General features: G+C 50.5%; 53 protein-coding genes, 20 pseudogenes and 2 other annotated features. Of the genes and pseudogenes, 40 read left to right on the forward strand and 33 right to left on the reverse strand.

What is annotated here, in order from left to right:
• Positions 1-52: 52 nt before the first annotated feature.
• Complete coding sequence (locus H2P46_RS13370; RefSeq protein WP_193405535.1) at positions 53-328, reverse strand: protease inhibitor I42 family protein; 276 nt, start codon at positions 326-328, stop codon at positions 53-55.
• A gap of 257 nt (positions 329-585) precedes the next feature.
• Positions 586-981, reverse strand: a complete 396-nt coding sequence (locus tag H2P46_RS22805) for a lipoprotein (RefSeq protein WP_202987459.1) — start codon at positions 979-981, stop codon at positions 586-588.
• A 294-nt stretch (positions 982-1,275) separates the two neighbouring features.
• Between H2P46_RS22805 and H2P46_RS13380 the strand changes: the two genes are divergently transcribed.
• The 5 genes and pseudogenes from H2P46_RS13380 to H2P46_RS13400 all read left to right on the forward strand — a co-directional run.
• A complete protein-coding gene (locus H2P46_RS13380) occupies positions 1,276-1,611 on the forward strand; it encodes a type II toxin-antitoxin system RelE/ParE family toxin (RefSeq protein ID WP_001147119.1) in 336 nt (111 codons plus the stop codon).
• Positions 1,608-1,964 (forward strand): helix-turn-helix domain-containing transcriptional regulator, encoded by a 357-nt coding sequence (locus H2P46_RS13385; RefSeq protein ID WP_193405536.1) that lies wholly within the window; start codon positions 1,608-1,610, stop codon positions 1,962-1,964. Before H2P46_RS13380 ends, H2P46_RS13385 begins: the two co-directional genes overlap by 4 nt.
• A 346-nt stretch (positions 1,965-2,310) precedes the next feature.
• Positions 2,311-3,006: pseudogene (locus tag H2P46_RS13390) on the forward strand (Tn3 family transposase); the annotation flags it as partial.
• A gap of 66 nt (positions 3,007-3,072) precedes the next feature.
• A pseudogene (locus tag H2P46_RS13395) lies at positions 3,073-3,285 on the forward strand (DDE-type integrase/transposase/recombinase); the annotation flags it as partial.
• A gap of 115 nt (positions 3,286-3,400) precedes the next feature.
• Positions 3,401-3,514 (forward strand): annotated as a pseudogene (locus H2P46_RS13400) (IS5/IS1182 family transposase); the annotation flags it as partial.
• Positions 3,515-3,568: 54 nt separating this feature from the next.
• Here H2P46_RS13400 and H2P46_RS13405 read toward each other — a convergent pair.
• Positions 3,569-4,537, reverse strand: a complete 969-nt coding sequence (locus H2P46_RS13405; protein WP_193403199.1) for an IS5 family transposase — start codon at positions 4,535-4,537, stop codon at positions 3,569-3,571.
• Between H2P46_RS13405 and H2P46_RS13410 the strand changes: the two genes are divergently transcribed.
• Positions 4,517-5,434 carry an IS5 family transposase gene (locus tag H2P46_RS13410; RefSeq protein WP_193404056.1) on the forward strand — a complete coding sequence of 306 codons (918 nt, stop codon included), beginning with the start codon at positions 4,517-4,519 and terminating at the stop codon, positions 5,432-5,434. The two genes, H2P46_RS13405 and H2P46_RS13410, sit on opposite strands and share 21 nt — an antisense overlap.
• 40 nt (positions 5,435-5,474) lie before the next feature.
• Here H2P46_RS13410 and H2P46_RS13415 read toward each other — a convergent pair whose 3' ends face one another.
• Entirely contained in the window at positions 5,475-6,203 is a 729-nt protein-coding gene (locus tag H2P46_RS13415) for a CDP-diacylglycerol diphosphatase (RefSeq protein ID WP_193405537.1), read from the reverse strand.
• A gap of 104 nt (positions 6,204-6,307) precedes the next feature.
• Positions 6,308-6,973 carry a CDP-diacylglycerol diphosphatase gene (locus tag H2P46_RS13420; RefSeq protein ID WP_193405538.1) on the reverse strand — a complete coding sequence of 222 codons (666 nt, stop codon included), beginning with the start codon at positions 6,971-6,973 and terminating at the stop codon, positions 6,308-6,310.
• A 145-nt stretch (positions 6,974-7,118) separates the two neighbouring features.
• On the opposite strand from H2P46_RS13420, the pseudogene H2P46_RS13425 reads away from it, so the two are divergent.
• Positions 7,119-7,514, forward strand: a pseudogene (locus H2P46_RS13425) (IS6 family transposase); the annotation flags it as partial.
• Positions 7,515-7,987: 473 nt separating this feature from the next.
• Here the strand turns inward: H2P46_RS13425 and H2P46_RS13430 are convergent.
• Positions 7,988-8,422: pseudogene (locus H2P46_RS13430) on the reverse strand (serine hydrolase); the annotation flags it as partial.
• 55 nt (positions 8,423-8,477) lie between these two features.
• The gene (locus H2P46_RS13435) at positions 8,478-9,446 is read right to left on the reverse strand and encodes an IS5 family transposase (protein ID WP_193405539.1); all 969 of its coding nucleotides are present in this window, start codon (positions 9,444-9,446) and stop codon (positions 8,478-8,480) included.
• Positions 9,447-9,553: 107 nt separating this feature from the next.
• Between H2P46_RS13435 and H2P46_RS23260 the strand changes: the two genes are divergently transcribed.
• The 7 genes from H2P46_RS23260 (at position 9,554) to arsH (ending at position 15,370) form a co-directional block, all read left to right on the forward strand.
• Positions 9,554-9,685 carry a hypothetical protein gene (locus tag H2P46_RS23260; RefSeq protein ID WP_275092428.1) on the forward strand — a complete coding sequence of 44 codons (132 nt, stop codon included), beginning with the start codon at positions 9,554-9,556 and terminating at the stop codon, positions 9,683-9,685.
• Between the two features lie 85 nt (positions 9,686-9,770).
• The gene (locus H2P46_RS13440) at positions 9,771-11,042 is read left to right on the forward strand and encodes a secretion/conjugation apparatus DotM-related subunit (protein WP_193405540.1); all 1,272 of its coding nucleotides are present in this window, start codon (positions 9,771-9,773) and stop codon (positions 11,040-11,042) included.
• Positions 11,043-11,219: 177 nt separating this feature from the next.
• Positions 11,220-12,242, forward strand: a complete 1,023-nt coding sequence (gene istA, locus H2P46_RS13445) for an IS21 family transposase (protein ID WP_193405541.1) — start codon at positions 11,220-11,222, stop codon at positions 12,240-12,242.
• Positions 12,239-13,021, forward strand: coding sequence for an IS21-like element ISSen3 family helper ATPase IstB (istB, locus tag H2P46_RS13450; protein WP_193405542.1), 783 nt, complete (start codon positions 12,239-12,241; stop codon positions 13,019-13,021). Before istA (H2P46_RS13445) ends, istB (H2P46_RS13450) begins: the two co-directional genes overlap by 4 nt.
• 40 nt (positions 13,022-13,061) lie before the next feature.
• The gene (locus H2P46_RS13455; RefSeq protein WP_338103645.1) at positions 13,062-14,270 is read left to right on the forward strand and encodes an MFS transporter; all 1,209 of its coding nucleotides are present in this window, start codon (positions 13,062-13,064) and stop codon (positions 14,268-14,270) included.
• 48 nt (positions 14,271-14,318) lie between these two features.
• On the forward strand, positions 14,319-14,651 hold the full coding sequence (locus tag H2P46_RS13460; protein WP_024966931.1) for an ArsR/SmtB family transcription factor: 333 nt from the start codon (positions 14,319-14,321) through the stop codon (positions 14,649-14,651).
• A 5-nt stretch (positions 14,652-14,656) separates the two neighbouring features.
• Positions 14,657-15,370, forward strand: a complete 714-nt coding sequence (gene arsH, locus H2P46_RS13465; RefSeq protein WP_024966932.1) for an arsenical resistance protein ArsH — start codon at positions 14,657-14,659, stop codon at positions 15,368-15,370.
• A gap of 65 nt (positions 15,371-15,435) precedes the next feature.
• Here arsH and arsC read toward each other — a convergent pair whose 3' ends face one another.
• The 6 genes and pseudogenes from arsC to ltrA all read right to left on the reverse strand — a co-directional run bounded on the left by arsC (position 15,436) and on the right by ltrA (position 20,437).
• Positions 15,436-15,864, reverse strand: coding sequence for a glutaredoxin-dependent arsenate reductase (arsC, locus tag H2P46_RS13470; protein WP_024966933.1), 429 nt, complete (start codon positions 15,862-15,864; stop codon positions 15,436-15,438).
• A 49-nt stretch (positions 15,865-15,913) separates the two neighbouring features.
• Entirely contained in the window at positions 15,914-17,197 is a 1,284-nt protein-coding gene (locus H2P46_RS13475) for an arsenic transporter (protein WP_193405544.1), read from the reverse strand.
• 88 nt (positions 17,198-17,285) lie between these two features.
• Positions 17,286-17,639, reverse strand: coding sequence for a metalloregulator ArsR/SmtB family transcription factor (locus tag H2P46_RS13480; protein ID WP_024966935.1), 354 nt, complete (start codon positions 17,637-17,639; stop codon positions 17,286-17,288).
• Between the two features lie 264 nt (positions 17,640-17,903).
• Positions 17,904-18,005 (reverse strand): annotated as a pseudogene (locus H2P46_RS13485) (Y-family DNA polymerase); the annotation flags it as partial.
• 1 nt (position 18,006) lies between these two features.
• Positions 18,007-18,447, reverse strand: coding sequence for a translesion error-prone DNA polymerase V autoproteolytic subunit (gene umuD, locus H2P46_RS13490; protein WP_193405546.1), 441 nt, complete (start codon positions 18,445-18,447; stop codon positions 18,007-18,009).
• A gap of 322 nt (positions 18,448-18,769) precedes the next feature.
• Positions 18,770-20,437 carry a group II intron reverse transcriptase/maturase gene (ltrA, locus tag H2P46_RS13495; protein ID WP_193405547.1) on the reverse strand — a complete coding sequence of 556 codons (1,668 nt, stop codon included), beginning with the start codon at positions 20,435-20,437 and terminating at the stop codon, positions 18,770-18,772.
• 1,017 nt (positions 20,438-21,454) lie between these two features.
• Here ltrA and H2P46_RS13500 point away from each other — a divergent pair.
• Positions 21,455-22,045, forward strand: a complete 591-nt coding sequence (locus H2P46_RS13500) for a hypothetical protein (RefSeq protein ID WP_193405548.1) — start codon at positions 21,455-21,457, stop codon at positions 22,043-22,045.
• A gap of 66 nt (positions 22,046-22,111) precedes the next feature.
• The gene (locus tag H2P46_RS13505; protein ID WP_193405549.1) at positions 22,112-22,966 is read left to right on the forward strand and encodes an LPD29 domain-containing protein; all 855 of its coding nucleotides are present in this window, start codon (positions 22,112-22,114) and stop codon (positions 22,964-22,966) included.
• Positions 22,967-23,225: 259 nt separating this feature from the next.
• On the opposite strand, the gene H2P46_RS13510 is transcribed toward H2P46_RS13505, so the two are convergent.
• A complete protein-coding gene (locus tag H2P46_RS13510; RefSeq protein WP_193405551.1) occupies positions 23,226-23,726 on the reverse strand; it encodes a lytic transglycosylase domain-containing protein in 501 nt (166 codons plus the stop codon).
• A gap of 413 nt (positions 23,727-24,139) precedes the next feature.
• On the opposite strand from H2P46_RS13510, the gene H2P46_RS13515 reads away from it, so the two are divergent.
• Both H2P46_RS13515 and H2P46_RS13520 read left to right on the forward strand, forming a co-directional pair.
• Positions 24,140-24,541 carry a relaxosome protein TraM gene (locus H2P46_RS13515; RefSeq protein ID WP_193405552.1) on the forward strand — a complete coding sequence of 134 codons (402 nt, stop codon included), beginning with the start codon at positions 24,140-24,142 and terminating at the stop codon, positions 24,539-24,541.
• A gap of 138 nt (positions 24,542-24,679) precedes the next feature.
• Positions 24,680-25,720, forward strand: a complete 1,041-nt coding sequence (locus H2P46_RS13520) for an IS481 family transposase (protein ID WP_193403339.1) — start codon at positions 24,680-24,682, stop codon at positions 25,718-25,720.
• Between the two features lie 116 nt (positions 25,721-25,836).
• On the opposite strand, the pseudogene H2P46_RS13525 reads toward H2P46_RS13520, so the two are convergent.
• The 4 genes and pseudogenes from H2P46_RS13525 to H2P46_RS13540 all read right to left on the reverse strand — a co-directional run.
• A pseudogene (locus H2P46_RS13525) lies at positions 25,837-26,049 on the reverse strand (DDE-type integrase/transposase/recombinase); the annotation flags it as partial.
• Between the two features lie 66 nt (positions 26,050-26,115).
• Positions 26,116-26,811, reverse strand: a pseudogene (locus H2P46_RS13530) (Tn3 family transposase); the annotation flags it as partial.
• A 346-nt stretch (positions 26,812-27,157) separates the two neighbouring features.
• On the reverse strand, positions 27,158-27,514 hold the full coding sequence (locus H2P46_RS13535) for a helix-turn-helix domain-containing transcriptional regulator (protein WP_193405536.1): 357 nt from the start codon (positions 27,512-27,514) through the stop codon (positions 27,158-27,160).
• Positions 27,511-27,846 carry a type II toxin-antitoxin system RelE/ParE family toxin gene (locus tag H2P46_RS13540; protein WP_193405554.1) on the reverse strand — a complete coding sequence of 112 codons (336 nt, stop codon included), beginning with the start codon at positions 27,844-27,846 and terminating at the stop codon, positions 27,511-27,513. The genes H2P46_RS13535 and H2P46_RS13540 overlap by 4 nt, the downstream gene beginning before the upstream one ends.
• A 392-nt stretch (positions 27,847-28,238) precedes the next feature.
• On the opposite strand from H2P46_RS13540, the gene H2P46_RS13545 reads away from it, so the two are divergent.
• Positions 28,239-28,481, forward strand: coding sequence for a type II toxin-antitoxin system RelE/ParE family toxin (locus H2P46_RS13545; protein ID WP_193405556.1), 243 nt, complete (start codon positions 28,239-28,241; stop codon positions 28,479-28,481).
• Between the two features lie 74 nt (positions 28,482-28,555).
• Positions 28,556-28,684, forward strand: a pseudogene (locus H2P46_RS23005) (ISAs1 family transposase); the annotation flags it as partial.
• Between the two features lie 20 nt (positions 28,685-28,704).
• Here the strand turns inward: H2P46_RS23005 and H2P46_RS13555 are convergent.
• Both H2P46_RS13555 and H2P46_RS13560 read right to left on the reverse strand, forming a co-directional pair.
• Positions 28,705-28,884 (reverse strand): annotated as a pseudogene (locus H2P46_RS13555) (IS91 family transposase); the annotation flags it as partial.
• Positions 28,885-28,959: 75 nt separating this feature from the next.
• Positions 28,960-29,772, reverse strand: a complete 813-nt coding sequence (locus tag H2P46_RS13560; protein WP_193405558.1) for a hypothetical protein — start codon at positions 29,770-29,772, stop codon at positions 28,960-28,962.
• A gap of 171 nt (positions 29,773-29,943) precedes the next feature.
• Here H2P46_RS13560 and H2P46_RS23425 point away from each other — a divergent pair.
• Positions 29,944-30,076, forward strand: a pseudogene (locus H2P46_RS23425) (IS5/IS1182 family transposase); the annotation flags it as partial.
• A 93-nt stretch (positions 30,077-30,169) separates the two neighbouring features.
• Here H2P46_RS23425 and H2P46_RS13565 read toward each other — a convergent pair.
• The 3 genes and pseudogenes from H2P46_RS13565 to H2P46_RS13575 form a co-directional block, all read right to left on the reverse strand.
• Complete coding sequence (locus tag H2P46_RS13565) at positions 30,170-30,361, reverse strand: recombinase family protein (RefSeq protein ID WP_193405559.1); 192 nt, start codon at positions 30,359-30,361, stop codon at positions 30,170-30,172.
• A gap of 71 nt (positions 30,362-30,432) precedes the next feature.
• A protein-coding gene (locus H2P46_RS13570) for an IS3 family transposase (RefSeq protein ID WP_193405560.1) occupies positions 30,433-31,646 on the reverse strand; the annotation gives its coding sequence in 2 pieces (ribosomal slippage) (positions 30,433-31,367 and positions 31,367-31,646; 1,215 coding nt in all).
• Positions 31,249-31,365, reverse strand: a sequence feature (AL1L pseudoknot). It overlaps the preceding gene by 117 nt.
• Before the next feature lie 52 nt (positions 31,647-31,698).
• Positions 31,699-31,932: pseudogene (locus tag H2P46_RS13575) on the reverse strand (hypothetical protein); the annotation flags it as partial.
• Between the two features lie 49 nt (positions 31,933-31,981).
• On the opposite strand from H2P46_RS13575, the pseudogene istA (H2P46_RS13580) reads away from it, so the two are divergent.
• Both istA (H2P46_RS13580) and istB (H2P46_RS13585) read left to right on the forward strand, forming a co-directional pair.
• Positions 31,982-33,010, forward strand: a pseudogene (gene istA, locus H2P46_RS13580) (IS21 family transposase).
• Positions 33,007-33,795, forward strand: coding sequence for an IS21-like element helper ATPase IstB (istB, locus tag H2P46_RS13585; protein WP_193403211.1), 789 nt, complete (start codon positions 33,007-33,009; stop codon positions 33,793-33,795). The pseudogene istA (H2P46_RS13580) and the gene istB (H2P46_RS13585) overlap by 4 nt, the downstream one beginning before the upstream one ends.
• A 907-nt stretch (positions 33,796-34,702) precedes the next feature.
• On the opposite strand, the gene H2P46_RS13590 is transcribed toward istB (H2P46_RS13585), so the two are convergent.
• Positions 34,703-35,281 carry a recombinase family protein gene (locus H2P46_RS13590; RefSeq protein WP_193405561.1) on the reverse strand — a complete coding sequence of 193 codons (579 nt, stop codon included), beginning with the start codon at positions 35,279-35,281 and terminating at the stop codon, positions 34,703-34,705.
• A 171-nt stretch (positions 35,282-35,452) separates the two neighbouring features.
• On the opposite strand from H2P46_RS13590, the gene H2P46_RS13595 reads away from it, so the two are divergent.
• From H2P46_RS13595 to H2P46_RS13645, 11 genes are all read left to right on the forward strand, one after another.
• Positions 35,453-38,428: a Tn3 family transposase gene (locus H2P46_RS13595; RefSeq protein ID WP_193405562.1), complete on the forward strand. Its 2,976-nt coding sequence runs from the start codon at positions 35,453-35,455 to the stop codon at positions 38,426-38,428.
• Positions 38,429-38,483: 55 nt separating this feature from the next.
• The gene (locus H2P46_RS13600) at positions 38,484-39,884 is read left to right on the forward strand and encodes a DUF6880 family protein (protein ID WP_193405563.1); all 1,401 of its coding nucleotides are present in this window, start codon (positions 38,484-38,486) and stop codon (positions 39,882-39,884) included.
• The gene (locus tag H2P46_RS13605; RefSeq protein WP_193405564.1) at positions 39,881-40,315 is read left to right on the forward strand and encodes a regulatory protein RecX; all 435 of its coding nucleotides are present in this window, start codon (positions 39,881-39,883) and stop codon (positions 40,313-40,315) included. Before H2P46_RS13600 ends, H2P46_RS13605 begins: the two co-directional genes overlap by 4 nt.
• Before the next feature lie 290 nt (positions 40,316-40,605).
• Complete coding sequence (locus H2P46_RS13610) at positions 40,606-40,926, forward strand: type II toxin-antitoxin system RelE/ParE family toxin (protein ID WP_044243522.1); 321 nt, start codon at positions 40,606-40,608, stop codon at positions 40,924-40,926.
• A complete protein-coding gene (locus H2P46_RS13615; protein WP_006122340.1) occupies positions 40,916-41,200 on the forward strand; it encodes a helix-turn-helix domain-containing protein in 285 nt (94 codons plus the stop codon). Before H2P46_RS13610 ends, H2P46_RS13615 begins: the two co-directional genes overlap by 11 nt.
• A 426-nt stretch (positions 41,201-41,626) precedes the next feature.
• Positions 41,627-42,142: a DnaJ domain-containing protein gene (locus H2P46_RS13620; RefSeq protein ID WP_193405565.1), complete on the forward strand. Its 516-nt coding sequence runs from the start codon at positions 41,627-41,629 to the stop codon at positions 42,140-42,142.
• Positions 42,143-42,234: 92 nt separating this feature from the next.
• A protein-coding gene (locus H2P46_RS13625) for an IS3 family transposase (RefSeq protein WP_420846544.1) occupies positions 42,235-43,448 on the forward strand; the annotation gives its coding sequence in 2 pieces (ribosomal slippage) (positions 42,235-42,523 and positions 42,523-43,448; 1,215 coding nt in all).
• Positions 42,516-42,632, forward strand: a sequence feature (AL1L pseudoknot). Its footprint overlaps the gene before it by 117 nt.
• A 50-nt stretch (positions 43,449-43,498) precedes the next feature.
• Positions 43,499-44,041 carry a hypothetical protein gene (locus H2P46_RS13630; RefSeq protein WP_193405567.1) on the forward strand — a complete coding sequence of 181 codons (543 nt, stop codon included), beginning with the start codon at positions 43,499-43,501 and terminating at the stop codon, positions 44,039-44,041.
• 9 nt (positions 44,042-44,050) lie between these two features.
• Complete coding sequence (locus H2P46_RS13635) at positions 44,051-44,320, forward strand: hypothetical protein (protein WP_202987460.1); 270 nt, start codon at positions 44,051-44,053, stop codon at positions 44,318-44,320.
• Complete coding sequence (locus H2P46_RS13640) at positions 44,310-44,528, forward strand: hypothetical protein (RefSeq protein ID WP_193405568.1); 219 nt, start codon at positions 44,310-44,312, stop codon at positions 44,526-44,528. The genes H2P46_RS13635 and H2P46_RS13640 overlap by 11 nt, the downstream gene beginning before the upstream one ends.
• Before the next feature lie 254 nt (positions 44,529-44,782).
• On the forward strand, positions 44,783-45,478 hold the full coding sequence (locus H2P46_RS13645; protein ID WP_193405569.1) for an IS6 family transposase: 696 nt from the start codon (positions 44,783-44,785) through the stop codon (positions 45,476-45,478).
• A gap of 45 nt (positions 45,479-45,523) precedes the next feature.
• On the opposite strand, the pseudogene H2P46_RS13650 reads toward H2P46_RS13645, so the two are convergent.
• The 3 pseudogenes from H2P46_RS13650 to H2P46_RS13655 form a co-directional block, all read right to left on the reverse strand.
• Positions 45,524-45,745, reverse strand: a pseudogene (locus H2P46_RS13650) (Tn3 family transposase); the annotation flags it as partial.
• A pseudogene (locus H2P46_RS22810) lies at positions 45,746-45,820 on the reverse strand (IS66-like element accessory protein TnpA); the annotation flags it as partial. It abuts the pseudogene before it with no gap.
• 1,387 nt (positions 45,821-47,207) lie between these two features.
• Positions 47,208-47,582, reverse strand: a pseudogene (locus tag H2P46_RS13655) (E3 ubiquitin--protein ligase); the annotation flags it as partial.
• 175 nt (positions 47,583-47,757) lie between these two features.
• Between H2P46_RS13655 and H2P46_RS13660 the strand changes: the two are divergent.
• Positions 47,758-47,874, forward strand: a pseudogene (locus H2P46_RS13660) (transposase); the annotation flags it as partial.
• A gap of 57 nt (positions 47,875-47,931) precedes the next feature.
• On the opposite strand, the gene H2P46_RS13665 reads toward H2P46_RS13660, so the two are convergent.
• Positions 47,932-48,627 (reverse strand): IS6 family transposase, encoded by a 696-nt coding sequence (locus H2P46_RS13665; RefSeq protein ID WP_193405569.1) that lies wholly within the window; start codon positions 48,625-48,627, stop codon positions 47,932-47,934.
• 201 nt (positions 48,628-48,828) lie between these two features.
• On the opposite strand from H2P46_RS13665, the pseudogene H2P46_RS13670 reads away from it, so the two are divergent.
• From H2P46_RS13670 to H2P46_RS13680, 3 genes and pseudogenes are all read left to right on the forward strand, one after another.
• Positions 48,829-49,137 (forward strand): annotated as a pseudogene (locus H2P46_RS13670) (IS1 family transposase); the annotation flags it as partial.
• A 1-nt stretch (position 49,138) separates the two neighbouring features.
• Positions 49,139-49,933, forward strand: a complete 795-nt coding sequence (locus tag H2P46_RS13675; RefSeq protein WP_202987461.1) for an L-dopachrome tautomerase-related protein — start codon at positions 49,139-49,141, stop codon at positions 49,931-49,933.
• Between the two features lie 92 nt (positions 49,934-50,025).
• Positions 50,026-50,448 (forward strand): VOC family protein, encoded by a 423-nt coding sequence (locus tag H2P46_RS13680; protein WP_202987462.1) that lies wholly within the window; start codon positions 50,026-50,028, stop codon positions 50,446-50,448.
• Between the two features lie 270 nt (positions 50,449-50,718).
• On the opposite strand, the gene H2P46_RS13685 is transcribed toward H2P46_RS13680, so the two are convergent.
• Entirely contained in the window at positions 50,719-50,931 is a 213-nt protein-coding gene (locus H2P46_RS13685; RefSeq protein WP_193405570.1) for a hypothetical protein, read from the reverse strand.
• Positions 50,932-51,029: 98 nt separating this feature from the next.
• Here H2P46_RS13685 and H2P46_RS13690 point away from each other — a divergent pair.
• A pseudogene (locus tag H2P46_RS13690) lies at positions 51,030-51,524 on the forward strand (IS6 family transposase); the annotation flags it as partial.
• Positions 51,525-51,555: 31 nt separating this feature from the next.
• On the opposite strand, the gene tnpC reads toward H2P46_RS13690, so the two are convergent.
• The 4 genes and pseudogenes from tnpC to H2P46_RS13710 all read right to left on the reverse strand — a co-directional run.
• Complete coding sequence (gene tnpC / locus H2P46_RS13695) at positions 51,556-53,127, reverse strand: IS66 family transposase (protein WP_193404199.1); 1,572 nt, start codon at positions 53,125-53,127, stop codon at positions 51,556-51,558.
• A gap of 19 nt (positions 53,128-53,146) precedes the next feature.
• Entirely contained in the window at positions 53,147-53,494 is a 348-nt protein-coding gene (gene tnpB / locus H2P46_RS13700) for an IS66 family insertion sequence element accessory protein TnpB (protein WP_193403484.1), read from the reverse strand.
• Entirely contained in the window at positions 53,491-54,126 is a 636-nt protein-coding gene (tnpA, locus tag H2P46_RS13705) for an IS66-like element accessory protein TnpA (RefSeq protein WP_193403483.1), read from the reverse strand. Before tnpA ends, tnpB begins: the two co-directional genes overlap by 4 nt.
• 48 nt (positions 54,127-54,174) lie before the next feature.
• A pseudogene (locus tag H2P46_RS13710) lies at positions 54,175-54,798 on the reverse strand (aldehyde dehydrogenase family protein); the annotation flags it as partial.
• 417 nt (positions 54,799-55,215) lie between these two features.
• Between H2P46_RS13710 and H2P46_RS13715 the strand changes: the two are divergent.
• Positions 55,216-56,031 (forward strand): TIM barrel protein, encoded by an 816-nt coding sequence (locus tag H2P46_RS13715; RefSeq protein WP_193405571.1) that lies wholly within the window; start codon positions 55,216-55,218, stop codon positions 56,029-56,031.
• Positions 56,032-56,116: the final 85 nt, after the last annotated feature.

Below are 56,116 nucleotides of genomic sequence, written 5' to 3' on the forward strand. Positions count from 1 at the left end.
GACCAGAAAATCCTGGTGATGATATCCCCATACTCATTTCATAAACAATGTGTTATCGAACGATAACCTCAATCGCATGCCTGACCCAGAAGTTTTTATCCCAGGGCTGACCGTACTGTAGTTTTATTATTCCCTTTCCTTTATCTGCCGCCTGAAAATGGAAAGTCGTAACATCACCACATCCGACGGTTTTCTCTGTGCACTCCGCCGCCCTCTGATGCATCATATCTGCCAGCATCAGTTCTGCCGGGAGTGCGCGCAGGGCCCATGATGCCCCCGTTGAGGCGTTACCCGGAAGAGTGACCGAAAAAATATTGCCGGTTTTCAACGTCAGTACGGAGGAACCCGCCACACACTGAATCTGAGGCTTAGCGCTGTAGTCCCCCGGGTTAAGTAAAATATATCCATCCGGGCAGTTTTTGGGCTGTGTGGTTTTCTCTGTGTTGTCTGCGTGAGCTTGCGGTATGCAAACGGTGGTCAGTAAAAGGGCAAATATAACCGTCACAGCCTGACCGGCAGACGGAGTATTAAAACGGCGAGGTGGGAACCACGACGGTAAAAGTTGAAAGGAAGAAGCAGTCATCGTCAGCTCCCTGCGGCAATCAGCGCGGTAGCCAGCCCCACGGACAGAACCGTTACAACCACAATCGCGCCGACACCAATCCCTGCCCCGGTAGCCGCAGCGGTTTTTCCACCGGATACTTCTTTTCGCTCAAGCCTGACCACCTGTTCAAGGGGAACCTGTGCGCCATCCTGACCCTTGAGATAACGGCTGTTTAACGACTGAATCACTGTTTCTCCTTTTTGCCCGTCTTTCAGGGCGTAGCGGACGTGGTCACCTTTCCACAGTGGGGGCAGAGTCTGATACCCGGCAAGTCCGGCAGACTGGTGCTGAACGCCGATATCCCGGTAGGTTGAACAGCCACTCAGCACCAGTGTGGCAAGCAGGGGGATGACTGACAGATTCGCGTATTTTTTCATGTTTTCCTTTGACTGAAAAGCGCATGCCTGAGTAGAGCTTAGCCGACGATCAGGGCTGCTTTGTTTTTTTTGATAAACGGCCATTTAAGCAGGAAACATAAAGTATGTGCCTGATTAAATCGAATACGAAGTAAAAAGTTCGATATAAATATACTTATACAGTACTTGTTTCCGATGGTTCGGGGAAGGCACACAGCCACAAAATAAATCGTCACTTATAAGAGACGGTTTATATTGACTGCCTGTCACTTATAGGAGACAATGTGGACAGGTTAAGGGAGCGAGGGCGGCAAGATGCCTTACACGGCGAAACGATATCAGACAGAGAACGGTGAGGTTCCATACACCGACTGGATGAAAAAATTAAGACGTAAAGATCAGACCGCTGCGTTAAAAGTGGATTCCAGAATTGCCCGCGCTATGGGCGGTAATTTTGGAGATCATAAATTCGAAAGGGATGGTGTCTGGGAATTACGAGTTGATTATGGTCCCGGCTACAGGGTTTATTACTCAATCGAAGATGGTGAAATAATTCTCCTGCTAATTGGCGGGAACAAAAAAACGCAAACAGCCGATTTAGATAAAGCCGTTAGTTATCTGCAAGATTTTAAAAAGAGGTCAAAAAAATGACAGCCACCAAAAATGTGAAGTCGCTGATTAGCAAAAATGATTATCCGGCAGCAGTTGATCACAACGCCGCCATGATTAAAGAACTACGCGCTGATCCTGATTATGCAAACGCTTATCTTGCTAATGCCCTGGAAGAAATTAATGAGTCTGGTGGCTTAGGCGGTTTTCTTGTTGCGTTACGTCAGGTAATAGAGGCGCGAGGGGGGATTTCCGAAGCCGCTAAAAAATCTGGCCTTGCCCGTCAGAGTATCTACCGTGCATTATCCCCGAACGGGAACCCGACCATCACAACACTGGCACAACTTGCAGCAGTGGCCGGGTTACAGTTCACTCTCAGCAAATCCAGCCACTAATTTCTCAAGTACCCCCCATAAGCGGGGGGAATTTTTGTCACTGACCGTTTCAGTTACCCGCCCCGTAATTCGCGGCTGAAGCCGCTCAAACGCGCAGATACAGCGCCCCGCGCCGATGCTACGCACCGTCACGGCGTACCGTTCGCAAGCTCACGCGCTAACTGCGAAAGGCTAATTGTGCGTTGTAAGTGCTGTAATGGGCTTTGCAGGGCGGGGAAGGGGGAGTGCTTAAATCTGCCTGGTTAGTTCGCCATAACTGGCGAACGTCCCCGGCGCGATGCAGCTACCAGGCAGAACGTAACCACTGTTCGCGCCTCTTTTCAAAAGCAGTGATGTAAATACATTTATGACCGATACAGCAGGTGCCAGCGATCTTGTCTTTGGCCTTTTCTGGCTGCTGGGATACCAGTTCTCTCCGCGCCTGGCTGATGCCGGTGCTTCGGTTTTCTGGCGAATGGACCATGATGCCGACTATGGCGTGCTGAATGATATTGCCAGAGGCCAATCAGATCCCCGAAAAATAGTCCTTCAGTGGGACGAAATGATCCGGACCGCAGGCTCCCTGAAGCTGGGCAAAGTACAGGCTTCAATGCTGGTCCGTTCATTGCTAAAAAGTGAACGCCCCTCCGGACTGACTCAGGCAATCATTGAAGTAGGGCGCATCAACAAAACGCTGTATCTGCTTAATTATATCGATGATGAAGATTACCGACGGCGCATTCTGACCCAGCTTAATCGGGGAGAAAGCCGCCATGCAGTTGCCAGAGCCATCTGTCATGGTCAAAAAGGTGAGATAAGAAAACGATATACCGACGGTCAGGAAGATCAACTGGGCGCACTGGGGCTGGTCACTAACGCCGTCGTTTTATGGAACACTATTTATATGCAGGCAGCCCTGGATCATCTCCGGCCGCAGGGTGAAACACTGAATGATGAAGATATCGCACGCCTCTCCCCGCTTTGCCACGGACATATCAATATGTTGGGACATTATTCTTTCACGCTGGCAGAACTGGTGACCAAAGGACATCTGAGACCATTAAAAGAGGCGTCAGAGGCAGAAAACGTTGCTTAACGTGAGTTTTCGTTCCACTGAGCGTCAGACCCCATTAAGTACCGGAATAACGTCATTGAATGCGACCATGGCAAGCTGAAAAGGATAATCGGCGCCACGCTGGGATTTAAATCCATGAAGACGGCTTACGCCACGATAAAAGGTATTGAGGTAATGCGAGCACTACGCAAAGGTCAGGCCTCAGCATTTTATTACGGCGATCCCCTGGGCGAAATGCGTCTGGTGAGCAGGGTCTTTGACATGTAAGGCCTTTCAATCAGAAAAAAGGTTACTTCATCGCGAACTTTGCAACAGTGCCATTATTTTCCTGTAAGCTGGCATTCATGATCGGCTTTGTTGAATAAATCGAACTTTTGCTGAGTTGAAGGATCAGATCACGCATCCTCCCGACAACACAGACCGTTCCGTGGCAAAGCAAAAGTTCAAAATCACCAACTGGCCCACCTACAACAAAGCCCTCATCAACCGTGGCTCGGCTTTGTTGAATAAATCAGCTTCAGGACGAGTGACTCTGTAGCTGACCGGGTTTTCAGGCAATACGCACGCTTTCTGGCATACCAGCCTTCGTTATTTTATTCAGCGCACGCACCATGCCCAAAGCCTCTGCTACCTGACCATCGTAATCACGCAGCGTCAGTGAACCTCCGAACAGTTGCTTTACCCTGTACATGGCCGTCTCCGCTATCGAGCGACGGTTGTAATCTGTTGTCCATTTCCACCGGGCATTACTCCCGGTCAGCCGCTGATTCGCTACTGCACGGTTACGGTCTGCGTACTCTACGGGCCAGTAACCCGCTCCTTTTCGGGGCGGGATGAGGGCACTGATTTTCTTGCGCCGCAGTTCATCGTGACAGAGTCGGGTGTCGTAAGCGCCGTCTGCTGCGGCTGCCCTGATTTTTCTGTGTGTCTGCCGGATAAGACCCGGGAAAGCTTCTGAGTCCGTGACGTTGTTCAGAGACAGGTCCGCGCAGATGACTTCATGTGTTCTGCTGTCAACGGCCAGATGCAGCTTCCGCCAGGTACGACGGCGCTCTTTGCCGTGATTTTTGACTTTCCATTCGCCTTCACCAAAAACCTTCAGCCCGGTGGAATCAATCACCAGGTGTGCGATTTCACCCCGGGTGGGTGTTTTGAAACAGACATTAACCGACTTTGCCCGCTTGCTGACACTGCTGTAATCCGGGCAGCGCAACGGAACGTTCATCAGGGCAAAAATGGAATCAATAAAACCCTGCGCAGCCCGCAGGGTCAGCCGGAACAGGCGTTTAATCATCAGGACGGTGGTGATGGCAAGGTCAGAATAGCGCTGAGGTCTTCCCCGTGATGAAGGCGTTGCCGACTCATACCAGGCATGAGTCGCTTCATCGTCCAGCCAGAAAGTGAGGGAGCCACGGTTGATGAGGGCTTTGTTGTAGGTGGGCCAGTTGGTGATTTTGAACTTTTGCTTTGCCACGGAACGGTCTGTGTTGTCGGGAGGATGCGTGATCTGATCCTTCAACTCAGCAAAAGTTCGATTTATTCAACAAAGCCCCGTGGCTCCCTCACTTTCTGGCTGGACGATGAAGCGACTCATGCCTGGTATGAGTCGGCAACGCCTTCATCACGGGGAAGACCTCAGCGCTATTCTGACCTTGCCATCACCACCGTCCTGATGATTAAACGCCTGTTCCGGCTGACCCTGCGGGCTGCGCAGGGTTTTATTGATTCCATTTTTGCCCTGATGAACGTTCCGTTGCGCTGCCCGGATTACAGCAGTGTCAGCAAGCGGGCAAAGTCGGTTAATGTCTGTTTCAAAACACCCACCCGGGGTGAAATCGCACACCTGGTGATTGATTCCACCGGGCTGAAGGTTTTTGGTGAAGGCGAATGGAAAGTCAAAAATCACGGCAAAGAGCGCCGTCGTACCTGGCGGAAGCTGCATCTGGCCGTTGACAGCAGAACACATGAAGTCATCTGCGCGGACCTGTCTCTGAACAACGTCACGGACTCAGAAGCTTTCCCGGGTCTTATCCGGCAGACACACAGAAAAATCAGGGCAGCCGCAGCAGACGGCGCTTACGACACCCGACTCTGTCACGATGAACTGCGGCGCAAGAAAATCAGTGCCCTCATCCCGCCCCGAAAAGGAGCGGGTTACTGGCCCGTAGAGTACGCAGACCGTAACCGTGCAGTAGCGAATCAGCGGCTGACCGGGAGTAATGCCCGGTGGAAATGGACAACAGATTACAACCGTCGCTCGATAGCGGAGACGGCCATGTACAGGGTAAAGCAACTGTTCGGAGGTTCACTGACGCTGCGTGATTACGATGGTCAGGTAGCAGAGGCTTTGGGCATGGTGCGTGCGCTGAATAAAATAACGAAGGCTGGTATGCCAGAAAGCGTGCGTATTGCCTGAAAACCCGGTCAGCTACAGAGTCACTCGTCCTGAAGCTGATTTATTCAACAAAGCCTTCATGATCTTGAATCAGCTCGGCAGAAACCCCCTTAGCACTTGTCCCTATGCCAACTAACATAATAAAACTTTCTGGCGTCCGATTGACTAATCCTACCCCTGTGTATTCCAGGTGTCCCTTTTCTTTTTTAACCTTATCTGATACAGACTTAAATAGGTTTTCATTTATTAGTTCATTCAGACTCACTTTTCTATAATAGAATGAATATGGAGGTATTGTTATCTTTTCTTTAGACCACTCTGTGCTCATTTTACTCTTAGGTATTTTTGATAGGATATCATTTGCCGAGATTGACAAACATGATATGTGAATGTGCAACTGGTCCTGACTACGGGAATTTTTGGAGTTTAATGCTAAAGAAATAAAACTTTCTCTAACTGGCTTGCCAAGCCGTTCTGTTAAAAATATTTTTGCAAGCCATGCGTCATAAAGATAATTTGGTACGTCATTTTTCTTTAGTTTATCGTCTTCAACGCCAGTCACCTTATCTGTTGGCAATAAAAGGTATTGATATTTGTCATTATCTACTTTATATATCGCAACCTTTTCTTTCATGTCTACAAGGCTGCATGGTTGGTAAGTGCCTTTATTGATATACCCCGGAACGCAACTTCTATCTACCTTATCCCATAAAACATTCCTGTCGGCATATGCGATGTTTCCATGGAGTATCAAGACTCCAAGAATATAAAAAAATAATGAACGATTCATTTTCAGCCCCCTTTCTTTATAAAAAATATGAAGCCACCTACATTTTGGCAAGCAAAGAGTTCAGTAATATAAGGCGCCTGTAAAAATAGGTTTAAATACAAGAGTCAAAACCCTCCAAACTCTTCACTAAGGAGCTCACAGCTTGCAACAAGATTTCTTTCACAAAATCCTGCCATCATTATAAAATGATCTGAATCTAAAGAAGTCACTCCTAGTGTCAAATCATTTCTGTCCTTACGTAACTGGCTGCACAGCGTATTTGCATCCTGCGGGAAACTATATGTGTTACTAGAAAAAGTAGATGACGTTAATTTTTTTAGATAAAGCTTTTGATCTTCTATTTCAAAAGGAGAGTCGCTCCAGATGTCAGGTTTTATAAATTCATAGAGCTCAGTAAGCCTCTTTTCAGCTTCGGGAGACAGAAAAGAGATATGAATATGTAACTGGTCCTGAGAACGCTTAGCAGCAGGATTAACTGATAAAAGACACGGATGCCCTTTAACCACTCTCTCCTTGCTGAGATACGACGTATTTTCCCAGGCCAGTACAAAAATTTTATTAAGTGTCAAAAAATAATCATCTTCAATACCAGTAACCTTATTTGTGGGAAGCAGCAAATAATGGTTTTTCGCTCCGTCCACCTTATATATGACAAATCTTCCCATAATATCTACCATCTCACAAGGTGTGCAATCCCCAGCATTCAGATAGTTTGGAATGCACTGATAATTGATCTTTTCCCAAAGTATATCTCTCTTCGTGAGCACCATTTACTTATCCTATGCTGTTAACAATCTCAATTATTTTAGTAAAGAATACTGTAAATTCAATCTTTTCCCTGTCTTCGATAGCATAGGCTCTGTCGCATTAAGGCGTCGTCAGGTAACATGGTGTTTTTTTCGATGTTGCCAGACCATGTCCCTGATCCGGAACGCTTTCCGTCGTCTGCATTATCCCGTCGATATTATCGCCCAGTGTGTTCGCTGGTATCTGGCCTATGCCCTCAGCCTGCGCAACCTGGAAGAAATGATGGCCGAGCGGGGTATTCTCGTTGACCATTCCACGTTGCACCGCTGGGTCACCCGCCTGGTGCCGTTACTGGATAAGGCATTTCGCCGGCATAAACGCCCCGTGGGACGTCGCTGGCGAATGGATGAAACGTACATAAAAGTCAGAGGCGAGTGGAAATACCTGTACCGCGCCGTCGACAGCACGGGGCAGACCATTGACTTTCTGCTGACCGCCCGGCGGGACGCGGCAGCGGCGCTGCGTTTGTTTCGTAAGGCCATTCGTCATCACGGTGAACCGGATGGGGGTGACGGGGTTTGGGGAGTAGTGGAACCAAAAAGACGGTTAAGTGGTTCAATTGAATGGTCAATAACAGGTAAATCAATTTGTTGAGATCAACTGCGTCTTTTGCTCCGCAAACGGCCAAAATGAGTAGAGCCAACTTGGCCACCCCAAATGAGATAGCCAAGAACGAAAATTCACGATGTAAATTGGCTGGTTGATTATTGGCTATTTAAAATGACCGCTTAACGGCGGTTACTGTTCCACTGAGCCCCAAACCCCAAGAACGATACGCAGGCAGTAACCCGGGTGCTGACAGCTCATGTGCCATTACCGATAGCTGATAAGGGGTCTGACGCTCAGTGGAACGAAAACTCACGTTAAGGGATTTTGGTCATGAGATTATCAAAAAGGATCTTCACCTAGATCCTTTTAAATTAAAAATGAAGTTTTAAATCAATCTAAAGTATATATGAGTAAACTTGGTCTGACAGTTACCAATGCTTAATCAGTGAGGCACCTATCTCAGCGATCTGTCTATTTCGTTCATCCATAGTTGCCTGACTCCCCGTCGTGTAGATAACTACGATACGGGAGGGCTTACCATCTGGCCCCAGTGCTGCAATGATACCGCGAGACCCACGCTCACCGGCTCCAGATTTATCAGCAATAAACCAGCCAGCCGGAAGGGCCGAGCGCAGAAGTGGTCCTGCAACTTTATCCGCCTCCATCCAGTCTATTAATTGTTGCCGGGAAGCTAGAGTAAGTAGTTCGCCAGTTAATAGTTTGCGCAACGTTGTTGCCATTGCTGCAGGCATCGTGGTGTCACGCTCGTCGTTTGGTATGGCTTCATTCAGCTCCGGTTCCCAACGATCAAGGCGAGTTACATGATCCCCCATGTTGTGCAAAAAAGCGGTTAGCTCCTTCGGGGCTTTGTTGAATAAATCAGCTTCAGGACGAGTGACTCTGTAGCTGACCGGGTTTTCAGGCAATACGCACGCTTTCTGGCATACCAGCCTTCGTTATTTTATTCAGCGCACGCACCATGCCCAAAGCCTCTGCTACCTGACCATCGTAATCACGCAGCGTCAGTGAACCTCCGAACAGTTGCTTTACCCTGTACATGGCCGTCTCCGCTATCGAGCGACGGTTGTAATCTGTTGTCCATTTCCACCGGGCATTACTCCCGGTCAGCCGCTGATTCGCTACTGCACGGTTACGGTCTGCGTACTCTACGGGCCAGTAACCCGCTCCTTTTCGGGGCGGGATGAGGGCACTGATTTTCTTGCGCCGCAGTTCATCGTGACAGAGTCGGGTGTCGTAAGCGCCGTCTGCTGCGGCTGCCCTGATTTTTCTGTGTGTCTGCCGGATAAGACCCGGGAAAGCTTCTGAGTCCGTGACGTTGTTCAGAGACAGGTCCGCGCAGATGACTTCATGTGTTCTGCTGTCAACGGCCAGATGCAGCTTCCGCCAGGTACGACGGCGCTCTTTGCCGTGATTTTTGACTTTCCATTCGCCTTCACCAAAAACCTTCAGCCCGGTGGAATCAATCACCAGGTGTGCGATTTCACCCCGGGTGGGTGTTTTGAAACAGACATTAACCGACTTTGCCCGCTTGCTGACACTGCTGTAATCCGGGCAGCGCAACGGAACGTTCATCAGGGCAAAAATGGAATCAATAAAACCCTGCGCAGCCTGCAGGGTCAGCCGGAACAGGCGTTTAATCATCCGGACGGTGGGGATGGCAAGGTCAGAATAGCGCTGAGGTCTTCCCCGTGATGAAGGCGTTGCCGACTCATACCAGGCATGAGTCGCTTCATCGTCCAGCCAGAAAGTGAGGGAGCCACGGTTGATGAGGGCTTTGTTGTAGGTGGGCCAGTTGGTGATTTTGAACTTTTGCTTTGCCACGGAACGGTCTGTGTTGTCGGGAGGATGCGTGATCTGATCCTTCAACTCAGCAAAAGTTCGATTTATTCAACAAAGCCGGAAACACGCTCAGAATCTACACCGGCATACCAGAGCTTCCAATAGTATCTATTTCAACCGGCAAGGCGAACGAGTTGTATGAAAAAATCTATGCCATGCGCAATCAGAACTGGACTTACGAGAATAATGTTCCTGGCTACGTGGAGCATCAGGCACAAAGGATCGCAGAGAAAAACGGCATCAACCTGGTTCTGCCACCGAAATAATTCTTAAGCAGTCGCAACCCCTTCATCAGAGGCACTCTTTTCAGAGTGCCTTTTCTTTTGCATTCGTACTATCAAAGGCCCTCCTATGGCACAACCACCACGCAATGACGTCCGGTCTCATGACTGGTCAATGGCTGTGGTCGGCGGCTTTATCACGCTGATTATCGCAGCCCTGTTTTTCCGACAGCTCACCGTCGAGACCTGTTCCTTAGTGCTTTACTGGCTATGGAGTATCGCCGATTTCCCTCGTACACATGAATTTGCTGCCTGGCGTATTAATCTTCTGGCCAGAACGCATAACAACGCCCCGGACGTTACATGGAGTGAGTTCTTTGCCGTAATGGACGTCACTGCCGGCATTCTGATGATTGCGCTGGTCCCTCTTATCATTACCGGGATTATCGCCGTTCGCAGGCACCAGGTAAGTCGTACCCGACGTGACATTTCTATCCATACGCTGCCCCGCATTATGTCAGCTTTCTCACCCTCAATTATTCCGGCACTGACCTACGGCGATAAAAAGCAGCAGCTGCTGAACGTAGACCCTGAGGAACATCGGAGCGCGCAGACGCCGGATGAGTTCGCCATTGAGCACAAACTGGTCGTCAATCAGCGATTACGCCGGGAGGAGGCTCAGGAGGTCTTCATTGCCCAGCTGGGGACCCCACTGCCCAAAGTTGCCACCGGCGCCGACGTGGCACCACTCTTCAACACGTTTAATGACCATGAACGGGCCATGTTCGCCATCTTTGGCCTGCAGCACTTCTTGGACAAGCGTAAGGAAGCTGAAGCACTACTGGATGTGCTCAACCGTTCCACGTTGAAAACTGACCGCAGGTACCGAAACAAAATTGGCTACCCGAATCTGGCGTTGGCCAACAGCGCATTCAAAAAGGTTATCGCTACAGAACAGGCCCGGAACTTCATCAGGCAGTACGGCTACGTTCGTACGGCCATCTCGGCCCTGCATGACAACGATCTGCACTTACCTATTCGCCGCTTCCGCTGGCTGAAAGGACTCGACCGTCCGCTCTGGTACACCCTGGCGTCCACTGGTCGTCCCTGGCCTTTTGTTGAAGCTGCTGGCGTCGTTAGTCAGGCCCACTGGGAAACATTGGCAGCACGCTACAGGGTTCGCCTGAGCCATCCCATCATGAGCCTCGCGCTGAATGGTCTGGAAGACGACCTACGGAACACCGGGGCAGTTGTTGACGATACGCCCGGACCGGCCCGCTCTCCTGTTGAAGAGGAGGACGACATTGAAGATGACGATGAAGATGCTGGCCCAACTGCTGGCCACACAGAAGAACCCCACGCACATCGCCACACCCATTCCTTTCGCCCAAAAATGAGATAATCCCATGTCAGAGCAAACCATTTTCAATATCAGCACCGAAATTCACAACCAGCACCTGCAAGTCCGTTTAAACGATCGCAGCATTTTCTGCTGTTACCAACGGTGCAAAACTGATCCACCCCAGCGGTTGAAAATTGATCCAGGGGTTAATCTGCTCCTCTGAATACAGGGGAGCTTATGATCACTTTTGAGATTCGTATGGAAATTAAAGTCCTGCACAAGCGGGGAATGAGTATCCGGGCCATCGCCAGAGAACTGGGTATTTCGCGCAATACTGTCCGCAGCCACCTGAAAGCCAAATCTGAAAAGCCGCAGTATTCACCACGCCCGGCATCATCATCACTGCTCGATGAATACCGCGATTATATCTGTAAGCGGATCAGCGACGCGCATCCCTACAAAATCCCGGCTACCGTTATTGCCCGGGAAATCATGGAGCTGGGCTATCGTGGAGGTCTGACTATCCTGAGGGAGTTCATCCGTTCGCAGACACTCCCCGTACAGGCAGAGCCGGTCGTTCGCTTCGAAACCGAGCCCGGACGGCAGATGCAGGTTGACTGGGGGACCATGCGAAACGGTAAGTCTCCCCTGCATGCGTTCGTTGCTGTTCTGGGGTACAGCAGAATGCTTTACATCGAGTTCACCGACAACATGCACTACGACACGCTGGAATCCTGTCACCGCAATGCGTTCAGCTTCTTCGGCGGCGTACCGCGGGAAGTTCTGTACGACAATATGAAAACGGTGGTGCTGCAGCGTGATGCTTACCAGGCCGGACAGCACCGGTTCCATCCTTCCCTGTGGCAGTTCGGCAAAGAGATGGGCTTCTCTCCGCGGCTGTGTCGCCCCTTCAGGGCACAGACTAAAGGTAAGGTGGAGCGAATGGTGCAGTACACCCGCAACAGCTTCTACATCCCGTTAATGACGCGCCTGCGCCCAATGGGGATCACCGTCGATGTTGAGACCGCAAACCGTTACGGCCTGCGCTGGCTGTACGATGTGGCGAATCAACGGAAGCATGAAACTATCCAGACCCGCCCCTGCGATCGCTGGGTGGAGGAACAGCAATCCATGCTGGCACTGCCACCGGAGAAAAAACAGTATGACGTGCAGGTTGACGAAAGCCTGGTGACCTTCGACAGGCAGCCGTTGCATCATCCACTCTCCATCTATGACACGTTCTGCAGAGGAGCCGCATGATGGTCGAACTGCAACATCAACGGCTGATGGTGCTTGCTGAACAGCTCCAGCTGGACAGCCTTATCGGCGCGGCGCCGGCTCTGTCGCAGCAGGCGGTGGATCAGGAATGGAGCTACATGGACTTCCTGGAGCACCTGCTACATGAGGAGAAACTGGCGCGGCATCAGCGTAAACAGGCGATGTACACGCGGATGGCAGCCTTCCCGGCGGTGAAGACGTTCGAGGAATACGACTTCACCTTCGCCACCGGCGCACCTCAGAAGCAAATCCAGTCGCTGCGCTCCCTGAGCTTCATCGAACGTAACGAAAACATTGTGCTGCTGGGTCCCTCGGGCGTGGGGAAAACGCATCTGGCGATAGCCATGGGCTACGAGGCAGTACGGGCGGGCATCAAGGTTCGCTTCACAACAGCAGCGGACCTGCTGTTACAGCTGTCGACTTCCCAGCGTCAGGGGCGTTACAAAACGACACTCAATCGCGGTGTCATGGCCCCCAAACTGCTCATCATCGACGAAATAGGCTATCTGCCGTTCAGCCAGGAGGAAGCCAAGTTGTTCTTCCAGGTCATTGCCAAACGTTACGAAAAGAGCGCGATGATCCTGACCTCTAACCTGCCGTTCGGGCAGTGGGACCAGACGTTCGCCGGGGATGCAGCCCTGACATCGGCAATGCTGGATCGGATCTTACATCACTCACACGTAGTCCAGATAAAAGGAGATAGCTATCGACTGAAGCAGAAGCGAAAGGCCGGGGTTATAGCGGAAGCTAATCCTGAGTAAACAAGGTGGATCAATATTAAACCGTTGGTGGTGACGGTTAGTGGATCACTTTTTACCCGTTGTTGACATGACGCAGCTAATCAACTGGGGTATCACATTCTATATGCCGGGAGTCTTCGGGACCGCCATCATGGCGGAGACAGGCTGGTCGCCGGCTGTGACATTCTCCGGGCTGACTACTGCCATGCTTGTTATGGGGCTTGTTTCGCCGCTTACCGGCCCCCTTATGTCCCGTACCGGCGTACATACGATGATGATGGCGGGAACCTTCGCCATAGTCCTCGGTTGGTTTCTGATGGCTTTTACCCATTCAACAGCATCGTGGGTTGCCGTCCGGCTCCTGATGGGAGCCGGCATGCGACTTGCTCTGTATGATGCCGCGTTTGCTCTGCTAGTAGAAACCGCAGGCGCAGGGGCCCGCCGGGCAGTCTCCCTGGTCACCCTGCTGGGTGGCCTCGCTTCAGCCGCGTTCTGGCCAGCTGGCGCAGCGCTACTGCACATTACCGACTGGCGGCATGCGATTATCGTTTACGGCTGTGCGGGCATTGTCAGCCTGCTTTTTCTGTCCACCGTTCCGGCAGGGCATCGGAGTCAACCTCCCGTTGCCGGGCAGCCCGCTCTTCCGGCGATCGGAACAGCAGAAGACCGAAAAGCATTCATCAGCGGCCTGTGGTACGCCACGCTAATAGCGCTGATAAGCTTTGTTTCCACCGGCATGTCCACTCATTTTCCTCAGATACTGGCCGCTTATGGTATGCCCGCTGTGGCGGGTATGTTGTGGGGAGTGGGACAGGTGAGCGCCAGACTGCTGGACGTGGCTTCTGGCGCACGTACCTCTGCGATCCGTCTGAGCCTGGTTACCGGCATTCTGCTGCCATTTTGCTTTCTGGCCGGCCTTGCAGGTAATGTTACCCCTGTGGCTACAGCCATCTTTATTCTGAGTTACGGAGCTGTGAACGGACTGAGTACGGTAGTTAAGGCCGTACTACCTCTTGTGCTGTTTGATCCGCAGCAGTATACCCGTAAAACAGGCGTACTGCTGTCACCAGCTTTTTTACTCGCGGCGCTCGCTCCGTCAGCTTACGCCATACTGCTGGAGCGATACGGCATACCCGGCACGCTGCTTTTATCTTCCATCCTTACCCTGTTCATCACGGCGATTTCCATAGTGATCTGGCGTCGCCATCCTTCCTCTGCTGGACAGAACCGGGATAAGAACGTGCCATCCATTCCGGGGAAAAATATTTGACGCTGTCTACATTTCCATTATTCTGGAAATATAGTTTAAGGAGGCCGCATGGATTTAAATACAGCAGCAAATGCGCTTCGGGAGCTGGGGCATCCGACCCGTCTCAGCGTGTACCGGGAGCTGGTGAGAGCGGGTCATGACGGCCTGCCGGTCGGCGTTCTGCAGAAGCGCCTCGGTATTCCGCCCTCCACGCTCAGTCATCATATTTCCGCGCTGATGTCCGCCGGGCTGGTCAGCCAGGAGCGGCAGAGCCGTACCCTGTTCTGCAAACCCTGCTATGTGCAGCTTGAACAGCTGATGGCCTTTCTGACAGAAGAATGCTGTGCAGGTGGCAGCTGCAGTCTGTCAACCGTGACGACTCATGAAGAGACCTCATTGTGAACAACATGAACGATACCCTGAAAAATATTGATACTTCACTCCTGGACGTGCCGCTGACTGAAGATAAGCTGAGGGCTGCAGAAGTAGCGCACCCGCCCCGCATCCTGATGCTGTACGGCTCGCTGCGGGAACGCTCATACAGCCGTCTCACAACGGAAGAGGCGGCCCGGCTGCTGACGGCAATGGGTGCCGAAGTGAAAATTTTTAACCCGTCCGGCCTGCCCCTGCCCGATGACGCCCCGGAGACGCATCCGAAAGTTGCAGAGCTGCGCGAGCTGGTTCTCTGGTCCGAAGGCATGGTCTGGTGCTCGCCGGAACGGCACGGCGCCATGACCGGCATCATGAAGGCGCAGATAGACTGGATACCCCTGACGTCGGGGGCGGTGCGGCCTTCTCAGGGCAAAACTCTCGCCGTTATGCAGGTCAGTGGCGGCTCGCAGTCGTTTAATGCCGTCAACCAGATGCGCATCCTCGGCCGCTGGATGCGTATGATCACTGTCCCGAATCAGTCATCCGTGGCAAAAGCGTGGGCCGAATTTGATGAAGATGGCCGCATGAAGCCTTCGCCATACTACGACCGCATCGTGGACGTAATGGAGGAGCTGATGAAGTTCACTCTGCTGACGCGCGGGCGCAGTGACTACCTGACCGATCGCTACAGCGAAAGGAAAGAGAGTGCCGCGCAGCTGTCTGAGCGGGTTAATCAGCGCAGTATATGAAAAAAGCCGGCATCTGCCGGCTTCTGTTTTTGCGTCTCCCTTCCTGCTGGCAGCACATTGAAAAATCAGTGGCTGATCCGGTTTCCGTGTTCATCAATGACTTTTTCGCCGTCCTCTTTCGTAAATGCTTCCTTCTGCGGGTCAGGCAGAATGTCCAGAACCGCTTCAGACGGACGACAGAGCCTTGTGCCGAGTGGCGTCACAACCACCGGGCGGTTGATGAGGATGGGGTGAGCCAGCATCGCATTCAGCAGTTCATCATCGCTGAACCGGTCTTCTGCCAGCCCCAGATGCTCATACGGCTCTGTATTTTTGCGCAGCAGGGCGCGTGCGCTGATACCCATATCTGCTATCAGCTTTTTCAGCTCGTCGCGGGTTGGTGGCGTCTCCAGATACAAAATCACTGTTGGCTCCACGCCACTGTTGCGGATAAGTGCCAGGGTGTTACGCGACGTCCCGCAGGCCGGGTTGTGGTAAATAGTGATATCAGTCATAAACGGTACTCCGTTACGGAGCTGCGCAGACGCAGCCCCGGGGTTAAGGTTAAACAGACAGGCGCAGGGCCAGCGCGGCCAGCGTCACAAAAAGCACCGGCAGGGTCATCACAATGCCCACGCGGAAGTAGTAGCCCCAGCTGACGGTAATGTTTTTCTGCGCCAGCACGTGCAGCCACAGCAGGGTCGCCAGGCTGCCGATGGGTGTGATTTTGGGGCCGAGATCGCAGCCGATGATGTTGGCGTAAATCATCGCCTCCTTCACCGCGCCCTGAGCCGTGCTGCCATCAATGGACAGGGCACCGACCAGGACGGTAGGCATGTTGTTCATCACCGATGACAAAAAGGCCGTCAAAAAACCGGTACCGAGTGTGGCGCTCCAGACGCCGTGTTCTGCAAACCGGTTCAGGATGGCTGAGAGGTAATCCGTCAGTCCGGCGTTGCGCAGGCCATATACTACGAGATACATACCCAGCGAGAAGATGACGATCTGCCAGGGCGCGCCTTTCAGCACTTTACGGGTGTCAATTACGTGCCCTTTCCGGGCAACAAGCCACAGAATAAATGCCGCCACCGCTGCCACCAGACTGACCGGAACGCCGAGCGGCTCCAGGGCAAAAAAACCGGCCAGCAGCAGGAGCAGGACCAGCCATCCGGCTTTAAAGGTTCGCATGTCTCGAATGGCTTCCCGTGGCACCTTCAGTTTCGCCAGGTCATAAGTGATCGGGAGGTCTTTACGGAAAAAGAGGTGAAGCATAACCAGCGTGGCCGCCACGGACGCGATATTTACCGGCACCATGACAGACGCATATTCGCTGAACCCCAGCTTAAAAAAGTCCGCCGTCACGATGTTGACCAGGTTCGATACGATGAGCGGCAGGCTGGATGTGTCCGCGATAAAGCCTGCCGCCATCACAAACGCCAGTGTGGCGCCGGGGCTGAAGTCCAGCGCCAGTAGCATGGCGATGACAATAGGCGTCAGGATAAGTGCCGCCCCGTCATTGGCAAACAGGGCCGCCACTGCCGCACCCAGCAGAACAATATACGTGAACAGCAGCCTGCCTTTACCGCCTCCCCAGCGGGAAACGTGCAGTGCAGCCCACTCAAAAAAGCCAGACTCATCAAGCAGCAGGCTGATGATAATAACCGCGATAAACGTGGCCGTGGCGTTCCAGACAATCTGCCAGACGGCCGGAATATCACCGATATGCACCACGCCGGTCAGCAGCGCCAGCGCGGCCCCGATAACTGCACTCCAGCCAATACTGAGTCCCTTTGGCTGCCAGATAACCAGCACCAGTGTCAGGACGAATATAGCGCCTGCCAGAAACATACTTTCTCCTTTGGATATAAAGCCTGTAAACGGGACTAAAGACAGCCCTGCTAACAAGTATGTAAAATCATATGTGTTTGGGTAAATTTCAAATGCAGACAGGCTTGCCGTTGGTGGTCGCGTTATTCCTTTCAGCCTGCTGGCTGAGTTGCAGAATGTCATCGCGCTGACACAGGTAAGCCTGCTCAATTACCGCAGCAGCCCAGGCGGGCATGTGTGGTGACAACCGATAATAAACCCACTTGCCGTCTCGCCTGTCGATAAGCAGACCGGCGTCTCTGAGTAACGCCAGATGCCGGGAAATTTTAGGCTGACTTTCTTTCAGCATTGACGTGAGTTCACAGACGCAAAGCTCTCCTTTTTCGCGCAACAGCAGCACCAGACTGAGTCGTGTTTCATCAGAGAGATTTTTGAAAAGCTGAAGAGGCTGAAATTGAGGCATGATGACTCCTGAGTCCGGAATTGAAGACATTCTCACTGCCTGCAATTTGTGAGTCAATCATATATTCGTTAATTCAGATGTGTTTATCTGGCAGTAGCTCATTTTGTGACAATTCGTTTACGGTATGCCTGCACAGGTAAGCCAGAAGGATGCAATCAATCTTCGAGCACTCAATGTCCGCTTTTCGCTCATAGAAGACCAAAAAACTCTCTAGAGCTGCTGACATGAACAGCATCAAATTAACTAACTTTTCTCACCACTCAGATCATTATTCGACAGGATGGCCACTGGTGCATTTTTCAGGTCAGGCCGGAAGACCTTCTCTGCACTGGCGTAAAAGCTGTTCACGTCAATTAAACCGAACATGTCAGTTTCTCCTGCGCGCGGTATGAACGAAATGCACAACGACGCCGAAAATTTCCAGCGTATCCGGATCGGGAATGATAACGGGGTAGGCGGGGTTCATGGGCTGGAGTACGGGACCCTTCGGGGAAAGCAGCAGCCGCTTTACCGTGAATTCGCCGTAAAGCTCCGCGATGACAATGTCGCCGTGCTCTGGTCTGAGGGAACGATCGACAATAAGCAGGTCGCCGTCATAAAGGCCGATGTCCTGCATGCTGTTGCCCTGCGCGCGCAGGAAGAAGGTGCTTGCCCGGTGGGCTATAAGATATTCGTTCAGATCGAGCTCCTGTTCCGCATAGTCCTGGCAGGGAGAGGGAAACCCGCAGGGTACACGTTCCAGGAAAAGAGGCCTGAAGCTGGGCGGCGGATTGTCCGCCGGGTGCATCAACTCAAAGGCGTTAAACATAGCAAAAGTCCCTGTTAAATCGCTGTATGTATTTACAGTAGTATTAACTGGCTTTCAGGGCTGTGCAAGACACAGTGAATCACACCTGCATGGCGAAAAAAGAAGATCATTGATTTATAAAGTTTTACAGCGAAATGGCAGGTTATTTATTGACCAGTGCTTTTCAGGCGTCAGCGGGCAGGGGCTGCAGCTGTTTATCCACAGCTTTATGCGCCGGATGTGCAGCGTAGATGTGGATAAGGTCGGGTAGCAGCAGCACATTACTGCGCCGCCGCCCCCTGAGAACGGTACGTGCAGGTTTCCCCGCATACCGCTCAAGCCTTTATAAATGCCCGTTGTGGGCACCGGCCTCCCTGTTGTGTAACTGACGGTGGCAGTTGGGATGTAGCAGTTCAAGATTGGACATGTCGTCGCTGCCGCCCATGACCTTCCTGATCCGGTGGTGTATATTCCAGCCTGTCTGGTTGGTGATGAGTTGTCTGCAACGCGGGCAGCACTTACCCTGGCGCTTCCACAATGCCGCCACGGTTTTCATCTTCTTCAGCTTTCCGCTCCAGACCAGATCCAGACGACGCTCAAAGTAGATTTCCATGCCGGGCGAGTAAGGTGTTGCGTCGCCCCTGATCTTGATATGGCGTTTGATGGGGGTATCCATCGCGCGGGTGAGGTGCAGTATTTTACCCTCCGGGGTCGCTGCGCTGAACAGCCAGCGTTTCTCCCCGAACGTGAAATACTTTTCTGCAACCCAGCGCCGGCTTTTACGTGTATGCCGCCGTTTGCACCACTGCCATATTGCCCGCCAGATTTGGGTATCGACGTAATTAAAGATATCTTTTGCCACGACATGCCGATGATAAGTCGCCCATCCACGGATCACGGGATTGAGCAGGTTTATCAGTTTCCATGCCGGAAGCGTCGGATTGCCTTTAATTATTCTCCTGACTTTGCTCAGAAAGTTTTTCAGATTCTTTTTGGCAGGCTTGATCAGCATCTTGCCGCCGTATTTTCTGACGTTCTGACCAAGAAAGTCGAAGCCTTCTTCTATGTGCGTTATCGCTGTTTTTTCCTCAGACAGCGCGAGCCCCCGTTTCTGCATAAACTCTGCTATCAGGGGCTTGACCTCATTCTCCAGCAGCTCGCGGGAGATCCCGGAGCAGATGAAGTCGTCGGCATAGCGCACATAGTTCACCTGATGTTTTGCCCCGTAATGCTTACTCTTCCTGAATGTCAGCATCAGCTCTTCCTCCAGCCCATCGAGTGCCATATTGGCGAGGAGGGGAGAGATAATGCCTCCCTGCGGAGTGCCACTTTCGGTGTGAAAGAAGACGCCCTTTTCCATATATCCGGCTTTCAGCCATTTTCTGAGCAGTTTTCTGTCCATGGGAATATGGGACAGCAACCAGTCATGGCTGATATTGTCGAAGCATCCTTTTATGTCACCTTCCAGTACCCATTTCGGGGATACTTTCTGGCTCATCCGGTGAAATATGGACTCGATGGCATCATGCGTACTGCGCATGGGTCTGAAACCATAGCTGTTATTGTCAGCCGTGGTTTCTGCTACAGGCTCCAGTGCCAGCAGCCACAGTGCCTGCATGGCCCTGTCACGCATAACAGGAATGCCCAGCGGGCGCTTTTTGCCGTTCGGTTTGGGGATGTGTATGCGCCTGAGCGGCAGTGGTCTGTAGTCTCGCGGGCTCAGACAGACAATCCCTTTCCATTTTTCATCCGGGGTGCTCCATGTTTTGCCATCCACGCCGGGCGTCCTTTTCCCGGTGTTTTCAGTCACACGTTTGACAGCAACGGCTTTGCCGGAGAACGAACGCGTGAGAATGCGCTGCAGTTCCCTGACTCGCCGCCATTGTTGCTGCCGGGTTGCCTCTGCAATCCTCAGCTGTAGCTTTCGCACCCGTGCATGGCAGGCTCGCCAGTCAATGGCGTGCCAGCCTGCCGGGCGGGGTATCGTGGACACACTGTCGTGTGTATTCATCTCGCTGATATCCTGTTGAAAGTTTTACAGTATCTCATGCAGTTAAAGACCAGACGGAAGTCTGCCCGCTTTCGCGCCGAAGTATAATTTGCTCCGTATCCTGATGATTACCATCAGGCGTTCGCTTTTTCCGTCCTCCTCTGCCCGCACCGCCAACAGTGTTCCTTACGGTTCACCTGCCATCAGGCAGCGATACGGGTTTACCAGGTTCCGCTTAACATACAAAAGGTCAAGACGGGTTCTGTCTATTCACCGGAGATCTCTGTGTCCATGTGCTCCGGGAGGCCCTTGGAGCAACCCGATCTCATACCCTTTTGGTTCAGGCCTTTCAGCATCTTTGGCCTGTTGCCGATAACGGTGTTTATCAACAGTTCACATGTGTTAACCCTTCTGACCAGCCTTGCAATCCAGCCACATGATGCTTGCAGCAGGAGAGGCTCCCTCACGGGACCCTCTCCGGGCTGACGCCCGATTTCGTTGTCCCGGAAGCTTCAGACCCCGCCGTTGCCAGCAACGCCTGTTCCGGTAGGCTACAGCTAATGGAATAGCTGGTTTTATCAATGTAAAACAATATGTTAAACAACTTCCTGTCGCACGGCCACCTTCGGCTCCCCGGCGTTGCCGGGTCGTCAGCCCCACTGCGCTAACCGGCAAAGCCGGTAAGCTCCGCCGGACCGCAGGCGTTCCGGGCCTGCCGGCTAGGGTCTGATGGCAAGGGCCAGGTCAACCCCTGCAGCCAGCTGACGCTGGCGCTTCTGCAGGTTACCGCTGCGCGGCAACCTGTAAGGACCGGCCGTCGGAGACGTCCGGGGTGTGTTCATGCTGTCCTCACGAACGGTGCCTTCATGTTCCGGATGGTTCCCCGCGGAGGGCTGGTCGTAGCAACGTCATTCGTTCAGCGCAAGGGTGAAATGCACGCCTGCGGCGCCCTTGCACTGCCCGCCTGACGCCGCTTACTTGCCCTCTGCCGCGAGGAACTCACCGAAACATGATTAACCACCTGAGAGGAGAACCAGCATGAACACACAGAACGTCAACATCGCCGCTTCAGAAGCTTCCAAAACATGGGTTAAAGGCCAGAAAATCTGCGTCAGCGCGAACGATCTGCGCACCCGCTGGCATAACACTGACGCAGGGAATGAAAACGCCACGCCTGCAAAGGGAAAGCACTATCCGACGCGAAACGGCAGTTATGGCGCAGATGTGCTGTTGCTCGATGAAACTGAAGTGGCGGCATTACTGGCGGCGGGACATCGCGCGCTGCCGCGTCTGACGAGTTCAGCCCGTGGCATGACGGCGCTGTACGACGTGGGCGACATCTCTGCGGAACGTTACATCATTGCCAGCCGGGGACAAATTTATTACCGCACTGCCTCATGGCAGGACGCCTGCCGGGAGTATATACGGCGCTCCTCCTCAGTAATGGCGGAAGAGGCGAAAAAGTTTTTCGACAGGTTTCATGCAGCGTGTGATGCAGGGCTTGATTATTACCAGGCCAGCGACGTCGCACGCGGCATCATCTCACTGGAAAGCGCCCTGAATCCTGCGCAAGACATTCAGGTAACTGCCGGTGCCGCTGATACCACCTTAAACGATATCCCGTTCTGAAAATGTCCTGCGGCCCGGAAGAAAACGGGTCGCGCCTCTCTTTCATCAGCATTAAGGGAAACTGATATGAAAATACAGAATGCGCAGTCTCTGGTTGTGGGGCAGGTTGTCAGCACAGTTCTTTACAATCGCGGACGGGGTGTGATTTTTGCGATCCACGGCGAGCAGAAACCGGCGTCAGTGGGTTCACTTTCGGGATGCGTTTCGTACGGCGGGAATGCGACATTTGACATTGCATTCGAGAGCGGCGGAATATCGCGCGCGCTGCCTGAAAGTATCCTTTACGGGAAACAGTGGAGCATATTCCCGGAAATAAAAAGCGGTAAAGAAACGACGCGCATCGTAAAACAGGCAGAGGCAGAAGAACGCCGTAAAAAGCAGGCGCGGGAGGAAGAAGCCCGCAAATATGAAGCGGAATGTCAGCGTCTGAAAACGGCACCAGAATATGCTTCGCTTTCGCAGGATAAAAACGGCGCGGTACAGGTCACGTCAAATATACGCAGGGAACTTAAGGCGAAGTTTCCGGGCATTAAATTTTCCGTTCGCAAGCGCAGTTATGACAGCGTAAGCGTTATCTGGACAGACGGACCTACGGAGGAGGAAGTTAAATCTGTCACTGATAAGTATAAAGACAGCTATTTCGATCCCATGCAGGATATGTCTGTTTCCAGTGCGTCTCCCTTTAATCGTATTTTCGGCGGAGTGGGTTATGTCTTTACTGACAGAAATTATTCCGATGCCATGAAACAAAAAGCGGTGGATACCATCGCTAAAAAATATGGCAGCAGCCTGGAGGGAGAGGAAATTACGCTGGCACGATTTAAATCGGGCGAACTGTACCGGGTCGGCCGGGATTGCTTCTGGCACAGTCAGGGCGTTCACGGTGAAATAAACAGAATACTTTCTGAAATGAAAGCATAAACAGCACGGGGCCGGATGGCTCCATTTTTTTGGGGCCTGTTATCCGTCACCGGTATTGAACCGGTGACAAATAAATAAAAACCGGTGCAAACTCTTCCTGCACGGCGCGGTAAAACATCAGGGGCGTTACTCATGTTGACCGTACCCGGCATTGAACCGGGAACGGTTAATTCTGTGCGCAGACTGCATTGACGGATTTAAACCAGCACAGGCACAGAAGAAAAAAAGTAATGCAGTCCGTAATAAGGATTTTAATCATTCATCCGTTGATTGCCGTACGTGGGATTTTACCCGCCTTGATGGCCTTATAATGTGCGTCGATAATCATCGCATAGTTATACCGGTTCTTGATCGTCACCGGAATATTTTTCATTCCCGCATTATACATTCCCACTGCCAGCCACGTTGTGCCGTACTGATTGAAGTTACGGCGCAGCAGCATGGCACCGATGAAAATATTCAGGCACGGATCGCTGAGGAGCTTTTCTTTACTGAGGCCGGGATATTCTTTCTGTAATCCGCGCATGGTCACCGAATTAATCTGCATGATGCCGTAATCGCTGCTGCCGGGCTTTCCGTCTTTGGTTTTGTTCGTATTTATGGCGGCAGGATTGTAGCGGGATTCCTGCCATGCGATAGCACGCAGGTAGTCCGGATCAATGGAATACCATTCACCGGCTTTAATAAAACAGTCCGCATTCACGCTGGCTGAGAAAATGCCTGTAGCCAGCAGGGCTGCAGCGTGTATAAATAAACGCATAGCGGCTCCTGATTTGAAAAGTTCGGGGGTGCTTATTAACTCAATAATATCATAAGAAGTGGGATTTTACACACCACTCGCAAATTTATTTTTGCGGTTTTAATTATTTAATATCAGTTAGTTAGTTGTAAATCGTAGAAATTTTAGCCCATAACGAAATTTCTTCAAAGAAACTTTATAGTGCTTTAATAGTTCCTTGTAAGTAACTGCGAAGTGCTGCTATTAAAAACAAGTACTTACTAATATTTGAACTTAGAAGTGTCTGTGCAGACACTGTTGAAGCCCTTTGTTGTTACTTTGTGGTTACTTGAAAAGTGGGTGCGTTGAGTTTATTTTCTCATGCAGCATGAACAATCCGTCGCCCGGTCATCCGGTTACGGTTCGCTCTAATATCAGGTTATGAGGCAAAATATATGTCAGAGCACAACACACCCAAAAGTAATCGCGTCAATCTTACCGTTCCCTTTTCACTTATAGAAAAGGTTGATGCACACGTTGAAAAGAAGCTTGAAGACGGAGAGTCACGCGAAACGGCGAACCGGTCAGCTTTTATCATGGAGATGTTTAAGCTGGGACTTCGCGTTTATGAAAATAAAATCAGCAAGGACACTTCAGAAAAGACGCTGGACCAGAAGCTGGAATTTATCGCCAAGAACGTTCTGGTCAGCGGTTTTATAACTGACGCCATTTTTGGCATTCAGAAGGAAACCGTCGATCCTGCTAAAGTCATTAAAAACGAAATGATCCTTGAGCCTGAGTGGTTAAAAGCTGTCAATGAGCGCGTGGCAGGGAAACTGCAGGAATATTTTAAATAATTATCAGGTGCCTGATGCTTTCTGTATTGCGTCAGGTGTATTAGTCGCGACTTGATCTGACACTGGACCTTGAAAGGTTGAGAGTTACCGGTTTTGATATGGGTGTCTAATCCTTATACAAAACACGAGGTAACTCTCATGCTTCATACTAACAATCCCATCATCAAACACAAAGCCGGCCTGCTCAATCTGGCCGAAGAACTCGGTAACGTATCAAAAGCCTGTAAAATCATGGGGGTGTCACGCGACACATTCTACCGCTACCAGGAGCTAGCTGAAGAAGGCGGCATTGACGCGCTGGTTAATCAAAACCGTCGGGTACCCAACCTGAAGAATCGGGCCGATGAAGCCACTGAACGGGCGGTTGTTGAGTACGCCGTTGAGTTCCCGGCCCACGGTCAGCACCGGACCAGTAATGAGCTGCGTAAAAAAGGCGTGTTTATCTCCGGCAGCGGCGTGCGCTCCATCTGGCAACGACATGACCTGGAGAACTTCCGTAAGCGGCTGAAGGCGCTTACGGAAAAGGTCGCCAGAGAAGGCATTGTGCTTACCGATGCTCAAATCGCCGCACTGGAGAAGAAGGTGCACGATGACGAAGCCTGCGGTGAAATCGAAACGGCTCACCCGGGTTATCTGGGGTCGCAGGACACCTTCTACGTTGGGAATCTGAAAGGCGTTGGCCGCATCTACCAGCAGACGTTCGTGGATACGTACTCGAAAATGGCTCACTGCAAGCTGTATACGAGTAAAACGCCGATCACTGCAGCCGACCTGCTTAATGATCGGGTACTGCCGTTCTATGAGGCTCAGGGGCTGCCGATGCTGAGAATACTGACCGACAGGGGCACAGAGTACTGCGGTAAAGTAGAGCAACATGATTATCAGCTGTATCTGGCCATCAACGATATCGACCATACGAAAACGAAAGCGATGTCCCCGCAGACGAACGGTATCTGCGAGCGCTTCCATAAAACTATTTTGCAGGAGTTTTATCAGGTTACGTTCCGCAAGAAGCTATATGCAGACCTGGAGAGCCTGCAAATGGATCTGGACAACTGGTTGTGGCATTACAATAATGAGCGAACTCATCAGGGGAAAATGTGCTGCGGGCGTACGCCAATGGCCACGTTACTTGATGGAAAACGGGTCTGGGCAGAAAAGAATCTGAACCAGATTTAATCTGACAGACACCTGTATAAATAACCGGTAACTGTCAGATCAGGTCTGAGCTAGTACAAATAATGGCACTGTTGCAAAGTTCGCGATGAAGTAACCTTTTTTCTGATTGAAAGGCCTTACATGTCAAAGACCCTGCTCACCAGACGCATTTCGCCCAGGGGATCGCCGTAATAAAATGCTGAGGCCTGACCTTTGCGTAGTGCTCGCATTACCTCAATACCTTTGATCGTGGCGTAAGCCGTCTTCATGGATTTAAATCCCAGCGTGGCGCCGATTATCCTTTTCAGCTTGCCATGGTCGCATTCAATGACGTTATTCCGGTACTTAATGGGGTCTGACGCTCAGTGGAACGAAAACTCACGTTAAGCAACGTTTTCTGCCTCTGACGCCTCTTTTAATGGTCTCAGATGTCCTTTGGTCACCAGTTCTGCCAGCGTGAAAGAATAATGTCCCAACATATTGATATGTCCGTGGCAAAGCGGGGAGAGGCGTGCGATATCTTCATCATTCAGTGTTTCACCCTGCGGCCGGAGATGATCCAGGGCTGCCTGCATATAAATAGTGTTCCATAAAACGACGGCGTTAGTGACCAGCCCCAGTGCGCCCAGTTGATCTTCCTGACCGTCGGTATATCGTTTTCTTATCTCACCTTTTTGACCATGACAGATGGCTCTGGCAACTGCATGGCGGCTTTCTCCCCGATTAAGCTGGGTCAGAATGCGCCGTCGGTAATCTTCATCATCGATATAATTAAGCAGATACAGCGTTTTGTTGATGCGCCCTACTTCAATGATTGCCTGAGTCAGTCCGGAGGGGCGTTCACTTTTTAGCAATGAACGGACCAGCATTGAAGCCTGTACTTTGCCCAGCTTCAGGGAGCCTGCGGTCCGGATCATTTCGTCCCACTGAAGGACTATTTTTCGGGGATCTGATTGGCCTCTGGCAATATCATTCAGCACGCCATAGTCGGCATCATGGTCCATTCGCCAGAAAACCGAAGCACCGGCATCAGCCAGGCGCGGAGAGAACTGGTATCCCAGCAGCCAGAAAAGGCCAAAGACAAGATCGCTGGCACCTGCTGTATCGGTCATAAATGTATTTACATCACTGCTTTTGAAAAGAGGCGCGAACAGTGGTTACGTTCTGCCTGGTAGCTGCATCGCGCCGGGGACGTTCGCCAGTTATGGCGAACTAACCAGGCAGATTTAAGCACTCCCCCTTCCCCGCCCTGCAAAGCCCATTACAGCACTTACAACGCACAATTAGCCTTTCGCAGTTAGCGCGTGAGCTTGCGAACGGTACGCCGTGACGGTGCGTAGCATCGGCGCGGGGCGCTGTATCTGCGCGTTTGAGCGGCTTCAGCCGCGAATTACGGGGCGGGTAACTGAAACGGTCAGTGACAAAAATTCCCCCCGCTTATGGGGGGTACTTGAGAAATTAGTGGCTGGATTTGCTGAGAGTGAACTGTAACCCGGCCACTGCTGCAAGTTGTGCCAGTGTTGTGATGGTCGGGTTCCCGTTCGGGGATAATGCACGGTAGATACTCTGACGGGCAAGGCCAGATTTTTTAGCGGCTTCGGAAATCCCCCCTCGCGCCTCTATTACCTGACGTAACGCAACAAGAAAACCGCCTAAGCCACCAGACTCATTAATTTCTTCCAGGGCATTAGCAAGATAAGCGTTTGCATAATCAGGATCAGCGCGTAGTTCTTTAATCATGGCGGCGTTGTGATCAACTGCTGCCGGATAATCATTTTTGCTAATCAGCGACTTCACATTTTTGGTGGCTGTCATTTTTTTGACCTCTTTTTAAAATCTTGCAGATAACTAACGGCTTTATCTAAATCGGCTGTTTGCGTTTTTTTGTTCCCGCCCATTAGCAGGAGAATTATTTCACCATCTTCGATTGAGTAATACACCCTGTAGGCGGGACCATAATCAACTCGTAATTCCCAGACACCATCCCTTTCGAATTTATGATCTCCAAAATTACCGCCCATAGCGCGGGCAATTCTGGAATCCACTTTTAACGCAGCGGTCTGATCTTTACGTCTTAATTTTTTCATCCAGTCGGTGTATGGAACCTCACCGTTCTCTGTCTGATATCGTTTCGCCGTGTAAGGCATCTTGCCGCCCTCGCTCCCTTAACCTGTCCACATTGTCTCCTATAAGTGACAGGCAGTCAATATAAACCGTCTCTTATAAGTGACGATTTATTTTGTGGCTGTGTGCCTTCCCCGAACCATCGGAAACAAGTACTGTATAAGTATACTTATGTCGAACCAATATCTTTCCAGAAATCCGTGCCACCGCTGAAATATTTTGGGCACAAATTCAACTACCATCGGGAAATAGTGATGAAAATACCCCAAAAGCCATACATAACCCTTGAGTTATTTTATGTTTTGGCCACACTTCTCATGTGGCTTCGGTATCAAGGAGACAATGTAATGAACTATATGGCTATAGAAAATTGTTAGCCTGCTGAGCTAAACCATAAAAGGAAAGGGGCTGTTTTGTGTTTGAACTAATTTTTCATCCTGAAGCAGAGCAGGAATTACTTGAGCTTGATAGTGCTATGCAGGGTAAGGCATTTGCGGCGCTTGATAAGCTTGAGACTCAAGGTAATCAATTACGCTTCCCGCATACCGATATTATACAGGATGGCCTTTTTGAATTAAGGGCGGGCAAAAAAGACATTACCCGTACCTTTTTTGCTGTCACTAACGGCGCGTGTCAAGGTAGTTGTCGCCTCAGTTGATTCATGCGGCCAGCGTTTCCCGTTCAGGATTTAGCCAGACTTCATCCTGCCAACTCCAGTTGCGTGTTGCTACGGCACTGAATATGCTCAGGGCAGAGCCGACAAGGCTAAGTATCGCTGGTAAGCAAAAGCGTTGCTGGATAAAAACAGGGAATCTCGAAGAGGTACTGGCAGCCGGATTATCAGAGGTGATTAAAAATTAATCACTTATGCGGTCGTCTTGGGTGCAACCGGGTGACGAACAGCAAAAGCGACGAATGCCCATCTCAGTGGTCCCGCAGGCGAGCATGCGCTCAACCCAGAGGCGGGTCCAGGGAGTGACGCTGTCGCCGAATTTTTCGAGAAACTTATTCCAGCCGTCATCGACGGTAAACAGCAATTTTGCGGGACGCGGGATATACATCCGGGGTATTACCTGACCTTTTAGCGGCACTGTTGCAAATTTTATGAGCGTTGCAACAGTGCCTTCACGTTTCCGTCACCTGCGGCGTCGTTGATCAAGCTTTTTAAGGTCATTACTTATCTGTGTAGCAGCATCTTCTATCTGCTTATTTATAGTATAAACTTTATTCAATAAATCAAAAGAAGGCTTTTTCGAATACATATTATTCCCCTCCCTAATAATTACTTCTTTTAAGTTGATAAGTTGATCATGAGTATCAGCAATTCGGTCTAATATAACTTTTTTTTCCCAGTATTTTTTTATATTGCCATGACTTTTTTTGGCCCAGGCTCCGAGTACTTTTGATTCCAACACCCTTACGTTGAAATTAGTTGAATGATTTATTTTATCAATTAAAAAATTTGGAAGCCCTCTGGGGCCGGCCTCGCCCAACAGTTTAAAATATTTCCTTTTATAAACTGCATGCGAATATTTTTCACCTTGCCAATAAAGTATATTTGGTTGCCATAGGCTCAATGGTGCTGGGGGATCTCTGGAGATTATTATTTCTTGGGCGTGATTCGTTTCCGCTGTTTCATTCTTCAAACCATCATCATTTAAATTTTTAAAATGGTAATTTCCTGTAGTATTAGGACCTGTTAAGGGGTTATATTCAGAAGTAATTGATTCTGTCTGTATCGAAGTTAACGCACTTTTAAAAAAAATAACTGATGCTATTGAAGCGAGAAAGCCTGCCGTAATTGCCAAAACTTTATATACCCGAGGTTTAATTGATGACAAAGTTTCGGGAGTGTTTCTGACGTTTAATATATTATTAGGCAGCCCCACTAAGGCCACCCCGTCAGAATGAAGTAGTGGTTGTATTGCACCCTGATTATTAACTATCATAACGGCTCCTTTATAAAATAAAGCAAAACACATCATAAATATTGTCTCGCTTAAATTTATTTTAAAGGTAATCTATTTATTTTTTTTGATCTTTAACAAAAAAACACTTTTGCCTGTGAATTAGAGTTAACTTTCGGTGGGCTTTGTTGAATAAATCGAACTTTTGCTGAATTGACGGATCAGATCACACACTCCCTCTGACAACCTAGGTCGTTCCGTGGCAAAGCAGAAGTTCAAAATCAACAACTGGCGTACTTACAACAAAGCACTTATCAATCGCGGCTCACTCACTTTCTGGCTGGATCCCCCCATGTCAGGGTAGTTGTCGCCTCTGAGTGAAAAAATCCAGGGGGCTGGAGAGACGACAATGAACATCTATTCACCTTGTAGTGGTCAACTAATACTGGCCACCATATAATTTGTCGATAAGCGAGGTTGTCCGGCAGGAAGGTATTCCAGCCGGTTCTGTTTTTGCCCCGGATGATTTGTCTACAAAAATGGCGGCGGTGTCACAGCCAGCCTGTTGCAGGGCATCCAGCTGCAGGCTGAGATCCTGCTCTCCCGTACTGACCCGTGCATAGCGAGCCACAGTTCAATATGTCGTGGAAACAGTCAGTTTGAACCGCCCCGGTTTTCCGGGAGAGTATTTTAGTTGGGAACTCAGGCTGCCAGATCCTTATTCCCGATGGAAGCATAATATGCCCGTTCGGCTTCTGCCGGTGGGATATGCCCCAGCCTTTCCAGCAGCCGGCGATTGTTGTACCAGTCCACCCACGCCAGCGTCGCCAGCTCCACTTCGCCGCGGTTTTTCCAGCTTTGCCTGTGTATCACCTCCGCTTTGTACAGGCCGTTGATGCTTTCGGCCATCGCGTTATCATAAGAGTCACCCGTGCTTCCCGTTGAAGCCAGAAGCTCCGCCTCCTGCAACCGCTGTGTGTAGGCCAGCGACACGTACTGTGAACCTTTGTCGCTGTGATGGATGGTTCCTGATGGCCGACGGGCCCACAGCGCCTGCTCCAGCGCATCCAGCACGAACGTCGTCTCCATCGACGATGACACCCGCCAGCCCACGATGCGACCGGCGAACACGTCGATAATGAACGCTACGTATGCGAAGCCCTGCCAGGTGCTGGCGTACGTGAAGTCTGCCACCCACAGCTGGTCAGGGCGTTCAGCCACGAACTGACGGTTCACCCGGTCATGCGCGGCAGGGGTCTTACGGCTGACGGTGGTTCGCACCTTTTTACCTCGCAGTACGCCGGTTAGGCCCATGGACTTCATCAGCCTCGCGATGGTGCATCGGGCCACGCTGAAGCCCTCCCGTAGCAGCTGGCGCCAGACCTTGCGAACACCATAGACGCCGTAGTTTTCGTCGTACACGCGCTGTATCTCCTGCTTCAGTTTCTCATCACGCTGGTCGCGATGGCTACGTCTGTCAGGATGCAGCTGATATTCACGGTAGCGGTAGTATGACGACGGGGCGATATCCAGCTCATGGCATACCGGTCCGACCCCGTATTCATCGCTCAGGGTATCCACCAGGAGGGCTATTTTTTCCAGAGGCGGTCGCACTCCCCCCTCGCCAAATAAGCTTAGGCCCGCCGCAGGATATCCATTCTGCGCCGCAGCCCGCGGGTTTCACGCTCCAGCTCTTTCAGGCGCTGGCGCTCAGTGGTGGAGAGACCACCATCACCGCCACCGGCATCACGTTCATACTGACGCAGCCAGATACGCAGGGTCTCCGGCGTGCAGCCGATTTTAGGGGCGATGGAACTCAGGGCTGCCCACTGTGAGTCATATCCGTCCTGGCATTCCAGAACCATGCGGACGGCGCGCTGCCGTATCTCGGGGGAAAAACGTGTATTTTTAGTCATCCTGTTTACCTCTCTCTCAGGGAGTTTAGTCTCCAGGATTCCCGGGGCGGTTCACTTTAAAAGTGCTCATCATTGGAAAACGTTCTTCGGGGCGAAAACTCTCAAGGATCTTACCGCTGTTGAGATCCAGTTCGATGTAACCCACTCGTGCACCCAGCTGATCTTCAGCATCTTTTACTTTCACCAGCGTTTCTGGGTGAGCAAAAACAGGAAGGCAAAATGCCGCAAAAAAGGGAATAAGGGCGACACGTGTCGCTACCGATGTAAAACTGGCCCACCTGCCGATGTAAATCTGACCCACCTAGGGTAAAAATGGCAGTTTTAAGGCACTGCCAATGATGACATTGGAGACCAGAGTGGAGATTAGTGTTTTACACCGTCAGGGCATGTCGATACGCGCCATCGCGCGCCAGCTTTCATGCTCTCGTGAGACCGTTCGCAGATATATTCGTAGCCCGCTGCCCGTAGCGGATATGCGCTACAAGCCTCGCGCACCCAGATCCTGCAAGCTTGACCCGTTCAAGACCTATATCCTTGAGCGCGTGGCCGCTGCCAGGCCCCTCTGGATACCCGCCAGTGTGCTGCTGCGCGAGATCCGTCAGCGTGGTTACGAGGGTGGTTACAGCATGCTGACCGCTTTCCTGCACCCCATTAAGCAGCCCGTCACTGAAGAGGTAACACGCTTCGAGACCGAGCCTGGCTTTCAGATGCAAGTTGATTTCACCATCATCAGACTCGGTCATAACCCATTGCTGGCCTTTGTCGCCACGCTGGGCTGGAGCCGCGCGACTTTCGTCAATGTTTACAGCTACTAGGTCTCCGCTGCCTGGCGTGATGGCATTGAGTCGGCTCGCAGGCACTGCGGCGTGACGCTGAATCACCTGCTGTTCGCCAACGGGAAGGCCAGCAACAATGAGCGCTATGTCTACGGTCACGGTTAGCCTCGCTGTAACCCGCAGTGGATGCACGTTGCGGAGAAGTATGACGTTCCTCCCAAGCTATACCGACCCTATCACGCCAAGACCAAGGGTAAGGTTGAGCGGTTTAACCATTACCTCAAGAACAGCTTTATCGTGCCTCTTACCGCGACCTTCCGGCAGGCCGGGCTGGTACTGGATGTACCTGCTGCCAACACACGCATCGGCGAGTGGCTGGTCACCGTCGCGAACACACGAGTGCATGGCACCACAGGCGTACCGCCTGAGCAGCGCATGCCGCGCGAGCGTGCTGCGCTATTGCCGTTACCGAAGGTCACGTTGGCATTGCCTGCACCTGTCCCAGCGCTCAGCCAGCGTCCGGTGCCGACCGAGAGCCTGCAACATCCTCTGGCAACGTACCAGGCCTTGCTCGAGGTGCCAGCATGAACCTTCAACATGATCGTATTGCCGCGCTCTGCGAGCAACTCAAGCTCGACCGCCTGCCGGCAGAGTGGCCGGGTGTGGCACAGGCGACCATCGACAACAGCGGCACGCATGCCGACTTCCTGGAAGCCGTTTTGCAGCTCCAGCATGATGGCCAGAACGAACGGCGTCGCCAGACCATTTTGCGGTTATCAGGCCTGCCGGTGATAAAAACACTGGAGCAGTTCGATTACGCCTATGCCAGTGGCGTTCCACGAAGTCAGATCCAGGAGTTGGCGGGTCTGACATTTATCGAACGTCAGGAGAACGTTGTCCTGCTCGGGCCTTCTGGCGTCGGCAAAACGCACCTGGCGACCGCCATTGGCTATAAGGCCGCGATGGCGGGTTTAAGCATTCGGTTCATTACCGCCGCCGACATGATGCTGCAACTGATGGCGTCACATCGTCAGGGTGACCTGAAGGGCTACCTGAACCGCGTCGTAGGTAAACCTAAGCTGTTGATCATCGACGAAGTGGGATATCTGCCGTTCGGTAAAATGGAGGCGAACCTGTTCTTCCAGGTAGTCGCTAAACGGTATGAGTCAGGCAGCGTGATCCTGACCAGCAACCTGCCGTTTACGCAGTGGTCCGGAACGTTTGGTGATGACGAGACACTGACGGCAGCGATGCTGGATCGGCTGCTTCACCATGCGCATATCGCCCAAATCAGCGGCCAAAGCTATCGACTGAAAGATAAGCTGAAAAGCGGTCAACTCCAGAAGAAAACGAAAGCAACAACGCTCGAATGATTCAAAGGGGGTGGGTCAGTTTTACTTTGGCAGGGTGGGTCAGAATTCGATCGGTATTGACAGACACGGAAATGTTGAATACTCATACTCTTCCTTTTTCAATATTATTGAAGCATTTATCAGGGTTATTGTCTCATGAGCGGATACATATTTGAATGTATTTAGAAAAATAAACAAATAGGGGTTCCGCGCACATTTCCCCGAAAAGTGCCACCTGACGTCTAAGAAACCATTATTATGGACCGGGCAGAACGCTGAGGAAACTTATTTGGGTAATGCCCGTCGTTGTCGGTGCAAATAACAATGAAGAGCCTGAAGCGGGTCATATATACCGGGTGAATCCAGATGGTCGTTAACGCATTTACAGTCCGCAGCTCCGTGAAACAGCAGCCCCGGTGCTGGATTTTCTGGCTGCCTGTGCGGGGCATGTCTCGGTTGAGCAACTGGCCACAGTAGTGGCATGGGGAGATAACATCCTGACGGAAAAACCAGTCCACGATATTGAGTGAATATCAGTGCAATCGGAGTTATCCACTGAATAGAACAATAATAAAGTTCAATTCAGGATCATTAACAGATTAAATAAGAATAAGGATCTTCTCAGCCCTTTAATCACGGTGCTTTCTGGGATAACGGATACACTGTACCGGATGGATGGCAAAACCAGGCTATACCTGAAGTCACTCCAGAAGCTGTCACGCAAAGAGTCAGCCCAGGCACTGTATCTCTACCTGGCTGAGCTCCCCAGTACATTTTACAGAATAGGCTTTGACCGGCTGCGTGAGCGCCTCCAGTTGACCTCTCATCTTGGCAACCAGAACGCCACGGTAAAAAAGGGTGACCGCAAGGATTCGTTAATTTTTGGCAATAAGCCTAAAAGTTATATGCATTCTACTTTATATAACCACTAGGCCGCGTCCTTTGATAAGGATACGTACCTGAAAAATGTTGCCCGAGAAATTTTTAGAGTTTCACAAATATCATTGATACTCAAAGATTTATCCTGATACATACGCCAGGCCATCATCACTTTCGGTGCGCTTTTGCTGACAGCCCTGCGTCCTCCTTTTCGTCCCCGGGCGCGTGCAGCCGCGAGGCCTGCCCGGGTTCGCTCCTGGAGGAGACGTCTCTCAAACTGGGCAAGGGACGAAAAAATGTTAAGCACCAGTTCTCCCGATGCCGTGGTGGTGTCAATCGCGCCATCGCACAGTGAACGAAACCCTACCCCTTTGCTACGCAAGTCCTCTACCATCGTCACCAGGTGAGTCATTGACCTCCCCAACCGATCCAGGCGCCATACCAGCAAGGTATCTCCTGGTTGCAACGCTTTCAGACAGGCGTCCAGGCCCGGGCGTTCTGTTTTTGCCCCGGATGATTTGTCCACAAAAATAGCGGCGGTGTCACAACCAGCCTGTTGCAGGGCATCCAGCTGCAGGCTGAGATCCTGCTCTCCCGTACTGACTCGTGCATACCCGATTAATTTCATAGACCCTCTCTTGTCTCATGGAGTAGTATTCTATATGAGTTTATGATTCTTTGAATTAAGAGATGGATATTTGCGACATTTCGCGGGCCTTATCGCTGCGTTTCTTCGGTCTGGGTAGCATAGCGGTATCGCCTCTCATCAAACGAACGTTTTTTGCGACGGTAATGACTCATGGACGCCTGCGATACCGCGTACCCGCGCCTGAAGAGCAGTATCACCACATACCAGCTTGAACGCTGGTATACGCCGACAACTGAAGAACAGGATTTCTGTTCTAAGTCCCTGCGCGATGGGCAATATAAACTTGGTTTTTTCCTGCTGTTGAAAACTTTTCAGCGCCTTGGATACTTCGTTACCACAGATCAAATTCCCGGTTCGATAGTCAACCATATTGTTGGCATTGAAGGCCTGAAGGCCGAACAGCAACAACTGTCCACTTACGATTCGTCACGTACGCGACGACATCATATTAGTTTGATTCGTACGTTTCTTAACGTCACGGCCTTTGCTGCAAAAGGTAAAGTGGTAATGGTCCAGGCGATGGCAGCCTGTGCCCCAACAAAGAATGAACTGTCTGACATCATTAATGTTTCAATCGAAAGTCTGATTAAGCATCGCTTTGAATTACCTTTATTTAATGTGTTATTGCGAGAAGCAAAATCGCAGCGAGCCGCTGCCAATCAATCCCTGTTTAACGCGATCAACAACAAATTAAGTGAAACGGAGCGCACTGATATCGATGCGCTCTTTTTGGTTGAGAAAGGGCTGCGTACCAGCCCATGGAACGAACTAAAGGCGGATGCCCCGAAAGCGACGATAGAAGGACTTCGGGAGTTATTATTGCGCTATGACCAGCTTTCCAGGCTGGCCAGCAATATCTGTGCTCTGGAAGGCATCCCCGAGATCAAGCGCAAACAATTAGCGTTGGAAGGAATGAGCCTGGATGCGGCCAGCATGGTGAATATGGAGGCGAAAAAGCGTTATGCTGTAACTCTATCCTTGATCCAGCGTCAACTGGCCAGAATCACTGATGACCTGTGTAATGTATTTTGCAAACAAATGATTAAAGTGCAGCATCGTGCTGAAGAAGAACTCGATGGGTACCTTTCCGCTAATCAGGATAAAACTGACGAAATTATTCGCCGATTTGCTCAGCTTGATACCGTACTGAAATCAGACCAGACGATTGAAGAACAAATCGCCAACATTAGTCAGTTGGTATCAGCTCGCCAGGACTTATGCGAATTCTCCCGGGTACATGCAGAACACGGGGGTAAAAACGAAAGCCGGTTCATGTGGCGTCATTTCAAAGCTCGCCGTATCCAAATTTTTCGTATTCTGAGCAAGCTGACATTTGTAGCAACCAGTCAGGATCAAAATTTTGTTCAGGCCCTTGCATTCGTTCTGGCCAACAAACACCGGCACATTGACTGGCTGCGCCTCGATGGAAAAGGAAACGCCATACTAACCGCACAGGATCTTGACTGGCTCCCGGACAAATGGTGGGGACTGGTTACCGGGGAAACGAAGCGCAATTGCATCCCACACAGGGTGAATCGACGCGCTTTTGAAGTCTGTGTTTGTCGGCAACTGGTTCAGGAGCTGAAATCTGCAGATATTTGCGTACCCGGAGGAGATACTTATTCCGATGCTCGCGATCAGCTTTTGCCTATGAAGGAATGCATGGAGACACTGGCAGAGTATGGCGAACTGGTCAGCCTGCCTGTGGAGGGTAAAGCCTTCGTCGAGCATTTGCAGGGTCGGCTGAAGGAGGTTGCTGACAGTGTTGACCGTGGTTATATGACCAATCCTTATTTCACCATAACCAACGGTCGACCTGTTCTGGCAAAGCTGGTCAAAAAGCCATTACCCGCAGGATTTGATGCGGTTAATAAAGCCCTGACTACCAAATTACAGGCGCTTAACTTATCGGTACTTGATGCGCTCGGCGACACGATGCGCTGGCTGAAATGGGGAAAACACTTTGGTCCACTCAGTGGTCATGAAAGTAAACTTGAAGATGAAGAGTATCGCCAAATTCTGACGACCTTTGCCTATGGTACGGGGCTGGGTACAGCACAGCTGGCGAAAAGCATTACAGGCATTGGTGATCGCAAGATTGCCTTTCTGAATCAACGCCATATTACAGAAGAGAAGTTGGATGCGGCGATCCGTTATACGGTCAACGGATACAATAGATTCTGGCTCCCCAGTCTCTGGGGAGATCCCAGACGAGCAGCTGCCGATGGAACAAAATGGGATATTTATGAAAATAATATATTATCAGAATATCACATCCGTTACGGTGGCTGGGGCGGTGTTGCGTATTATCACGTCAGTAATACCTACATTGCTCTTTTTTCGCATTTTATTCCCTGTGGCGTATGGGAAGCCATCTATATCCTCGATGGCCTGATCAAAAACAAATCCGATATCCAGCCAGATACGGTGCACGGTGATACTCAGGCGCAAAACGCGGTGGTGTTTGGGCTGGCGTATCTGCTGGGCATCAGGCTCATGCCCCGAATTCGTAACTGGAAGGATCTAAAATGCTATAAATCGTCACCTGAACAGACTTACCTGTATATTCAGACGTTATTCAGTAAGGATAATATCGACTGGGCGCTGATAGAGCGACATTTACCCGACATGTTGCAGGTGGTGCTGTCTATCAAAGCAGGCCGTATTACCCCATCGACGATATTGCGTAAGCTTGGAACCGCCAGTCGAAAAAACAAATTGTATTTTGCCTTTCGGGAACTTGGGCGTGTGGTCCGAACGCAGTTTCTTCTGGAGTACGTCAGCAGTGAAGAGTTGCGCCGAATGATACAGGGAGCGACAAATAAATGTGAAAGCTTTAACAAGTTTGTGCAGTGGGTTTATTTTGCGGCCAACTCTCTCGAAGAGAATGTACGGGATGAGCAGTTAAAAATCATTAAATACAATCACCTCATTGCCAATCTGCTTATTTTTCACAACTGTCATTCAATGACTCAGGTATTGAAAGAATTACAAAGTGAAGGCATGACAATAACTCCCGAAATTTTGCGGGTACTGAGTCCATTTCGGCAACATCTCAACCGATTTGGTGTTTTTGAATTGCGAAAGCGTGAAGTCGGTCCCATTGATTACGGGGTCCGATTGTAGTTATTTCAAATAACGTATTTTCGCTTTAATCAGGATAAATGATTATGGAGGTAACATGGCAACCGGACTGAATAAAAAACAGAGTGAATTATTAAGCAGCATGAATCATGAAACTTTGGTTAATATTATCCACGACCTGATACAGGATAATAAGCAGGCCAAATCAACACTGGTGAACGGATATCTGTTATCGGCCCCTGACATACTTAAAGCTATCGAGAAGGAGTACAACCGGCGGGCCAAAAGTAAGCGTTTTTATGATTACTACGAAGCGGATGCGTTTTATGATGATTTGACACGCAGTATCGCGCAGCCACTGGAGAAAATAGCAGGTACACTCCCGGAGCAAGTGGAACGTCTGAGTGTAAAAATCATGCTTGAATTTGAGAGATTCAGTGAGAACTCGGACACCTCCAGTGGAAGCTGGATGGACTACTACTCCGTTGTGCTGGATGCATGGATGAAATCACTGGCCGCACAAAAAAACAGTGACCCCGTATTCATTGCAAAAAAGATATTTGATTTTGTTGCCAACGAAATTTATTTTGGATCTGGAATTTTCAGAACGTATCGCGCTTTACTTGGTTCGGATGTATTACGCGCAGTCCGGGATATGTATTATCAAAAAAAACGCCACCGGGAAGCATTAGATATCAGCATACTAATAAGGGATATCGATTCCTTGTCAGAATCCTTAAAAAAAGGAGAGTTCTGTCGACCTGAGCATTATTTTGATTATGCAAGGCTGCTCATGGATGAAATTCGTCCCGGAGAAGCCATTGAGCTGTTATTATATATGGATAAGCAAGGTGATAAAAAATACTCAGACAAGACCACATGGGATGAGTTATTTATTACTGCTCTTATTGAAGACGGAAAAAGTGATGAGGCAATGGAGAAATCTATGGCAGCCTTTTCTTTTCGATGTGATACCCGTTTCTATCGGTTGTATACAAAAGCCTGTGGGAAAGGAAACGATAACGTTCAGTCATTCCTGAACATTGCAAAAGAAAAAGGGTTAGACCCCTATATATGTTTCGCCTCAGATATAGCACGATTTGATTTAATCGACAATTGTATTACAGCCACTCCTAAAGAAGAACTCATCAGTTCTCTTGCCTATCTGACAAACTCATTTATCCGAACATTATCCAGCACATTGTATAAACACGGCTATGCCATTACAGCCACGCGGTTACGTCGTATTCTGGTGGAAGATGCGATTCACCAGGCAAAAAGCAAATATTACAGCTATGCCGCATCAGACATGAAAAAAGCCATCGATTACAGCGAAGATCTGGAAGAGAGTCCGCAGCTCCCGGGAACAGAAACTTACTTCAGAACCCTTTACGAAAAACACAAGCGTAAAACCGCACTCTGGTCGGTGATGGCAGAGAAAATTCAGGGATTATCCGTGGGAAAAGACGGGATCCGCTACGAAAGGAGTCAGGCATGACTGAACAGGAATTGTATGATTATGCGATATCTATGTTGGCAAAAAAGAATTATTCATCTGGTGATATGCACCGGCAGTTGGCCAGAGTCACAGAAAAAATGGATGATGTAGAGCACGTTTTACGTCGTCTGATAGAGAACCATTACCTCAATGATATCCAGTCAATTAACTATCTTATTGATAAACAGATCAAAAAATTTCACGGTCCCACACGAATAAAACAAGAGCTCCGGCAAAAAGGGTTTCCGCCTGCGCTGATAGAACAGGAAATAGAGCAGAGCGACGTTGACTGGTATGAGCTGGCAAAAGAAGCCCGGGTCAGAAAGTTTGGTGACGCTTTACCTACCGAACCGAAGGAAAAAAATAAACAAATCAGGCATCTTCAGTACAAGGGATATACGATGGATACGATATTTGAAGCATTGAGTTAATCATTTTTGCCCTCGCTCTACGGGCGGAGCAAACGGAATGGTCATTAAAGCGTTATAACCACTATTTTTAATATAACCTTTAGGCTTATTGCCAAAAATTAACGAATCCTTGCGGTCACCCAAGTAGCGACTAAAATAACTCAAAGGTTATACATAACCCTTGAGTTATTTCATTCTTTGGTTATACTCCTTATGTGGCTTCGGTATCAGGGAGGCAATGTCATGAACTATATGGCTATAGAAAATTGTTAGCCTGCGGAGCTAAACCATAAAAGGAAAGGGGTTGTTTTGTGTTTGAGCTAATTTTTCATCCTGAAGCAGAGCAGGAATTACTTGAGCTTGATAGTGCTATGCAGGGTAAGGCATTTGCGGCGCTTGATAAACTGGAGACTCAAGGTAATCAATTACGCTTCCCGCATACTGATATTATACAGGATGGCCTTTTTGAATTAAGGGCGGGCAAAAAAGACATTACCCGTACTTTTTTTGCTTTCGCTAAAGGCAAAAGAATATTCATTCTCCGTACATTCGTAAAGAAAAGCCCAAAGACACCACCTTCAGAAATTAAATTAGCACTTAGCAGACTTGAGGAAATGACAAATGAAAGTTAAAGGCATTCCTTACTCAGAAGTAAAAGCAAAAGCCTTACAGAACCCAGATGTGATGGCTGCTTATCTTGCTGAAAAAAAAGAAGAAGAGCTTCAGGCGCTTTTGTTCGATCTTCGTCGCAATGCTGGCATCAACAGTACACAGGTTGCGGAGCGCATGGGTATTACTCAGCCAGCAGTAAGTAAGTTAGAGAGAAACGCCAGTAAAGCCAGCGTATCAACACTGGAGCGATATGCGGCTGCGTGCGGAGCATCCATCAAAATTGTCATGGGATAATCCTGTTTTTAGACAGAATTGACTATAAAGGAAGCCACGCTCAGCGTGGCTTTTTAATGAGTGAAGGCTTTAACCTGAGAGCGTCCAGTGCACAATTTAACATCAGTTCACTTCCGCTTCCTCGCTCACTAACTCGCTACGCTCGGTCGTTCGGCTGCGGCGAGCGGTGTATGCTCTATCGGAATGAGCATCCTATATACCCCCCATGTAATTATAATGCAGCCTGGCAGAGCGTTAAGAAAAAAATTTAAAGCGACCTTGCCAGTAACGATCACACTGTATTTTCATACTGTAGTCACCAGGTATTAACGATGAATACGGGAATAATTAGTAGTTGATATACCATCATTTGATGGTATAATGAATTTGTTGGTTGGGAATGGTTCCCTGCCAGATTCCAGAAGCCCACACGGGCGGGAGCTAAAAATGAATATTCAGGAAGCATTAAACGTTTTTGGTTTGTCAGGTGAATTAACGGAGAAGGATATCAAAGCTGCATATAAAAAAGCGGCTTTGAAATATCATCCAGATCGTAATCCATTAGGTGCTGAACTGATGAAGGCTGTAAATGCAGCTTTTGATTTTCTGATGGCAAATATTGATAAAATCAACTCGTTTCAAAGTACTGACGAAAACGCACACTATAACTACGGTGAAGACATGGAAAACGTGTTAAACGCACTCACCGGACTAGATGGGTTAGTTTATGAAGTAATAGGCAACTGGATCTGGATTAGTGGAAATACTCGTGAACATAAAGAAACGTTAAAAGAGATCGGTTGCAAATGGGCCGCGAAGAAAAAACAGTGGTTTTACCGTCCTGAAGAACATAAAAGCCGTTGGAACCGTAAAGAGCACAGTCTTGATGAAATCCGCGAGATGTATGGCACAGCCGGAAAGCGTAAAGCGTCTGGCAGACAAAGGGTAGAAAACAGAGCATAGTTGAAGCGGGGGCGAAAGCCCCCATTATTTTAATGGTGTGAACCGCCCCGGGAATCCTGGAGACTAAACTCCCTGAGAGAGAGGTAAACAGGATGACTAAAAATACACGTTTTTCCCCCGAGATACGGCAGCGCGCCGTCCGCATGGTTCTGGAATGCCAGGACGGATATGACTCACAGTGGGCAGCCCTGAGTTCCATCGCCCCTAAAATCGGCTGCACGCCGGAGACCCTGCGTATCTGGCTGCGTCAGTATGAACGTGATGCCGGTGGCGGTGATGGTGGTCTCTCCACCACTGAGCGCCAGCGCCTGAAAGAGCTGGAGCGTGAGAACCGCGAGCTGCGGCGCAGCAATGATATCCTGCGGCAGGCCTCAGCTTATTTTGCGAAGGCGGAGTTCGACCGCCTCTGGAAAAAATAGCCCTCCTGGTGGATACCCTGAGCGATGAATACGGGGTCGGACCGGTATGCCATGAGCTGGATATCGCCCCGTCGTCATACTACCGCTACCGTGAATATCAGCTGCATCCTGACAGACGTAGCCATCGCGACCAGCGTGATGAGAAACTGAAGCAGGAGATACAGCGCGTGTACGACGAAAACTACGGCGTCTATGGTGTTCGCAAGGTCTGGCGCCAGCTGCTACGGGAGGGCTTCAGCGTGGCCCGATGCACCATCGCGAGGCTGATGAAGTCCATGGGCCTAACCGGCGTACTGCGAGGTAAAAAGGTGCGAACCACCGTCAGCCGTAAGACCCCTGCCGCGCATGACCGGGTGAACCGTCAGTTCGTGGCTGAACGCCCTGACCAGCTGTGGGTGGCAGACTTCACGTACGCCAGCACCTGGCAGGGCTTCGCATACGTAGCGTTCATTATCGACGTGTTCGCCGGTCGCATCGTGGGCTGGCGGGTGTCATCGTCGATGGAGACGACGTTCGTGCTGGATGCGCTGGAGCAGGCGCTGTGGGCCCGTCGGCCATCAGGAACCATCCATCACAGCGACAAAGGTTCACAGTACGTGTCGCTGGCCTACACACAGCGGTTGCAGGAGGCGGAGCTTCTGGCTTCAACGGGAAGCACGGGTGACTCTTATGATAACGCGATGGCCGAAAGCATCAACGGCCTGTACAAAGCGGAGGTGATACACAGGCAAAGCTGGAAAAACCGCGGCGAAGTGGAGCTGGCGACGCTGGCGTGGGTGGACTGGTACAACAATCGCCGGCTGCTGGAAAGGCTGGGGCATATCCCACCGGCAGAAGCCGAACGGGCATATTATGCTTCCATCGGGAATAAGGATCTGGCAGCCTGAGTTCCCAACTAAAATACTCTCCCGGAAAACCGGGGCGGTTCAGTGAGTATATGAAATCATTTTTTGTTCGCTACCAGCCTATTTTTGAAATCGTTTGTCGAATCCTTGGGAACGGCTGGCGTGTAAATCTGCTCGATGATTGCCAGTACAGGATAAAGCTAACCTCGCCTCAGTATAAAAATTTCTCTATACATATTCGAATGGAGAAAGGAAGGTTAGTTATCATCGGAAGCGTAGATAGTCGAAGCTGGCGAGGCCCTTACCATACTTGCACTGTATCGCCAGAACGTAACCCTGTAGAAATCGCCGTCGATATTGAAAAGAAAATCCTGACGGATGCTTTAGAAAATGTAGATATTGCGCGTGAATATGAACAACAGTTACAGCGAAAACGCGATCAAATTCAGATCCTGAAAGGGATGCTATCTCGTTTAATGCATCTTGATAGCTGGCATGGGACATTGACCGGTTTTAAAGTTGAGAATGGGTTGGATGGTAACGTATCAGAACGGGGCGACGGATATGAAATGATAATTCGTGGCCTGAGTGTGGATCAGCTCATAAAGGTAGCGGGGTTTATTAAACAGTTATGAGGCAAAAAAATGAATAAAATCCTGAGCGAGAGAAAAAACAAAGGTAATGTAACATACAGGATTGTTGTGTCTGAAGATGCAACACGGTTGTTTATTGAACTTGAAAAGCTGATGAAGGTACGCTCAAAAGAAGCCGATAAAAAAACAACGAAAAAGGTTGTTTTTAAGAAATATTTTTATCATGAAGAATTCAGTAACGTTAAAGATGAAATTGAAGACCCAATTTTATTGGAATTCTATACAGATACTATTTTGAAGGTACAAAATCATGATTTTTAAGCCTACACCTGAAGAGGTGAAACAAGCTCGTATCAAGGCTGGCTTTACGCAACAGGAGGCCGCAAAACGGTTTGGTTTTACGTTATCAGCCTGGCAAGCTAAAGAAACATCTGGGAAAACGTCTAGAGGTTTGGCTGCTGGGACTTACGAATTGTTATTGTTGCTTGCTGATGAACATCCTGATTATAAATTAATTAAGCGGGGGTAAATTATATTGCCATACCATCATTTGATGGTATAATGAATCTGTTGGTCGGGAATGGTTCCCTGTCTTATCCAGTAGCCCAAACGGGCGGGAGATTTAAATGAATGTATTAGTTTTTAAAAATGGCAATGTTTCAATTGGCGATGTATTTGCATCATCATGGGGTTATGAGCAAACTAACGTTAACTTCTATGGTTCTGTCGCATTAAGGCGGCGTCGGGTAACATGCTGTTTTTTTTTAATGATGTTGCCTGCTCATGCCTCTGATACGAAAAGCCTTCAAACGCCTGCACTATCCCCTCGATGTTATTGCTCAATGCGTTCGCTGGTATCTGGCTTATGCCCTTAGCCTGCGCAATCTCGAAGAAATGATGGTCGAGCGCGGCATTATTGTTGACCATTCGACGCTTCACCGCTGGGTTATCCGTCTGGTGCCGTTGCTGGATAAGGCGTTTCGTCGGCATAAGCGCACCGTGGGTCGGCGGTGGCGCATGGACGAAACCTACATCAAAATCAAAGGCCAGTGGAAATATCTGTACCGCGCGGTAGATACTGCAGGTCAAACCGTCGACTTCCTGCTGACCGCCAGACGCGACGCTGCCGCTGCGTTGCGTTTCTTTCGCAAGGCCATTCGTCATCATGGCGAACCCGAGGTAGTGACTATCGATAAAAGTGGCGCCAACACGGCCGCCCTGACCACACTTAACGCCAACAAACCAGAAGAAGAAAGGATGACCATCAGGCAGAGCAAGTACCTGAACAACCTGGTTGAGCAGGATCACCGGAATATCAAACGACGAATACGGCCGATGCTGGGATTCAAGTCGTTCCGCCGGGCGCAGACGTTGTTAGCAGGCATCGAGTTGTTACAGATGATACGCAAAGGACAACTTCAGCATCCCGCCGGCGACAGATTGTCACCAGCGGAACAATTTTATTTGTTGGCTGCCTAAAATATCGGCAGCACAACGTTTGCTGACTCTGCTCTGTTAATGCGACAGAACCGTGAAATGAGGTTCAAAGCGAAGCCCAAACCAGTGCAGGATCGCAAAGTTGGCTTTATTGATGCTGTGCATGTCTCCGGTAATGGCTGTGGGTTTCACTTCTGAGGTGTTACGGTACCAGATATCAAAGACATGATGGCCTTCATACTCGTTTGTGCCTATCAGATAACCGTTGATCGGGATGTGGTTACACAGCAGCTTCGCTCCCATTAGGCCAAAGTGGAGGCGAAGTACCTCGAGAAGCCATGTCCGGTGTTTCACGCGATAGTGTCCATTAAAAATGATGGACACTATTTTCCCGAAACCGGAGCCTGCTGCACAGACGGTCTAAATGTGACGCTTACTCCCAATGCTGGCGGTGACTCTCATCAAACGCTCGTTTATTGAGCCTGAAATACGGTTATATAAATAAGCATAGTTATAACTTTCAGGCTTATTGCCAAAAGTTAAGGAATCCTTGCGGTCACCCAATCCGTACTGTTGTGAGAACTGGTTCACCGTGGCCGCCATCTGCGTATACTTCGGATTGCGCATGGCTATACACAAAAGGTGTGTAACCCGCCCCTAGAATTCCCCCAACGACCATACTATTAAGTATGCCCTGAACGGGGGCGGCATAAGCTCCTGAAAATGAGGCGCTAAATAAGGATGCGCGACTTGCTAATGTATTGCATACCTGATCTAAGGCGGTTTTCCGGGTTATTTCATCTTTCGGTCGAAAATCAATACCAATTTTAAGTTCAGGATTATGGGATACATAGGCATTAGCACTACGACTCGTTAATTCATCCAGTGTTTCACCGCCAATATTAACCAGTGCCCGACTAACAATATTCGCAGCTAATTTCCCCATAGCAGGCTCAAGAGCATCAGAAAGCATGTCCATTCCTTGATCAACCGCAATCTGATTTCCCGCATAGACAGCGGCGGAGAACGCGGTTGCCTTTATATTCAGGGGGCCTTCATTATTGTCCTGTAACTGTAAAAAATACTGAGAGAATTCTCGTAAGGGTACATAGACAAATACCGCCGCGATCAACGCATTTGCCGCGACGGCAAGTCCACCGGTCGCTGCTAATGCCGTTCCTGTTCCTACAACTAGGGCGATATTGGCGAGTCGCGAACGCAGAGTCTCTGGCGTTTGTGTTCCTTCTTTAATATCTCGTGCTATTGCTGCCAACTGTAAAACAGCAGGCATTGCAATGCTCACCCCCGCTAAACTCACTTGCGCAGCCTGAGGAAGCGTTTCGAACAAGGCAGGAAGCGCAGCTCTCCTTACATATTCACGTGCAGCGGTGGGCATACCGACAGAAACAGCATTACGCGTAAGTATTGCTCCGGTATTTTTGACATGACGTTGAAAGAATGCCTGCCAGGACTCCGAAGCTTCACTATGGGCAGCCGTATTTAATACTGACTCTGGTATCTCAATAGTGGTGTGTGGTGAATCACTGCTCTGGGAGGGTACTACTTGTCGACATGGTGTATCTGAGCTTTCCGCATTTTGTTGACGGAGGTCAGTGGGTGAACGAGGCAGATTTTTGTTTTCCTCTTTAGCATAAATATCGATGACGAATACCGTCTCTTTTCCTTCCGGAGCACAATAAGTGCCGTTTGATGTTCTAGGTTGCTGCATCATCTTATACAGCAACCCGTTGGCATCATGGGTCATGGTTTGGTGCCCCTGACATTTCACGGTATATTTTCCTGCATCATCGAGAGTGACTGACAGTATCTCCCGGCTGTTTTCGTCCAGGATACTGAAGTGATTATCCCCGTGTCGGCCGGACTGAATGTTCTCCGCGAATCCGGAATATGCGAGCCTCCTGAGCTGTTCAAATCGGTTGACCACATCCTCCCGCGTCGTTCCGGTCGGTGGGTGACAAATCGTCCGGATACACTCCAGTGCTTCAGATTTATGCGTCGTGCAGAAAAACTCCTTAATTTTTTCCCATACGCTCATCTCAGACGGTGTATCAGAGCGGGCTATGTGGTTAATTCGGCTGTCGCTGATTGTGGCAGGAAAACATCTGTTTCCAACATGAAAGGGCATAATACAAACTCTCTCTGCAAATTTACAATAACGCCTGTCAGGTGGTATCAGCGACTGGCGCTGGCGGTTGATGATATAATCTTTGACTTCTCCCCTATTTCACAATACGGTGTGAATCGCCACAGGTTTAACAGACATCTCAGAGTCATTTAAAATGGCTTAAAGAGAGGTGCACATGAGCAGTAAGCGTTATCCTGAAGAGTTTAAAATTGAAGCAGTCAAACAGGTTGTTGATCGTGGCCATTCTGTTTCCAGTGTCGCAAAACGTCTCGATATCACTACCCACAGTCTTTAGGTGGTTCTGTCGCATTAACAGAGCAGAGTCAGCAAACGTTGTGCTGCCGATATTTTAGGCAGCCAACAAATAAAATTGTTCCGCTGGTGACAATCTGTCGCCGGCGGGATGCTGAAGTTGTCCTTTGCGTATCATCTGTAACAACTCGATGCCTGCTAACAACGTCTGCGCCCGGCGGAACGACTTGAATCCCAGCATCGGCCGTATTCGTCGTTTGATATTCCGGTGATCCTGCTCAACCAGGTTGTTCAGGTACTTGCTCTGCCTGATGGTCATCCTTTCTTCTTCTGGTTTGTTGGCGTTAAGTGTGGTCAGGGCGGCCGTGTTGGCGCCACTTTTATCGATAGTCACTACCTCGGGTTCGCCATGATGACGAATGGCCTTGCGAAAGAAACGCAACGCAGCGGCAGCGTCGCGTCTGGCGGTCAGCAGGAAGTCGACGGTTTGACCTGCAGTATCTACCGCGCGGTACAGATATTTCCACTGGCCTTTGATTTTGATGTAGGTTTCGTCCATGCGCCACCGCCGACCCACGGTGCGCTTATGCCGACGAAACGCCTTATCCAGCAACGGCACCAGACGGATAACCCAGCGGTGAAGCGTCGAATGGTCAACAATAATGCCGCGCTCGACCATCATTTCTTCGAGATTGCGCAGGCTAAGGGCATAAGCCAGATACCAGCGAACGCATTGAGCAATAACATCGAGGGGATAGTGCAGGCGTTTGAAGGCTTTTCGTATCAGAGGCATGAGCAGGCAACATCATTAAAAAAAAACAGCATGTTACCCGACGCCGCCTTAATGCGACAGAACCCAACAATCGCCGGCTGCTGGAAAGGCTGGGGCATATCCCACCGGCAGAAGCCGAACGGGCATATTATGCTTCCATCGGGAATAAGGATCTGGCAGCCTGAGTTCCCAACTAAAATACTCTCCCGGAAAACCGGGGCGGTTCAGAGGACGGTTGTGGCACACGTCTTCGGTGAACGCACTCTGGCCACACTGGAGCGTCTTCTGAGCCTGCTGTCGGCCTTTGAGGTCGTGGTATGGATGACGGATGGCTGGCCGCTGTATGAATCACGCCTGAAGGGAAAGCTGCACGTTATCAGCAAGCGTTACACTCAGCGCATTGAGCGACATAACCTGAATCTGAGACAACATCTGGCAAGGCTGGGACGGAAGTCACTGTCGTTCTCAAAATCGGTGGAGCTGCATGACAAGGTCATCGGACATTATCTGAACATAAAACACTATCAGTAAGTTGGAGTCATTACCCAAAAAAGGCGGGGCTAAATTAGTTGCAGTGGATCTTGCCACCAACAAGATTGTCAAAACGTTAGTCTTCCCTTCGAATGTGATGCTGCCAAGCACCTACGTAAATGATATGCGCTTCGATTTCCGCATCGGCAAGGAAGGTACCGTTTACGTCACTGACTCATCGGTTTCCGGTCCTGGAGCCATCATCGTAATGGACATCGCCACCGGGAAGGCCGTACGTCGCTTAAGCGGAGCAAAATCAACAACACCTGATCCTGATTTCATTCCAGTAGTAGAAGGAAAACAGGCGCTGCTGACCAAAGGTGCAGACGGAAAACTTAAGTCGCTGGGCATAGCCTCTGACGGTATCGCTCTGTCGGCTGATGGTAAAACTCTTTACTTCTGTCCATTATCCATCCGCCACCTATATTCAGTATCAACAGACTTACTTCGTGACGAGAACGTCACCGATGAACAACTCGCCGCAGCTGTGAAAGATCTTGGTGAAAAAGGTGCTTCCGATGGTCTGGAAGCTGATGCCAGCGGTGCCGTGTATGCGAGCGATTATGAACACAACGGCATCCGTAAGCGCATGGCTGACGGCAGCTGGCAGACCATTGTCCACGATCCACGAGTTCTGTGGCCGGATACACTGTCGATTGGTCCTGACGACTATCTTTACTTCACAGCTAACCAGGTTCAACGCCAGCCAGGTTTCAATAATGGTAAAGATATACGCGAGAAACCTTATAGTTTGATGCGTGTTAAAATCGATGCAGCGCCAGCTCCGACTCATTGATAAGACAATATTTTACTCTTTCCAGACGTAATAATTGTGAAGCATCAAGTCTCGATTCTTCACATCAATCCAATGAAACTAAGGGGTTGGTAATGAAATACCTGCACACGATGGTACGCGTTAAAGATCTTGAGAAAACTAAGCACTTTTTTGGTCTGCTGGGTCTTGAGGAGATTCAACGAATAGATAACGAAAAAGGCCGGTTTACGCTGCTTTATATGGCTGCGCCAGGCCAGCATGAGGCATCAGTCGAACTGACGTGGAACTGGGACGGGGATGAAGGTTTACCTTCAGACAGTAGACATTTCGGGCATCTCGCCTACGAATGCGAAGACATCTATGCTCTTTGTTCACATCTTGCAGCGAATGGCGTTGTAATTAATCGACCTCCACGGGACGGTTACATGGCTTTTGTACGCAGTCCTGACAATATATCCATTGAACTGCTTCAAAAAGGTGAACCACTGGAAGCCTGCGAGCCCTGGATATCTATGAAAAATGAAGGGCACTGGTAATTATATCTGTATCAGTATTAAAGTTCGCCGTACCGAGGGCGATGATCTTGCAGACATACATCAATGATTGAAATGTGAAGACTCAAAGCATTCAGCGTAGTGCTTCGCGATAATAATCAATCCGCTACGCAACATACTTTCCGAATATGTAGCGTAGCTGCTCCCCGTTGCTCCACACTGAATTTGTTATCAATGTCCGTTGATCGCTCATCGCGGACGCATAGCCCGCTATGACCAGTTTAGTGTTAGAAACAGCTTCATCTGAAGAAACTATGTCGTCTTATTATTTCTGGCCATAAACGTCCCTGCATTACCATCATCAGGATCAACAAACGTAATATCTTCAGGGCTGCGACACGGGCTGTCTAACGACAGAAATATAACAGGTTCTTCCAGCAGCGTTGGCAGTGCATATATAACGTTACGCTTAAAAAAAAGCAGGTGACCAGGAGCAAACTCAGCCTCATCACCAGGATTCTCCATCCAGAATGTGCCCCGTCCGGAAAGCACATAAAGGGGTTCTGTCGCATTAAGGCGGCGTCGGGTAACATGCTGTTTTTTTTTAATGATGTTGCCTGCTCATGCCTCTGATACGAAAAGCCTTCAAACGCCTGCACTATCCCCTCGATGTTATTGCTCAATGCGTTCGCTGGTATCTGGCTTATGCCCTTAGCCTGCGCAATCTCGAAGAAATGATGGTCGAGCGCGGCATTATTGTTGACCATTCGACGCTTCACCGCTGGGTTATCCGTCTGGTGCCGTTGCTGGATAAGGCGTTTCGTCGGCATAAGCGCACCGTGGGTCGGCGGTGGCGCATGGACGAAACCTACATCAAAATCAAAGGCCAGTGGAAATATCTGTACCGCGCGGTAGATACTGCAGGTCAAACCGTCGACTTCCTGCTGACCGCCAGACGCGACGCTGCCGCTGCGTTGCGTTTCTTTCGCAAGGCCATTCGTCATCATGGCGAACCCGAGGTAGTGACTATCGATAAAAGTGGCGCCAACACGGCCGCCCTGACCACACTTAACGCCAACAAACCAGAAGAAGAAAGGATGACCATCAGGCAGAGCAAGTGTAAGCGTCTCATCCAGACCGTATTGACGCTCAGACAAAAGTGAGATCGACCTTCCAGGGCAGCAGATCACGGACCCGGTTCACCGGCCAGTCCTGGATATGACCGATGACGTAACGCAGCCACGCCTCCGGTTCCACGCCGTTAAGCCGGCAGGTGCCGATCAGCGAGTACAGTACCGCAGCACGTTCCCCGCCCGCGTCTGAACCCGCGAACAGCCAGTTTTTCCGCCCCAGGGCAACGCCACGCAGCGCGTTCTCTGCGATGTTATTGTCTATCTCGGCCCAGCCGTTGCTGCAGTACAGGTTCAGCGCATCCCACTGCTTCAGCAGGTACGAGAACGCCTTCGCCGTATCCGAGTGGCGCGACAGCACCTTCATCTGTGCCTGTACCCAGTCGTACAGCGACTGCATCAGCGGGACCGTCTGCTCTTTCCGGACCGCCAGCCGCTCCTCTGCCGGGCTGCCGCGTATCTCCGCCTCGATGGCATACAGTTTACCGATGCGCTTCAGCGCTTCGGTTGTGACGTCGGTCGGTGTGCGGACGTGAACGTCATGGATTTTTCGCCGGGCGTGCGCCATGCAGGCCGCTTCGGCGATACGGCCGTCTTCGTACAGTGCGTTGTAGCCGCCGTAAGCATCGGCCTGCAGGATACCGCTGTATCCGGCAAGGTGTTGCTGCGGATGTATCCCCTTACGGTCCGGCGAGTACGCGAACCACACCGCCGGGGGAAGCGGTGAGCCCGCGTTACGGTCGTCCCGCACGTAGACCCACAGCCGGGCCGTGCGGGTTTTACCGCTGCCCGGCTCCTGAACCGGCACAGGGATATCGTCGGTATGCACCTTGCCCGGAATCAGCACGTACTGGCGCAGCAGGTCATACAGCGGCTCCAGCAGTTCGCTGACCGCACCGGACCAGCGCCCCAGTGTGGCACGACTCAGCTCCACGCACTGACGCCGGTATATCTCTGACTGACGATAGTGAGGCGTGTGCTCTGCGAACTTTGCCGTGACGATGCGCGCCAGCAGCCCGGGACCCGCGTAGCTGCGCTCTATGGGTTTTGCCGGCATGGTCGCCTGAACGATGTGGTCACATCCACAGCAGGCCAGTTTTGGCCGCTGCGTTTCGATAACCTTAAAGGCGCTGCTGATGAGCTCCAGCTGCTCCGATACGTCGCAGCCCAGCGCGCTGAGCTCTCCGCCGCACGACGGGCAGGCGGTTTCTGCCGGCGACAGCGTGCGGGTTTCGCGGGGGAGTGTGGCCGGTAATGGTTTACGGGCAGAAGACTGGCGCAGCGGTTGCGGAACCACCGGGTCATGCTGCTCACCCAGCGCCTCAGCCATCTCCTCCTGCAGGGCGCCGATGCGCTCTTCAGCCTCGCGCACCTGGCGCTGCGTTTTCTCACGCAGCTTTTCGGAGCTTTTGCCGAACTGCATGCGCTGAAGCTTAGTGATCAGCGCCTTCAGCCGGTTGATTTCGCTGGCGTACGCCGCCACCCGCTGTGAGAGCAGGCGGTTATACTCCGCCATTTTGCGGATGGTGGTCTGCTGCTCCAGCAGCAGCGCCCTGAGCCGGGCGTTTTCATCGGGAAGGGATGCGTCCATAACCCCATTTTACAGCAGGTTATATCCGCAGGCCAGGCCGTTCAGTCCGCTGTGGGTGCTTCCAGTTAATGCCTTCCAGCAGCATGGAGAGCTGCGCAGGCGTCAGATGCACTTTTCCGTCACGGGTCACCGGCCAGACGAAGCGCCCCCGCTCCAGTCGTTTGGTGAACAGGCACAGGCCGTCCCGGTCGGCCCACAGCACCTTTATCATGTCGCCGCGACGACCGCGAAAGATAAACAGATGACCGCTGAACGGATCGGTGCGAAGCGTGTTCTGCACTTTCGCTGCCAGCCCGTTGAAGCTACAGCGCATATCTGTCACGCCAGCAACCAGCCAGATCCGCGAACCTGCCGGAAAGCTAATCATGACTCACCCTCCCTGAGTTCGCTGACCAGTGCGCGCAGAAGTTCAGGCGTCAGCGGGCCAGTCAGGTTGAGGCTTCCACCTGGCAACGTCAGCCTGCAGCTGATGACCGGTGGCAGGTCTGCTGATACGACGCCGTTTTGCCTGGGCGGAGGGACAACAGGCTCCATAGTAACCGGAATCAGAGTCGCTCTGTTGGCCGGATCCAGTAGCCCCTGACGATGCAGATTGCGCCAGTTGAACAGCAGATTATCGTTAATGCCATGCTCACGGGCAATTTGAGCCACACAGGCGTCCGGCTGCAGGGTCAGCTCCGCCATGCGAATTTTGAATTCCAGAGGCCAGTCCGGCCGGCGTTTTTTTACAGGAAGATTTGTCTCAAGATTGAAGGCATAGAGCTCTTCCTCCAGGCGTTCAGGCGTGTATTCTTCCGACAATGGCCAGTTAATTCCGGTTCGTCGAAAACGCGTGAACATTTTATGTATGGCAGATGAGCTAAGGTTCAGTTGTTCTGCTATTTCACGGTAAGTCAGAGCCTCATTAAAGCGCAGGCTCAGCGCTGTGAAGATCCATGGTCTTCTGGTGTAAGGCGTATTTTTGTCCACGGTAGTGTCCATGTTCGCGAAAGTGTCCATGGTAGGAAACGCGGGCAAAAATAAAAGACGGTCTGGATGAGACGCTTACTCTTCATTAGAACTATGAATAACATTGAATACACCATCCGGCAGGCCCGCTTCGGTTAACAGCTCTGCCATGCGTACCGCCGCAGAAGGGTCCAGCGCAGGTGGCTTCAGAATGAAAGTGTTGCCGCACGCCAGCGCAATCGGGAACATCCACAAGGGCACCATCGCCGGGAAGTTAAATGGGGTAATACCGGCCACCACGCCAACCGGCTGCATCAGTGAGAAACTGTCAACGCCAGTGCCGACGTTCGGGGAATACTCGCCTTTAAGCAGATGCGGGATACCACAGGCAAACTCGATCACTTCAATACCGCGCGTCAGTTCACCCAGTGCATCCGACCAGACTTTGCCATGCTCAGATACAATCAGTGCTGCCAGCTCATCGCGATGCTGCTCCATCAACGCTTTGAAGTTGAACAGTACGCGTGCGCGACGCAGCGGAGAGGTTTTCGACCATGCCGGGAAGGCATTGTGAGTCACTTCAATCGCCTGAGCGACTTCATCAGCGGTACTTTGTGTCAGTTCGCGCACCACGTTGCCGGTTGCTGGATCATAAACAGGGATGGTTTCGTTGCTGGCGCTGTGGGTGGTTTTTCCGCCAATAAAGTTTCCTACGATATTCATGTTGTAGCCTCTTTGAATGTTTACGTTCCCTGCAGACTGAGCGTGCTGAATGTCACGTTGCCTGATCAGGCAAAGCCAAAAGCGTGCTATGAAACTATTACAGTGAAATAAATTTTTCAAATGAATATTTTTGGAAAATTTCCTTTTAGCGGCACAGATCGCATTTTTCCTGAATCGGTTGCACCGTGCGCTTTTCGCTCGCGATAACCAGTAAACTAGCGCATTCGGGCCATGGGTTAACAACCTGAGTTTTTGCCTGTTCCCCTTCATAAAATCCGGCAAAAAAGCCGGGGCGTGAAACGAAATATGAAATTATTGCGAAGCAGATCTAATAATTTAAATTTCATTATTCAATGATAATGAAATAAATGTTCTCTTTGGCTTCGTCTTCCCCTACTTTGTAACAGGAGCCGTAGAATGGCCATTGATCCAACACGTTTCTGTATTAACCGAAAAATTGCCCCCGCCCTGACGCTGGAAGCGTTTTTCCAGCTGGTGCAGCGTCTGGGATTAAGCAAAGTAGAATTGCGTAACGATATGGCCAGCGGCAAGGTGATGGATGACCTTTCGCCTCAGCAGCTCTGCGCATTGACGGAAAAATATAACGTTGAGATCGTCACGATTAACGCCCTGTATCCGTTCAACCGTACCGATGACGCCCTGATGGAGAAAGCGGAAGCCCTGTTAAAAGAAGCACAACGTATTGGTGCCAAAGCGCTGGTGATGTGTCCGCTGAATGAAGGCATTCTGATTTCGTCCCAGCAAACGCGGGAAGCAATGCAGAAACTCGCGCCGCGTTTTGAACATTATGGCGTACAAGGTCTGGTTGAGCCGCTGGGATTCCCGGTGAGTTCATTGCGCTCCGCTGTACAGGCGCAACAGCTTATTCGTGAGGCTAAGGTGCCGTTCAGACTGGTGCTGGATACCTTCCATCACCATTTGTATGAAAATGCCGAACAAGAATTCCCGGCAGAGATTGATGTGAATCAGATCGGTTTAGTGCATTTGTCTGGTGTAGAAGCTACGCGCCCGAAAGCGGCGTTGACCGATGACGATCGCATTATGCTGAGTGACAGCGATGTATTAAACAGCGTGGCGCAGGTCAAACGCCTGGAAATACTCGGCTATAAAGGTGATTACGCCTTTGAACCGTTCTCATCAGAACTGAACAGCTGGACCCCCGCCGAAATCGAACGTCAGATTCGCCACAGCATCGAACTGCTGCAAGCCTGATCCTCTGCGCGGCGCTGCTTTTTGCGTCGCGTGACCCAACCCTTATCTGTGTCTTGTGACACGTTTTTTGGCCTCGGTCGGAGGC

The organism is Mixta mediterraneensis (assembly GCF_014946725.1).
GTDB lineage: Bacteria > Pseudomonadota > Gammaproteobacteria > Enterobacterales > Enterobacteriaceae > Pantoea > Pantoea mediterraneensis.

Coding starts and splice junctions, on each gene's coding strand:
- H2P46_RS13440 (WP_193405540.1), top strand. CDS start 9,771: ATGGCACAACCACCACGCAATGACGTCCGGTCTCATGACTGGTCAATG.
- H2P46_RS13620 (WP_193405565.1), top strand. CDS start 41,627: ATGAATATTCAGGAAGCATTAAACGTTTTTGGTTTGTCAGGTGAATTA.
- ltrA (WP_193405547.1), bottom strand. CDS start 20,437: ATGAATACACACGACAGTGTGTCCACGATACCCCGCCCGGCAGGCTGG.
- H2P46_RS13560 (WP_193405558.1), bottom strand. CDS start 29,772: ATGATAGTTAATAATCAGGGTGCAATACAACCACTACTTCATTCTGAC.
- arsC (WP_024966933.1), bottom strand. CDS start 15,864: ATGACTGATATCACTATTTACCACAACCCGGCCTGCGGGACGTCGCGT.
- H2P46_RS13640 (WP_193405568.1), top strand. CDS start 44,310: ATGATTTTTAAGCCTACACCTGAAGAGGTGAAACAAGCTCGTATCAAG.
- H2P46_RS13595 (WP_193405562.1), top strand. CDS start 35,453: ATGGACGCCTGCGATACCGCGTACCCGCGCCTGAAGAGCAGTATCACC.
- istA (WP_193405541.1), top strand. CDS start 11,220: ATGATCACTTTTGAGATTCGTATGGAAATTAAAGTCCTGCACAAGCGG.
- H2P46_RS13645 (WP_193405569.1), top strand. CDS start 44,783: ATGCCTCTGATACGAAAAGCCTTCAAACGCCTGCACTATCCCCTCGAT.
- H2P46_RS13380 (WP_001147119.1), top strand. CDS start 1,276: ATGCCTTACACGGCGAAACGATATCAGACAGAGAACGGTGAGGTTCCA.
- tnpA (WP_193403483.1), bottom strand. CDS start 54,126: ATGGACACTTTCGCGAACATGGACACTACCGTGGACAAAAATACGCCT.
- H2P46_RS13480 (WP_024966935.1), bottom strand. CDS start 17,639: ATGCCTCAATTTCAGCCTCTTCAGCTTTTCAAAAATCTCTCTGATGAA.
- H2P46_RS13510 (WP_193405551.1), bottom strand. CDS start 23,726: ATGCGTTTATTTATACACGCTGCAGCCCTGCTGGCTACAGGCATTTTC.
- H2P46_RS13505 (WP_193405549.1), top strand. CDS start 22,112: ATGAAAATACAGAATGCGCAGTCTCTGGTTGTGGGGCAGGTTGTCAGC.
- H2P46_RS13520 (WP_193403339.1), top strand. CDS start 24,680: ATGCTTCATACTAACAATCCCATCATCAAACACAAAGCCGGCCTGCTC.
- H2P46_RS13420 (WP_193405538.1), bottom strand. CDS start 6,973: ATGGTGCTCACGAAGAGAGATATACTTTGGGAAAAGATCAATTATCAG.
- istB (WP_193403211.1), top strand. CDS start 33,007: ATGAACCTTCAACATGATCGTATTGCCGCGCTCTGCGAGCAACTCAAG.
- H2P46_RS13385 (WP_193405536.1), top strand. CDS start 1,608: ATGACAGCCACCAAAAATGTGAAGTCGCTGATTAGCAAAAATGATTAT.
- H2P46_RS13630 (WP_193405567.1), top strand. CDS start 43,499: ATGAAATCATTTTTTGTTCGCTACCAGCCTATTTTTGAAATCGTTTGT.
- H2P46_RS13515 (WP_193405552.1), top strand. CDS start 24,140: ATGTCAGAGCACAACACACCCAAAAGTAATCGCGTCAATCTTACCGTT.
- tnpB (WP_193403484.1), bottom strand. CDS start 53,494: ATGATTAGCTTTCCGGCAGGTTCGCGGATCTGGCTGGTTGCTGGCGTG.
- H2P46_RS13410 (WP_193404056.1), top strand. CDS start 4,517: ATGCGTGATCTGATCCTTCAACTCAGCAAAAGTTCGATTTATTCAACA.
- H2P46_RS13540 (WP_193405554.1), bottom strand. CDS start 27,846: ATGCCTTACACGGCGAAACGATATCAGACAGAGAACGGTGAGGTTCCA.
- H2P46_RS13605 (WP_193405564.1), top strand. CDS start 39,881: ATGACTGAACAGGAATTGTATGATTATGCGATATCTATGTTGGCAAAA.
- arsH (WP_024966932.1), top strand. CDS start 14,657: ATGAACGATACCCTGAAAAATATTGATACTTCACTCCTGGACGTGCCG.
- tnpC (WP_193404199.1), bottom strand. CDS start 53,127: ATGGACGCATCCCTTCCCGATGAAAACGCCCGGCTCAGGGCGCTGCTG.
- H2P46_RS13590 (WP_193405561.1), bottom strand. CDS start 35,281: ATGAAATTAATCGGGTATGCACGAGTCAGTACGGGAGAGCAGGATCTC.
- umuD (WP_193405546.1), bottom strand. CDS start 18,447: ATGTTTAACGCCTTTGAGTTGATGCACCCGGCGGACAATCCGCCGCCC.
- istB (WP_193405542.1), top strand. CDS start 12,239: ATGATGGTCGAACTGCAACATCAACGGCTGATGGTGCTTGCTGAACAG.
- H2P46_RS13665 (WP_193405569.1), bottom strand. CDS start 48,627: ATGCCTCTGATACGAAAAGCCTTCAAACGCCTGCACTATCCCCTCGAT.
- H2P46_RS13615 (WP_006122340.1), top strand. CDS start 40,916: ATGAAAGTTAAAGGCATTCCTTACTCAGAAGTAAAAGCAAAAGCCTTA.
- H2P46_RS13600 (WP_193405563.1), top strand. CDS start 38,484: ATGGCAACCGGACTGAATAAAAAACAGAGTGAATTATTAAGCAGCATG.
- H2P46_RS13415 (WP_193405537.1), bottom strand. CDS start 6,203: ATGAATCGTTCATTATTTTTTTATATTCTTGGAGTCTTGATACTCCAT.
- H2P46_RS13460 (WP_024966931.1), top strand. CDS start 14,319: ATGGATTTAAATACAGCAGCAAATGCGCTTCGGGAGCTGGGGCATCCG.
- H2P46_RS22805 (WP_202987459.1), bottom strand. CDS start 981: ATGAAAAAATACGCGAATCTGTCAGTCATCCCCCTGCTTGCCACACTG.
- H2P46_RS13475 (WP_193405544.1), bottom strand. CDS start 17,197: ATGTTTCTGGCAGGCGCTATATTCGTCCTGACACTGGTGCTGGTTATC.
- H2P46_RS13500 (WP_193405548.1), top strand. CDS start 21,455: ATGAACACACAGAACGTCAACATCGCCGCTTCAGAAGCTTCCAAAACA.
- H2P46_RS13680 (WP_202987462.1), top strand. CDS start 50,026: ATGAAATACCTGCACACGATGGTACGCGTTAAAGATCTTGAGAAAACT.
- H2P46_RS13685 (WP_193405570.1), bottom strand. CDS start 50,931: ATGGAGAATCCTGGTGATGAGGCTGAGTTTGCTCCTGGTCACCTGCTT.
- H2P46_RS13535 (WP_193405536.1), bottom strand. CDS start 27,514: ATGACAGCCACCAAAAATGTGAAGTCGCTGATTAGCAAAAATGATTAT.
- H2P46_RS13635 (WP_202987460.1), top strand. CDS start 44,051: ATGAATAAAATCCTGAGCGAGAGAAAAAACAAAGGTAATGTAACATAC.
- H2P46_RS13715 (WP_193405571.1), top strand. CDS start 55,216: ATGGCCATTGATCCAACACGTTTCTGTATTAACCGAAAAATTGCCCCC.